The sequence below is a fragment of the uncultured Winogradskyella sp. genome (genome assembly GCF_947496485.1).
GTDB lineage: Bacteria > Bacteroidota > Bacteroidia > Flavobacteriales > Flavobacteriaceae > Winogradskyella.
Genome location: NZ_CANMCZ010000004.1, coordinates 288,357 through 346,027 on the forward strand (window position 1 = coordinate 288,357; position 57,671 = coordinate 346,027).

The following is a 57,671-nucleotide window of genomic DNA, read 5'->3' on the forward strand; positions in this document are numbered from 1 at the left end:
GTTTCTAATTGAAATTCTTCTATAATTAGTTTCACTTCCGTTTTAAGCAATCGGAACTCTGAAGGAAAATCACCCTCTAAAAATACATCGATGATTAATGGAGAATCTAAATCTTTTATTAATGATTTTGAAGTGTCTGAAAGTGTATAGCGATTATCCTTAGTTAAATCAAAACGTTGATAAACTTTGCTAGCAATAGTGTTAACGATAATTAACCCAACAATAACAGCAAGTATGTAAATTATAGCTTTATTCTTCTTCATTCTCAAATATTATTTCTTCTTGATAAGTTTTAATTGAAATCACCTTATCATTTTTAAAGGTTATTTCAACACAGTCTTTTTTGTCATTGAATGCACCAGGTTCTATACCAAGGGCATAATTCCATCTGTTATTATCGTGTGCTTTTTTTGCATCATCCCATGAAAGCCATTCCTCTTTCCCTAAAAGACTAACTATTTTCTCTTTTGAAGCACTAATTAGAGTATCTGATTCAATAGTACTGTCTATCATCTCATAACGCAATGAGGGCTTTTCTATCCAAGCCTCACTATCAAAGTACTTTTGATGATGATAGTTACTTAAAATATTTACAAAAGGATAAAACATATAGAAATACACAAAAGGCGTTAATACTAAACTTATTAAAGCCGATAGCCATTTGCGTTTATCAACCGTATTCAAAAACAAAAACAGTAGTACAAAAACAACTACCATAAATATGACTAACAAAGGAGTAATAATCATCGTTATTGTTTTTGAATTCTAAATTTAGTGAATACTAAAAAGGCCAGAGTTATACTTATAAAGTAAACTAAATCTCTAGTGTCTATTACGCCTCTACTCATACTATTATAATGAGCAGCCATGCCCAGATTTTCCATATAAAAGAGGTCACCAAAAACATTGTAGTTCGATAAACCTTCAAAACCGAAATACAAAAAGAAACAGATAAATACTGCAATAATAAATGCTACGATCTGATTATCAGAAAGGGTAGAAGCAAACACACCAATTGCTGTGTAAGCTGCGACCAAAAACAACAATCCAAAATAAGAACCAATAGTACTTCCCATATCCAAATTTCCTTCTGGGTTCCCTAATTGGGAAACTGTATAAACATATAATAAGGTGGGAATTAGAGCCATTATAATAAGGACAAAAGCGCCAAAATATTTACCTAACACAATCTGAAAGTGAGATATTGGCTTTGTGACTAACAACTCCAAAGTACCTTGTTTTTTTTCATCACTAAAACTGCGCATAGTTACTGCAGGAACTAGGAAAATAAGAATCCAAGGTGCTAATAAAAAGAATGATGATAAGCTTGCTAAACCATTGTCTAAAATATTGAATTCGCCTTTAAAAACCCATAAAAAGAGTCCATTAAGTAATAAAAACACACCAATGACCAAATAACCAATTGGCGAGGCGAAGAAGGTGTTTATTTCTTTTTTTAGGATTGCAAACATATTATTTTTTTAAATTTTGTTTAGCCAGTCTTTTTAATTTTCTTAATTCTCTCTTCTTTACAATCTTTAGTTTCTGATTTCTATCACAAAGACTACTAACAAAGTCTAGTTTATTTTTAGTTATTGATGAAAATTGTTCAGATTCTCTTCCATAAACTAGATAAGATTTGCCAATTTCAAAACTGTAACCACAGCTAGAACCATCTCTTGGGGAAGCAATAGCAACAATACGAGTATTTATGTTGCCTTTGATAATATTTTTGATTTCGAATCTATAAATAATTGGATCAAATGAAGACTGAGATTTATCACTGCTTCTTTTGTCTTCTTTCGAAATGACTTTTCCAGTTAAAATAAAATCTGATTGGTTGAATGATTTAATTACTTTCTTAGAAAGAGATTCATTGATAACTATACAAGTACAAGCTACACTATTTGTTGTAACGAAAATTGATAGCAGTATAGTTAGTATTATTTTATTCATTTTCTGATAGAGAGTTAAACTTCATAGCTTTTCGAGATATAGTTTTAATTCAAACACACCAATTTATCCACACTCCAAGCTTCGGGCTTAGCATTAAACAAAGGTTTAGTTTTTGCCCAAACACTTTTAAATAATTTAGAGTGTCTGTAATTATTCAAATCATTTTCAGAATCCCAATAACTATAAGTAAAAAAGATATTGGTATTGTTCTGATCTCTATATAATTCTAAAAAGTTGCAACCTTCAAAATTGCGAATCTTTATTTTATTAGCTTCAAAATTAGCTAAGAATTCTTCAATCTTAGATGGTTCAAAACTCATTTTTACAATTCTTACTAACAATACTTAAGATTTAGAAAAATTAATAGTTACAGTATCCATCGTCTTTAAACCCATCAAAGTAGAGGCTCCACCGACTGTAGTACAATTGCTTTTGTAAACGGCAATTTCTAAATATTCGGAAGAATTAAAAACAACTAAGCCTTTGCCTTCATCATTACGTTTAGATTCTTCAACATTAAAATCTATGATATCACTATACTTATTATATATTTTTTGAAATTTATAACTACGAGCAGATATTTCGTAGGCTCGAGTTTTTTGTACATTTTCAAAAAACTTGCGCCTAATATTCGTTACTACATTACCATAATTATCGACATAAATAATGGTACCAATAATTTGATTCTGTTCGTCGTTAACAAACGGTATTAAATTTTTTATTGGTTTTATGGTGTTAATAACTTTTCCGATAATCTCTAAAGTACCTCCTCTTGCAATGTGGCAAGCTACTTTTACAAAAATATCTAGTGAAGGAAAACTAGTCTGTACTTTATCATGAATATTTATCTCTACTATCTTTTCTGGAGCAATTTCAGCACAAATCATACTCATTATGCCATTGTTTGCACATATAAAGTAATGGTCGTCTAACTTAATCGCAATATGCTTATTTTCAGGACTTAACTCAGAGTCAATTCCTATGATATGGATGGTTCCTTTTGGAAAACTACTATATGCATTTTGAATAATATAAGCTGCTTCAGAAATATTAAAAGGTGACACCGAATGCGAAATATCTACAATTCTTATATCCTCAAGTTCGCTGTAAACAGCTCCTTTTATGGCTCCTGCAAAGTGATCTTTTTCTCCAAAATCAGTCGTTAAAGTGATAATTGCCATGGATAGATTGTTGATATTTTTTTAAGATTTATGGTCGTAAAATTGTTAGATTTGTGAGTACACTAGTGATTCACAAAACTAAGAAAAGAAAACAGATTAACATACTAAAAAAAGCAGGCTTTTGAACGAACTTATCCTAGAACTGGAAGAAATAACACCAAAAGAATTCTTCGGTCCACAAAATGCTAATATTGAACTTCTAAAAAAATATTTTCCAAAGCTTAAAATTGTAGCTAGAGGCAATAAATTGAAAGCTTATGGCGATGAAGATTTGCTTGAAGAATTTGACCATAGAATGACTATGTTGATGAAGCATTTTGGAAAGTATAATAAACTTGATGAAAATGTTATAGAGCGTGTGCTCACAAGTAATAGTAGTGATGATTACAATACCTCTGCAAAAAGCGGAGAAGTGATCGTTCATGGAGTCGGTGGTAAATTGATTAAGGCACAAACTGCAAATCAGCGTAAGTTGGTAGAGAGTATGCGCAAAAATGATATGGTATTTGCTATTGGTCCTGCAGGAACAGGAAAAACATATACTGGTGTAGCGTTAGCGGTACAAGCCTTAAAAAGTAAAGAGGTAAAACGTATTATCTTAACACGTCCAGCTGTTGAAGCAGGAGAGAACCTTGGTTTCTTACCTGGTGATTTAAAGGAGAAGTTAGATCCGTACATGCAACCTTTATATGACGCATTACGCGATATGATTCCTGCTGAAAAACTAGAGAGTTATATCGAAAAAGGTGTCATACAAATCGCTCCATTAGCTTTTATGCGTGGTCGTACCTTAGATAATGCTTTTGTGATTTTAGATGAAGGACAGAATACAACCCATGCACAAATGAAGATGTTTTTAACACGTATGGGCAAAAACGCTAAGTTTTTATTAACTGGCGACCCTGGTCAAGTAGATTTACCGAGACGTACTATTTCTGGACTAAAAGAAGCACTTTTGGTATTAAAGAATATTGATGGTATTGGGATGATTTATCTAGATGATAAAGATGTAATCCGCCATAAATTAGTTAAGAAAGTGATTTCGGCTTATAAGAGTATTGAGAATAGAGACTAAGAAATATGAGTAAAACCATAATAGATACCAATTTTAACTTTCCAAACCAGAAAAGTGTTTATAAAGGAAAAGTAAGAGAAGTTTATAGCATCAATGATGAGCAATTAGTGATGATTGCGACAGATCGTTTGAGTGCTTTTGATGTGGTAATGCCAAAAGGTATTCCTTATAAAGGACAAATCTTAAATCAGATTGCGACTAAAATGATGAAGGAAACTGAGGACTTGGTACCAAATTGGTTGGTTGCTACACCAGATCCTAATGTTGCTGTTGGTCATTTATGTGAACCCTTTAAAGTTGAAATGGTAATACGTGGTTATATGTCTGGTCATGCGGCACGCGAGTATAAAGCTGGAAGACGAATGTTATGTGGAGTTGAAATGCCTGATGGTATGAAAGAAAATGATAAGTTTCCTGAGCCTATTATTACACCTGCAACTAAAGCTGAGCATGGGGACCATGACGAAGATATTTCTAGAGAAGATATTATAAAGCGAGGCATCGTTTCTGAGGAGGACTACAGCGTACTAGAAGATTATACCAGAAAACTATTCCAAAGAGGAACAGAAATCGCTGCAAAACGCGGTTTAATTTTAGTAGATACAAAATACGAATTTGGAAAAACAAAACATGGTAAAATTGTATTGATTGACGAAATTCATACACCAGACTCTTCGAGATATTTTTATGAGGATGGTTACCAAGAGCGACAGGATAGAGGAGAGGCTCAAAAACAACTATCTAAAGAATTTGTGCGCCAGTGGTTAATTGCTAACGAGTTTCAAGGTTTGGAAGGACAAACGGTTCCCTATATGAGTGATGAATACATAGAAACTGTAAGTGAACGTTACATTGAGTTATATGAAAATATTACAGGCGAGACATTTGTAAAAGCAGATGTTTCTGATATTCAAAGTCGTATTAATAAAAATGTTCTCAACTATTTAAGTAAATAATTAGTCCTCAGATTTTAATTCTTCTAATTTTTTTCTAGAAAACGGATTTTCTTCTAAAGCTAGCGCCTTTTTAAAATTTTCCTTGGCTTTTTCTTTATTTTCAACAGCTAAATAATAGTCACCTAATGAATCATAAACATTGAAGCTCTTTGGGTAATAGTTGACATTCATTTCAAAAAATTGCTTGGCTAAATCGTGTTTATCCATTTGCATTAATTGATAGCCCATTCCATTTATCATATTTTCATTAGGTTTATTATCATAACCTAATATTTCTGTCACATTAGAATAATGTGCTTTCATTCTATTAACAACATCTGAATTTGGCGTCATTACATCAGAAAACTTAACTTCAAATTTATAAAAGTCAAAAATAAATCTCAGACCATCATAGGTTGTTATAAGGGGAGCCGAGCCATGATCGTCATTTTCATAATATTTAGAATTAAACTTAATAGCACTTTTGTCTGAACTTCTTAATAAATTTCTAGTTTCAAATATCGAATTAATATGGCTTACCATTGGGCCTTTGGCTTTTTTTACAGAGATTGTATCCATACCTTCCTCGAGTGTATTAGCTATTCCTAAGTAAAGTGATTTGTTTTTATACTTTTCGTCTTTAAGATTTGTTTCGCTAAAGGCATTTAATAACTTTTTGTCATCCCACCACATGGAAGGATCAATAGAAATATAACTCGTAAATAAGTCTGGCTTTTCGTAAAGTGCATCCATTACTAATAATCCTCCAAATGAATGACCAATAAACATTCTATATGGAGATGTTGGGTAATTTTTTTCGACATAAGGAAATAGTTCTTTTTCCATAAACTTTAAGAAGTTTCTACCACCACCAGATTGTGAGACCAAATCTTGAGGAGCCATTGGAGGACTTGGTTCTGCCTTTGTAGGTGTTAGATCGCGAGTACGGTTAGTATTAGGTATCGCAACAACTATCATATTTGGAATAACATTATTTGCACTTAATTGTTCAACCATACCAACAACAGATGTAAAATGCGCATCACCATCTAATAAATAGATTACCGGAAAGTTTTTTGATGCTAGAGGAGGTACATGAATCAGTATTTTTCTTTCTTCATTTAGAATTTCAGATTGAACACTATCTATTTTTCCAATGATAACATCATTTTGTCCAAAGGCTAGTTGACAAAAAGCTATAATACTTAGAAATGTCAGAATTGTAGTATTTTTCATTAAAATTTTGATTTACAGATTATTAAGTTATAAAAAAAATCTGAAATATTGAGACATCAATACTTTTCTTTTAAAGTTTTAGTATGATGCTCTACATGATGAGCTGTCCACATAATAATTTCACGTACAGGCATCTTACCCATAAGAGGATGTGGCAATATAACTGTATCTAAATTCTTATCGCTTATCTTTTTAGTTTTGTATTGTAGTTTCTTACTTTCAGTTTGTAAACGATTTAAAATATAATGTTTGTCTTCAAAATTTGGAATCTTCATATTTTGAGAACCTTTAAACGTTTTACCTTTGGCATCTTCTAAGCGTTCTTGGTAACGGTTTACTATTGCTTCGTAATTTCTAACAGGTCTATTAGCTTTCCCGAATTTGAATCGCAATAAAAACTTAGGCATGCTCAAAGCATCATTAAGTGGTTTTATACTTTGAAGTAAGTGCAAAGCTTGCTGTCCAGTAGTCCATTTCCCTTCTGGTCCTTTTGTCCAAGACTCTTCAGGTTGATTTTCTAACCAGATAATTAATTCAGAATGTTTTTTTTCTAGTAAATCTGCTATTGCTTCTTTATCCATGTAGCATTAATTGATAAAGAAAAGATAGGAAATTTTGTTGACTTGTTTATTTATTAGGCAGTTAAATTGGGTATATGTTTCTTAGCCATTGGGTTATTCTTCAACTTCTTTTTCTTGAATTACAATTTTATCTTTCTTAAAAATAGGAACTAGATAAGATAAATTAAAGCCATAACCAGCGCCAATTCTCCCACTGTCATAGGTTCTGTTGAATCCTGGAATGTAGAGATTTTCGTAATTAGTTGGTTGGGTATCGGTAATTAAGCCTTTGAGTTGTACATTAATGCCTGCAAAAAAATTGTTAAAAAGTTCTGCTTTAAGTCCAATCTGTAGTTCTATCCAAATTGCTGTTAAACCACTAAATTCTTCACCATCTTGTACCGAGAACAAATCATCTCCCCAGTATTGGTTATTAACATCATAAATCTTATAACTATTACGTGTTTGACTAAATGAGCTTGCACCAACTCTAAAACCAGTATAAATCATGTTCTCCATGTCTAGCCAGTTTTTATACAAATTAAGATCTATACCACCCTTAAAATAACTTCCTTTGGTCGTATTATTTAAAACTTCGTTTTCGATTGTGCGCTCTTCATTACCAATTTCACCAGCCAAGTACATGTTTTTTGTAAGACGATAATCTCCCATGATTTCAAAGCCAGAGTAGTTGTCTTCAAAAAATGTGCGTGTAAGTTTACCAATATCTGCACCTAATCGCAATCCATACTTTTGTTTATAGATTAAGGTGTCAGTAACAGTTTCTTTCTTGTCTTGTTGTGCATTAACCATTGCAGAAAACAACAGTAAAATTATAGCACTTCTAATGAAAGATGCGTACATGAACTGTGTTTTCATTTTCTATTGTTGTTTCTAAAACTTCTATATTACTAATCCAATTATCAGTATCATTCTCTACTATGACACCTAAACCATTAAAAACACTTTTATAACCACAAGCTCTAGATACATATATAAATTCTGTGGTGTATGTAATCTCTAAGATATCAATATTAGATTCTGTAGTATTGTCGGTATCTAAACGCAGATTAGTGTCTTTTTCTAATATAAAGCGTGTTGTTGTTTCTTCATTTTCATTGGCAATTATTAGAGGTAATTCAGCAGAGCTTAAATTAGCATTGTACACGCGCCCAGTTTCAAAAGGGTCTATTAGAATGGCTCCTGAAGAATCTTCATCATCTGGAATCGAAATATTTGGACTATCCCCATAAATGGTTAATCTTGGGACACTTTTTAAATCATCTGGACTTGTGGCATCATAAAACTCTATCGATAAACGTGATGTTGTGAGTGTTGATTCTGCACAAATATCATCACGTTCGCAATTAATTAGTACAATTGCTATAAATAGAATAAAGAATTTTAGTTTTCTCATGTATTATTTTTCAAACAAAACAACCGTTTCAATATGTGCTGTGTGAGGAAATTGATCGACCAAACTTAGTTTTTTAATCTCGTAACCTGCTTCCATTAATTGCTCGGTATCTCTTGCTTGTGTTGCAGGATTACAAGATACATAAACCAAACGTTCTGCATTTAGGTTTATTATTTTTTTAAGAGTTTTTGGCGCTATACCAGCTCTCGCAGGATCTAAAATAATAGTTCTTATTTTATTAGTGTATTCTGGATGTTCGTTTAAAAACTTTCCAACATCTGCTGCATAAAACTCTAAGCCTTTTATATTGTTCCGCTTGGCATTCTCTTTAGCATCTTCAATAGCGGCAGCCACGATGTCTACACCAACAATTTTTGTATTATGAGCTTTGCTGGCAATAATTTGGCCTATGGTACCTGTACCACAAAATAAATCTAAAACAACACTATTATCAATAGCTTCTTTATTTTCTAGTGCATAATCAACCACTTTAGAATATAGCTTTTCGGCACACTTTGGATTTGTCTGAAAAAAGCTTTTCATGCTAATTTCAAAATTCAAGTCGAGAAGCTCTTCAACAATTTTATCATCTCCATACACCAGTTTTATGCTTCCTGTTGTAGCAATGGTTCTGTCACCAATTTCATCATTAATAGTATGCAATAAACCTGCTACACGATCTCCGAATAATTCCACTAAATAGTTGGCAAATTTGTTTAAATCGAACTTTGGTAAATCGCACGATGTTGTTACCAAATTGAATAATAGCTTGTTCGTTTTATAAGATTTTCTAACAACAAAATATCTAAAGAACCCTTCTTTTCTTGGTGCATGCCAAGGATCCAATCCTGTTGCTTCGCAGTAGGCTCTAATGTCTTTAAGCTGATTTTCAAATTCAGCATCGAACAATCCAGAATCGCTATTTAGATTATCGCCGCACCACCAAGTACCACGTTTTTTAAAACCTAGTGTAAATTCATCAACATCAGTTTTTAGTTCGCGATTGTATCCGATAGCAGAAAAACCATATTCCATTTTATTTCTATAATGAAATGTATTAGGTGAATCTACAAATTCATCGAATTTAGTTTCTATATCTTTAACTTTTCCTATACGCTTAAATAGCTCTAGTGTACTTTGCTTTTTGTATTGATGTTGTTTTGCAATTGGTAATTGCATATAAGGAGCACCTGGAATATCTTGAAAGGGCATCTCAACTTCGTCTTCAGAAGATTTTAGGACTTCAAAGAGTTTTCCCTCAGCATATTTTTTGCTCGATTTTTTTATCTGTGTCTTAACTAATTGTCCTGGTAATGTATTAGGTACAAAAACAACAAATTCACCATGGTCATTACGAATACGGCCAATGCCTTTTCCACCAAAAGCATAGTCTTCAATTAAGATATCTATGACTTGCCCTCGTTTTACAAATTGGTTTCGTTCTCTTCTTGGCATTTATACAATTAATTTGGGTGCAAAGATATATAGATAGGCCAAAATGTATGAGTATATTTTAGTTTATCTTTAAAAGAATTTAGTAAAAATTGAACCTTTCTAAATATTCTGCGTCTTTAGAGTATGAGAGTTATAAATATTCATAAACGTATCATCAATCAGCCTATAGGTAAGGTGTCACAATTATTTAAAACATTATCTACTCGGAACGATTTAGTTTGGCCATATGAAAACTGGCCAGCTATTCGATTTAAGGATGGATTGTACGTTGGAAGCAAAGGTGGTCATGGTCTGGTGCGTTATTCTATTATTGAGTTTAAAGAAGGTGAGCATATTAAATTTCAGTTTTCAAAGCCTGTAGGATTTATTGGTACGCACGAATTAAAAATTGAAGAAATAAATCAGAATAAGACAATAATTAGTCATGAAATTAAATCCAATCCAACCTTTAAAGCTACTTTACTTTGGGTATTCGTTACCCGTTGGCTTCATGACGCTTTAATTGAAGATGCTTTTGATAAAGTTGAAAATCATTTTTTAACTGGTAACAAAAAAGAAACAAAATATAGTTTTTGGGTTAAACTCTTAAGAGAGGCTTATAAAGGAAAATCATTTCAAACTAAACATGCTTAATTGAAAACTGACCAAAGCATAGATGAGAAATTAGTTGAAGCGTATAAAGCTGGTGATAAAAAAGCACTTGCTGAATTGGTAAAGCGATGGCACAAATCATTCTGTGATAAGGCTTATTGGCTAGTTAAGGATAAGGATGTTGCAAAAGATATAGCACAAGATAGTTGGGCAATTATTATCAATAAGATAGCTCATTTAAAAGAGCCTAAACAATTTAAATATTGGGCTTTCAGAATTGTATGCAATAAAGCAACAGATTGGTTACGATTACAATCAAAAAAAAGAAGGAATACTCTTGAATATGAGGTTGAAATTCAAGGTGATGAAACTAAGTATTCAGAAAACGATCAGTTAAAGCTAATACTTTTAAAAGGGGTAAATGAATTGCCAATTAATCAAAAAACTATAGTTAGACTTTTTTATATAGAATCCTATAGTTTAAAACAAATAAGTGATTTGCAAGACATATCAATTGGTACTGCCAAGTCGAGGCTGTTTCATGCAAGAGAAAAATTAAAAACAATTTTAAAACATACAGATTATGAAAACTAATATGGAAGACATAGACAAATTAATTAAGGACACACTAACGCAAGAGGAAGCTAAGTTTTATGATTCTCTAGATGAACAAGGAGTATTTGCAATGATTGCAGGTTTATATAAGGGAAAAAACTTATGGTTTACAGTCGTTATGCATATAATAAATATTATTGCATTTGGATTAATGATTTACTGTTTGATACAAACCTTTGATGTCGAAAACACTAACGATCTAATACTTTGGATAGCAGGATTTTTTATTTGTTTTATGACAATGAGTATGCTAAAGGTTTATGCTTGGATGCAAATTCATAGAAATGCTTTGACTAGAGAAATAAAAAGACTTGAACTGCAGGTTTCATCTCTCTCAGGAAAAATATCAGACTAAGTTTTAAATCACAGTTATATTTAGTAATTTGCATGCCTCTAGGGATGATTTCTTTCCCACGCTGAATTTTCGGACTCTTCGAAAGGATAAAGGTAGATAAGGAATGGACATTTTATATATCCATTTTTATGGATAGTAACCTTTAAAAACAAATTAAAATGGCTGTTTTAGACCACATTTCATCGCAAGAAGCGATGGCACTAGAAAACAAGTACGGAGCGCAAAATTATCATCCATTACCAGTAGTATTGAGTAAAGGAGAAGGTGTTTACGTTTGGGATGTAGAAGGTAAAAAGTATTACGACTTTTTGTCCGCATATTCTTCATTAAACCAAGGACATTGTCATCCAAAAATTGTCAATGCAATGACCGAACAGGCTCAACGTTTAACTTTAACGTCAAGAGCTTTTTATAACGATATGCTTGGGCGTTATGAAAAGTATGCAACTGAGTTTTTTAAGTTCGACAAGATGCTACCAATGAATTCTGGAGCAGAAGCAGTAGAAACTGCTTTAAAGCTTTGTAGAAAATGGGCTTACGAGGTAAAAGGTATTGACTTAAATAAAGCTGAAATCATTGTTTGCGATAACAATTTCCATGGTAGAACAACAACAATTATATCGTTTTCTAACGATCCTGTAGCTCGTAAAAATTTTGGACCTTACACAGATGGATTTATAAAAATAGAGTATGATAACTTACAGGCTCTTGAGGATGTATTAAGTTCTAATCCAAATGTTGCTGGTTTCTTAGTAGAACCAATACAAGGTGAAGCAGGTGTTTATGTACCTAGCGAAAACTATTTAAGAGACGCAAAAGCTTTATGCGAAAAATATAATGTATTATTTATCGCAGACGAAGTGCAAACAGGTATAGCACGTACAGGACGTTTATTGGCAACTTGCGGTAATTGTAGTTGTGCAGATAAAAATTGTTCTGGTACACCAGACGTTAAACCAGATGTTTTAATTCTTGGAAAAGCACTTAGTGGCGGTTTATATCCAGTATCTGCCGTAATGGCTAATAATGAGATTATGAATGTTATTCAACCAGGAAACCATGGAAGTACATTTGGAGGCAATCCAATAGCGGCTGCGGTCGCAATTGCTGCTTTAGAAGTTGTTAGAGATGAAAAATTGGCTGAAAATGCAGATTATCTAGGTAAGCTTTTTAGAGCAGAACTAAACAAGTATATTAAAACAAGTTCTATTGTAAATCTTGTAAGAGGTAAAGGATTGCTTAATGCTATTTTAATTAATGACGATGAAGATAGTGATACAGCTTGGAACATTTGTTTAAGGTTGAGAGATAATGGTTTGTTGGCAAAACCAACACATGGTAATATCATCCGTTTTGCACCTCCTTTAGTAATGACTGAAGAGCAATTACTAGATTGTGTATCTATTATAATTAATACATTGAAAGAATTTGAAGTTTAAATTTTAGCTTCAAGATATGGATAAAAAAAAGCGATTTTCAATTAAGAAAATCGCTTTTTTATTAATGTTTAAAATATTATTCTATTTCAATACCCATTTGTCTGTAAATATCTTTTGTTTGTTCCATATAAGCTTCCCATCCACCTATTGAATAAATATTATAAATAGTATATAGAAGAGTTAACACAGCTATCACTAAACCAATTATAGCAATGATTTTTGCAGTTTTTACTTGACTAAAATTACTGTAAAGATCTGGTTGTTGTGCATATAAGCTTTCATCCTTTTTGGTTAAGAAAAGCGCAATACCAGATAGTATTATACCTCCAATACCAGCACTAAAGCAGCAGCATATGAATGAGATACTTCCGAGTACAATAGATGTGGTTGCATTAGGTAGTTTTTGTTGTTCCATAATTTATTTTAATTAAGATAAAGTTTAAGTAAATAACTGCCTATGATAGTAAACACGTTCAGCAATGCCAAGATAATAATAATTTTATTTCCAAATTTAAAATTTTTGAAATGATTGACGATTAGAAAACCGAAGAGGGCAATTATGGTATAAATTGCTGGATACATTAAAAAAGCATCTACAAATTGTCCTTTTACAAGTAGTACAGCAGAGCGCTGAAGTCCACAGCCCAGACATTCAAAGCCAAAATACTTTTTATTTATGCATGGTAGCATGTAGTCTTCAAGTCCTTTTATAAGTAACTGCATACTGCTAAATTAAGAATTTGCTAAATACTTTTATAATATCATCTCTAAATTATTGTAAACCGTATTTTTGTATTGTATTTCAATTCTATATTATGAATATTTCTAGACTTATAAACTTTATATGTATCGTTGTTGGTGGTGCTATTGCTTTATATGCACAAGCTGAAGTAAGGCAAAACACCTATTTATTGATGGGAGGCATTGTATTACTGATGTTCGGGATTTATAGAGTTTCTCGAAATATTCCCAGTAAATACGATAATGAAGAAGAGGAAACTTTTATTAAGTCTGAAGATGAAGATTAAACTTGGCGATACCGTTGAAACTATTGATGACAATATTTCTGGAGTTGTAACGAAGATCTTAGGAAATACAATTACTATAGAAGATGATGATGGATTTGAATTTCAGTTTGAAGCTAATGAGTTGATGATTTCTTCTAATGAGGCCACCATAGATAATGCAATCTATAATTCTGACATTGAGGCTGTAAAAAAAGAAAAGGAGACTAAAAAAAGAAGAACTGTACCATCAGTAAAACCAAAGGAGCGACATGCTCCAAAATTTGAAGTCGACTTGCATATCCATCACCTAACGGAATCTACAAAAGGTATGACGAATTACGATATGCTAAATCTACAATTAGATACGGCTAGAGGACAATTAGAGTTTGCCATAAGAAAGCGCATTCCTAAAATTGTGTTTATTCACGGAGTAGGAGAAGGAGTACTTCGTCAAGAACTAGAAACCTTATTTGGTCGCTATAATAATGTAAAGTTTTATGATGCAGATTATAAAACTTATGGTTTAGGAGCAACCGAAGTTAGGATTTTTCAAAATGTTGAACCTTAATCTTCTTGTGGGTAATCTGCAATTGTGGTTATTAATGTGCCTAGGTCTACTTCTGTAGCTCTTAAAATTTCAACATCTATATCCTTTACAAGGAAGTGAGTAGTTACTGTTCTTGTGTATGCATTGTCATCACTTAATCCAGGATCACCATAATCTATAACCTCTATATTATTAAGATAATGAGCAATTAAAACTCCATTGTTATCACTAGTATCGTTTAAAGGATTCATATCTCCATCTTCATCTTCTAATCGTGTTAACACACCATCTCCATCATCGTCAGTATCTAAATAATCAGGTATTTCATCACCATTTGGCAAGTCACCATCAGTATTTAATGGTGCTGTAGTTGGATCATTATCACCATCACTATTATCAATTTCATTAATAGTTTTTACATTATCATTATCATCATCTTCATCTAAATAATCAGGAATACCATCAAGGTCTGAGTCTTGAGGATCGGCTAAACCTCCAGGACCGTATTCAAATTCACTTGGAATACCATCATTATCATCATCTACTATCGTAACTGTAACGTCAACAGTTCCGCTATCGGCTTCATAGTCTTCAACTATAGTTAAATCTCCAGGAGATACAATTGCACATATATCGTTTATATTAACAGATCTGTTATATGATCTGTAAATAAATCTAACATTAGTCTCATTAATCAGTAATTCTTCAGGCACATCAACTGTTGTTGGTGTTGTAAACAAAGCATCGGTAGTGTCATTTCTGTCAAATATTAAAATAAGAGCTTCATTAGGATCGCTACGCGTATCAAAAACTAAATAAGAATTCTCAAAATCATCACAACTTTCTAAATCACCTTCAAAGTTAAGATCAACAGTCATAATATCACCATCATCACAAGCCACCAAAAAGATTAAACAAAAGAGTAAAGAAAAACGACGTATCATAGCTTCAATTTTGAACAAAAATAAACGATTTGTAAAATTATAACGCTCCATTGACTAAATAATTTTATTTACAATATTTTTGCAAGATGGACTCAGTATATTTAGATAACGCAGCAACGACAGCATTGCGACCAGAAGTGGTTGAACGAATGACACAAGTACTACAAGAAAGCTACGGAAATGCTTCTTCAATCCATAGCTTTGGACGTTCATCAAAAGCACTTTTAGAACAATGCCGAAAAAATATAGCAGCTCATTTTAATGTGTCTGCAGCTGAAATTATTTTTACTTCTGGGGGAACTGAAGCAGATAATTTGGCTTTGCGTAGTGTTGTAAGGGATTTAGGTATTACTGAAATTATTACTTCAAAAATTGAGCACCATGCCGTTTTGCATACCGTGGAACAATTGAAAAAAGAGTATGATGTAGAAATAATATATGTTGATTTAGATGATTGTGGTTTAGTCAATTACGAACATTTAGAGCAGCTTTTGCAATCTTCTAAAAAGGCTGTTGTAAGCTTAATGCACATTAATAATGAAATTGGCAATATTTTAGATATTGAACGTGTTGCCAGCTTATGTAAAAATAATGATGCATTGTTTCATACAGATGCTGTGCAATCTGTTGGACATTATAAGATTGATTTAGACAAAATTTCTATTGATTTTTTAGCGGCAAGTGCTCATAAATTTCATGGTCCAAAAGGTGTTGGATTTTGTTTTGTAAGAAAAGATTCTGGACTAAAACCTCTAATTTTTGGTGGTGAGCAGGAGAGAGGTTATAGAGCAGGTACAGAATCTATACATAACATTGTTGGTATGGACGAAGCACTTAAAATAGCATATAAAAATCTTGATATCGAAAAGAAGTATGTATCAGATTTAAAAGCATATTTCATTCAAAACGTGAAAAATAATATACCTGGACTAAGTTTTAATGGAGGTTGTGAGAACGTTTCAAATAGTACCTACACATTAGTGAATATATGTTTACCTATTGCTCCAGAAAAAGCACCAATGTTGCAATTTCAGCTCGATTTAAAGGGGATTGCTTGTTCTAAAGGAAGTGCTTGTCAGAGTGGAAGCTCACAAAACTCTCATGTGCTGACTGCTATACTTGATGAAGAAAGTCTAAGTAAACCTTCAGTGCGCTTTTCTTTCAGTATTTTTAATACGAAGGCGGAGTTAGATTATGTGATCTCTGTATTAAATGCGTTTGTTAATTCTTAATAGAGCGTGCTTTTAAAACTTAGCAGACAACCTCACATTAAAAACACGAGGTGTTAAAAAATTCGGAATAGCAAATTGTCGCTTGGTATATACATCTCTCACCCAAGTATTGGTAATTGAGTTTTGGTTATTAAACATATTATATATTTCAAAACCAATAGAAAGTGCTTTAAAGGATTTTTTCCAATTCGAATTATATGTTTTTTCAGGATTGATTAATTCATATGATATACCCAAATCTGCACGTCTATAATCACGCAATCTTATTTGATAGTCATAGGGATCTGCATAGCTAGGCGAACCGCCAGGTACACCTGTGTTGTAAACCAAGTTTAAATACATCTTTAAATCTGGCATATTTGGCACATAATCCTGAAACAACACTCCAAACTTTAAACGTTGATCGGTTGGTCTAGCTATATAGCCTCGATTATCAATATTCTCTTCAGTTTTAAGATATCCAAAACTAAACCAAGATTCTGTTCCTGGAACAAATTCCCCATTAAGTCGCATATCTAAACCATAAGCATAGGCCTTTGCATTATTATCTGCTCTATAACGAATTCTAACGTTTTCAAGCGTGTAAGGGTTTACATCAGATAAACCTTTGTAGTAAGCCTCAGTGACTAATTTGAATGGTCTGTCCCAAATCTCGAAACTGTATTCGTTACCTAATACAATATGAAACGATTTTTGTGCTTTTACATTAGGTTGAACGACACCTGATGAATCTCTTAATTCTCTGTAAAACGGCGGTTGATAATATAAACCACCAGCAACTCTAAAGAGCATATCCTTTTCCCAATCTGGCTTTATTGCAAATTGCGCTCTAGGACTAAAAACTGTTTGAGAAGAACTTTCAGTACCCTCACCATTAACTGTCCAACTATGTGTTCTTACACCAACATTATAAAACACTTCATTATTTCCCCATTCAGTACGCTTACTATATTGAACAAATGCTTGTAAACGGTCTATTTGAACTTTGTTTAATGCTCTTATATTCTCAAAAGCTGTTAAAGGCCCAGAAAACGGTTCATAGGGTTGAAGGTTGGGTTGACTAAAATTAGGAGGACGAATAGAGAATCCGGCAGAATCAATGACTTCGTATTCCACGAGTCTATCTCTTATATCTTCGTGAGTGTATTTAGCAGACCATTCGATAGTACTTTCCTCACCGATTTTGTAGTCACCTCTGTGTTCTGCATTAACTATAAAGGCATCTAAATCGTTACGTGCATGCGTTAATTGCGAGCCAATACCTTCACTAAATTCTACTTCACCTAAATTCTCATCACCAATATTAGTATTTACTTCGCCTAAGCGGTATTGTGCAAAAATATCGAAGTATTCTTGCTCAACTGTGTGATAAGCTGAAGCAATTAATTTTAGAGTTAAATCATCATTTGCAAAGTAACTAGCTTTAAATGCACCAAAATACGTTTGATATTGATCTTTTTCTTGTCCATCGTAAAAGACTAAAAGGGCTACAGGTTCTTGTAATGTGCCAAAATTAGTTTGTCTATTTTCTGGTTGAAAGTTATATTTGTTTAAAGAAATATTCCCTAAAAAACTTAAATGAAACTTGCTCGAAAAACGGTACGTTAAATATGTTTGTGCATCTGCAAAAACAGGTTCTACATTGCCTTCCGTTTCAAGATTATTTAAGATTAAACTATTATCTCTGTAGCGCACACCTGCAATTCCAGAAAACTTACCATCTTTTGATACTGTTTCGGCTGCAATGCTTCCGCCAAGTAAACTTAAATCTGTTCTAATTCCAAAGTCAATAGGATTTCTATAAGAAATATCTAAAACTGAAGATAGTTTATCTCCATATTTTGCCTGAAAACCACCGGCGGAAAAATCTACATTTTGCACTAAATCCGTATTCACAAAGCTTAAACCTTCTTGATTACCAGAACGAATTAAAAAAGGTCTGTAGACTTCAATTTCGTTAACATAAACAAGGTTTTCATCAAAATTTCCACCTCTTACCGAATATTGTGTACTCAATTCGTTTGAAATATTAACTCCAGGTAAGGTTTTTAAAATATTCTCAACACCAGGTTGTGCTCCTTTAATTGTTCTAATCATTTGTGGGGAAATGGAAGTGACTCCATCAACAGATTGCCTTGTGTTTGTATTAATAACAACAGTTGCGATTTGTTCTACTTCAACTAGCATCACAGGATTATACTCTATTTCCTGACCGTTTTTTAAATTGAATTTCTGCTCAATTCGTTTATGAGAAATGTGTGTGAATACCACTGTAACTTCAATGCCAAACGGAATCTTAAGCTCATAAAAACCGTTATCATTGGTTGCAGTACCTTCACCAGTGCTGGCCTTAATGTTAACATCCTTAATTGGGTTATTACTTTCGTCTAAAATAACACCTCTAATAATTGCAGACTGTGAGAAGGATAGCGCACTAAAAAGTAAGCTCAATAGAACTATAAAATGTAAGCGTTTCAAATAGTTTAGTTTTATTTTCTAAAAAATGTTGCTTCAAATGTAGAGCTATTTCCAACATTATCTGTAACAATTATTTTTAATTCGTTCTTAGTGTCCTTAACGATGTTATCATTAAAATCGTGTGTAAGCATCTCGGTTTTATAATCGTACTCCATTAAAATCCACCTACCATTTACCGTAGCTCGGTATTTACTAATTCCAGATAATTCATCTTCAATTTTCACTTTTAAGAAACGATATTTACTTAACCATTTTTTATCGTGAAAGTTGACTGGTTTTATGGTTGGTGCAACAGTATCCATTGCTAAAGCATAAGTCCCAAACTCTTTGCTGCCAGCACTTATGATATTACCTTTTCTTTTAGTGGAAACATAATAAGGCTTTTTATAATATCCATATAATCTAGCAATATAAATTTTATCTTGATGTTCAGATTTGTAGTTACTTAAATCATAATTTATATAAAAATTCTTTTGTAATGGGATATTGTCTTCGTGCAGATACAACGTGTCAGAAGCAACTTTAAAATCTATAAGGGTGTCGTCGTATAACGTGTTACCATAAAAGTTAACAGTAATATTTTCAGAGTTTAGCGTTGTGGCCTTATCGCTATAAACCAACGATTTATTTGATAGATCTTCATCGATTTCTTTTTCAATAACCTCATATTTGCCGTTAACAGGAATTGTTATCCAAGTCTCATTACCCTTGAAATCTCTTATTCTAACTTTATAGATTGAAGACGTGCTGTCTTCAACCTTAATATAACCATTGTCATTAGCATCTTTATATAAACTCAAAGGGTTGTTTTTTTGAATAAATAACTTCTGGATTCTAGATTTCTTATTTTTAAAATACTCATAATCAATTAAGCGTTTAATGTGCTTAGATTCATCAAAGCTAAAACGCTTAAAATCTATTTCTAAACTTTTATTACCGTTAAAAAAAGTCTGAATATTACTAACACCATTATTATTTGGCGCTAAATCTTGCTTATCGTAAGAGGTAATACCAAAACCAATATTTCCATAAGCAGAAATTTTTTCAACCTCGTAGTCGCCAGTTTTTTGAGGGATTAATCGCAGCGGAACACGTTCATTCTTACCGTTAATTATCGCGTTTTCATCCTTAGGATAGGCATATACTGCCGAAACGAAAGGTGCTTTAGTGTCTTTTACATCGATACCAAATAGCATAGGATTCATTGGTCGTTCTTGATTATCTCTTATTTCAAAATGCAAATGAGGACCACCTGAACTGCCAGTATTACCTGAATAACCAATAACTTCATCCTGTTCTACCAATAATTCTTCTGTAGTTGGAAACATTTCAACTTCAAAGCTTTCTTTTTCGTATTGGCAGTCTTTAATATATTGCTCTATACGTTTTGAGAATTTTTGTAGATGACCATAGACAGTTGTGTAACCATTAGGATGAGTAACATAGATTGCTTTTCCATACCCAAAATGAGAAACCTTGATTCTGCTAACATAACCTTCGGCCGCGGTATAAACTTTTAAGCCTTGCTTTCTTTGAGTCTTAATATCTAGTCCACCATGAAAATGAGACGAGCGCAACTCAGCAAATGTCCCAGAAAGAACAAGTGTAATATCTAATGGATTTCTAAAATAATCTTGAGGATATTCTGATTGTGAGTAAACAGAACAAGATATAAGAAAAAGGAGCAAAATTTTTTTCATACAATGACAATTGTAGCTAAAATATTAATTTGATAGCGATATACAAATGTTAATAGATTATTATTTTAGTTAACGGATTAGTTTTAACGATGTTATTCATATTAAAAATAATTGTAAAAGAATTGTGTTTTTTGATTAGGTATGTTAACTTTGTTTAAATAGTATTGAATTACTTTAATGAGTAAAATAGAAGACATTGTTGATGCATTAGAGAATAAAATCAGTAAGATTTTACACAAGCAAGAGGTTTTAAAACAAACCAACGCTAAACTCTCAGAACAATTAGAACAGCAACAACAAAAACTTTTAGAACAACAAGAAGAATTAGGATCTTGGGTAGAAAAGTATGATACGCTCAAAATAGCAAATTCAATGCTTGGTAGTGACGAAAATAAACGAGAAACGAAGCTCAAAATAAATGCACTTATTAGAGATATTGACCATTGTATTGGACAACTCTCAGAATAATGTTGTAAATTAGACTAAATGTCAGAACAATTAAAAATTAAACTTTCTATAGCAAATAGGGTTTATCCATTAACGATTAATCCAAGTCAAGAAGAAGGTTTACGCAAAGCCACAAAGAAAATTGAGGCTATGATTGGACAGTTTGAGCAGAATTACTCTGTAAGAGATAAGCAAGATGTTTTGGCCATGTGTGCCTTGCAATTTGCAGCTCAAGTAGAGCAAAAGTCAATAGATAAAGAGTATGTAAATGAAGAAGTGCAAGAAAAGCTAGAGGCTTTAAATGAACTTTTAAAACAGCATATTTAACTCGTACGTTCTTTAAAATAAAAGGTTACTGCCTACATTAGTTACATTTTTTGATAAACTCAACGTTAATTCTTTAAAAAGGGTGAGTTGAAGTTGTAAAATCGTGCTGTTAGTGCTGAACTTGTTTCAGTGTCTTAGACAGATTTTTGATCAGCTTGTTAGCCCTAAACTTGTTTTTAAGGAGTTTATACAAAACCGATAACTGATGTAGGCTTTTTTTATATACTAAACTAAACAATAAACATGGACACTAACACAATTATATATATAGTTGGAGGAGTAGTATTAGGAGTGATACTAGGATATATTATAGCAAAATCATTAGAGAAAGGTAAATCTTCAAAACTAATTTCTAATGCAGAAAGCGAAGCAAAATCTATATTAAAGCAAGCAAAATCTGATGCTGAATCCTTAAAAAAAGATAAAATACTTCAAGCAAAAGAAAAGTTTATCGAGCTAAAAGCTGAGCACGAAAAAGTTATTCTCTCTCGTGACAAAAAAATGGCAGATGCTGAAAAACGTATTAGAGATAAAGAATCTCAAATTTCAAATGAGCTTTCAAAATCTAAAAAAACCAATCAATCACTGGATGCTAAAATCAAAGACTATGACTTCAGGCTTGAGTTTATAGAGAAGAAAAAAGATGAACTTGAGAAGGCTCACAAAAGCCAAATAAAACAACTAGAAGTTATTTCTTCATTATCCGCAGAGGAAGCCAAAGAGCAATTAGTTGAATCTTTAAAAGAGGAAGCTAAAACCGATGCAATGAGTTTTATACAAGATCGAGTAGAGGAAGCAAAATTAACTGCTCAACAAGAAGCTAAGAAGATTATTATTAATACCATACAGCGTATAGGGACAGAAGAGGCTATTGACAATTGCGTATCTGTTTTTAATATAGAGTCTGATGATGTAAAAGGTAGAATCATTGGCAGAGAAGGACGTAATATTAGAGCTATTGAAGCAGCAACTGGAGTTGAGATTATTGTAGACGACACACCAGAAGCTATTATTTTATCGTGTTTTGATTCCGTGAGGCGTGAAATTGCGCGTTTGTCTTTACATAAATTGGTAACGGACGGAAGAATACATCCTGCACGAATCGAGGAAATTGTAAAGAAAACAGAGAAGCAGATTGAGCAAGAAATTATAGAAGTTGGTAAGCGTACAGTTATAGATTTAGGAATTCATGGATTAAATCCTGAATTGATTAAAATGGTAGGACGTATGAAATACCGTTCTTCTTATGGACAAAACTTATTGCAACACTCTAGAGAAGTGGCTAAACTGTGTGGTGTTATGGCAGCAGAATTAGGCTTAAATCCTAAATTGGCAAAGCGAGCAGGACTTTTACATGATATAGGAAAAGTACCTTCTTCTGAAGCAGATATAGAAACACCTCATGCCATCTTAGGAATGCAATGGGCAGAGAAGCACGGAGAAAAACCTGAAGTTTGTAATGCTATTGGCGCACACCACGACGAAATAGAAATGACGACGTTATTGTCTCCTATTATTCAAGTATGTGATGCTATTTCTGGTGCTAGACCTGGTGCAAGACGACAAGTTTTAGATTCTTATATACAGCGACTTAAAGATTTAGAAGATGTCGCTTTTGGGTTTACAGGAGTTAAAAAAGCTTATGCAATACAAGCAGGTAGAGAATTACGTGTTATTGTTGAAAGCGAAAAGGTATCTGATGATAAAGCTGCAAGTTTATCTTTTGAGATTTCTCAGAAAATTCAAACGGATATGACGTATCCTGGTCAAGTTAAGGTAACCGTAATTAGAGAAACTAGAGCTGTTAATATTGCAAAGTAAGAATTTATCGATTTCATTTATTAAAAGGCAATCTACAAATAGATTGTCTTTTTTATTTTCGAGGATGAAACTTGTTTAGGACATCACTCAAATGAGAGCGATCCACATGCATATAAATTTCTGTCGTAGTAATACTCTCATGACCAAGCATCATCTGTATAGCTCTAAGGTCTGCACCATTCTCTAATAAATGTGTCGCAAAGGAGTGTCTAAAAGTATGAGGTGAGACATTTTTATTTAAGCCAGATTTTTCTACAAGCTTTTTTATAACTGTAAAAATCATAGCACGTGTTAGCTTTTTTCCTTTATAATTTAAAAATAAAATATCTTTGGAGTTTACATCTACTGTAATGTGATTTCTAATGTCTCTCCAAATAGTAATATACTTTTGTGTAGTCGGTCCTATAGGCACAAAACGTTGCTTATCACCTTTACCAGTAACTTTAATAAAACCTTCATCAAAAAATAAATCTGAAATTTTAAGTTCTATAAGTTCACTTACTCTAAGACCGCAACTGTACAAAGTTTCTATGATTGCTCTATTGCGTTCCCCAAGATTCACTCCATTGTATTGATAGCTTAAATCTATAGCGTTTATTAAATTGTCAATATCATTTACTGATAATGTATCCGGCAATTTTCTTCCAATACGCGGCGACTCAATTAAGTCTAAAGGATTTGTTTCTCTATAGTTTTCAAAAATCAAATAGTCAAAGAAATTACGAAGACCAGAGATTAATCTAGCTTGCGACCTTGCATTAATCGATTTTGAAATGGAATAAATGAACTGTTTAACTATATCATTATCAATATTTACAGGAGATACAGCTATGGAATTTTTATTTAAATATCGTATCAATTTTTTTATATCATAGCTATAGTTTTCAATGGAGTTTTTAGACAAGCCACGTTCTATTTGTAGATAATTTCTATAATCTTTTATTGCTTGCTCCCATTTCATGGTTAAATTTAGTTATTTAAAGGCTAGAATTATGAAAATGCCTGTGTGGTTTTATTAAAATTGTTAATAACCATTTAAGTAATTTACTGAAAAACAACTATTTAAAATATAATGTTCATATTATTGTTAATAACCTCTATAAAAAACTTAATTATTAGGAAAAAAAGGCTTTAGTTTGTGTTAATCAATTTTAAAACTTAATAATTATGAAAAAATTATTTTTAGCTGCGTTTGCAGTTTTTGCTTTTGCAAATGTTAATGCGCAAGAGAATGTAGTAAAAGTTAATCCTCTGGGACTAATATTTGGATCTGCTCAATTTTCTTATGAGCGCGTGTTAAATGAGGGTAGTTCTGTGGAATTATCTTTGGCTTACACAAATCTTAATGCTAATTTTTCTAGTGGAGAAGAAGCTAAGGTTAATGGTTTTGGAGCAGAAGGAAAATATAAATTATATTTCTCTTCTTCTAATGACGCACCTAGAGGTTGGTATGGCGCACCTGTTGTAAGCTATTCTAGTATTTCTGGTGGATCTGGAAGTGAAGAAGGAAAAGTTAATATTTTTGGTGCTGGTGTCATTGGTGGCTACCAATGGGTATTTGGTGGAAATGCAACTGGTTTTGCATTAGACCTTAATTTAGGTGTACAATATATTAATGTCAGTACAAGTGGAGATATTGATAGTCTAACGGTAGATGGTATACTTCCGCGCTTAGGATTATCTATAGGTTACGCTTGGTAAGACATAAGCATAATTATATTTTATTAAAACCGAAGTTAACGCTTCGGTTTTTTTATGCTTAGTAAAAATGATGGTGTTAAGAGACCTAAATATTGTCTTAGTGAGAATCTTATATTACTTAAAAAAACAGATAAAAAGAATATTTATTAGGATAAAGTGAATTAATTTATAGGAATTTACTTGTTTGTAATCTTCTTATTGTATAGATTTGCCGTCCAAATTAATTTTAAACAAAACTTACAATTATGAAAAAATTATTACTTATGGCTGCTGTTGCAGTTTTCGGATTTACAAACATTAATGCACAAGATGATAAAACTACAGGTGGTTTTGCTAATGGCGATGTCTATGCTAGTGGTTCAATTGGATTTAATAGCGCTAAATTTGGTGAAGCTAAATCTAATTCTTTAGAGTTTTCACCTGCGGTTGGCTTCTTTATTTCAGATAACATAGCTTTAGAAGTTAATTTATTAATCGGTTCTGGAGAAGATGCAAATGACGATAAAACATCAAGTTTTGGTGGCGGATTAGGTGCTACGTATTTCTTTACTCCAGCAGGTCAATTTTCTTTTACTCTTGGAGCTGGTGTAGCTTATCAAACATCTAAAGAAGAATTTAATGGTGGTGGTGAAGCAAAATTTAACACTTTTGGATTTGCTGTTGCGCCAGGTGTGAACTATTTTGTTTCAGACTGTATAGCTTTAAGAGCTTCAATTGGTGCATTGTCTTATGCTAGTTCAAAATTAGATGGTGCTGATGATGCTTCAACTAATTTTGGATTAAATTTAGATTTATCTAATATCGATTTTGGTATTACTTATAAATTCTAATTTTGTCAACCTTATAATTTAAAACCGAAGCTAACAGCTTCGGTTTTTTTATAGCCTAAATTTTAAAATAGCACCGTTTTCTCTTCACTACATTTAGACTGACCAATATCATTGTAGTTGCTTTAAACTACTTCTAGCTTTGCATAATATTAATCAATAAACTTTTATTATGAAAAAAGTACTATTATTTTTTGTTTCAGCAATTTTTGGTATTGCTGTTGTAAATGCACAGGTTACTTTTGGTGCTAAAGCAGGTGTAAACTTATCGGATATTACAGGTGAGATGGTAGATAGCTTTGATGGTAGAACATCATTGTTTTTTGGTGCAGTTGCGGAAATAGAAATTTCAGAACAATTCTCATTTCAACCAGAACTGTTGTTTTCTTCTCAAGGATCAGATTATAAGGAAATCTTTGATGGTGAAAGTTTTGAAGGTACCGTTAAAGTAAATTACTTAAACGTTCCATTAATGGCAAAATATTATCTAGTTGAAGGTTTTAGTGTTGAGGCTGGACCACAAATAGGATTTCTCTTAAGCGCTAAAGATGAATATGGAGACCAAGAGGATGATATTAAAGACTCCATAAAAAGTACTGATTTTGGTATTAATTTTGGACTGGGTTATAAACTAGATAATGGATTAAACTTTTCAGCGCGTTATAATTTTGGTTTGTCAGATAATATAGATGATCCTGATTTAGAAACTAGTGGCGCGGAATATAAAAATAGTGTTATTCAGATAGGTGTTGGTTATTTCTTCTAGATTATAAAAAGTATATTGAAAAAACCGAAGTATTTACTTCGGTTTTTTTTGGTTATGCCTGTCTGCTTGCCAACAGGTTTTATTATCTTTACCCTATGAAAAAACTAATAATCATAAATGGACCAAACCTTAATTTATTAGGTAAGCGTGAAACAAACATATACGGTAATTTAAGCTTTACTGAGTTTTTTGATACTATCGTAAAAAAGTATCCAAGCGTTTCACTAGAGCATTTTCAATCTAATGTTGAAGGTGAACTCATTGATAAAATACAAGAAGTTGGTTTTTCTTATGATGGTATAATCTTAAATGCAGCAGCTTACACACATACCTCAGTAGGTATTGGTGATGCAGTTAAGGCTATAACGACTCCAGTTGTAGAAGTGCACATTTCTAACACATTTTCAAGAGAAGAATTTAGACATCAATCCTATATTTCACCTAACGCGAAAGGAGTAGTGCTTGGATTTGGTTTACAAAGTTATGAGTTAGCGATTCAGAGTTTTATGGATTGATATGAAAAAGCGATTTCTCCTCTTGATATTACTTTTGCTTTTGAGTTTATCAATACAATCACAAACAGAAATAGGTATTAAGGGAGGTTTGAATTTCACCTTTTTTAAAGTAACTGAAGGGGATTTTGGTACAAATCCAGATACAGAAGTTGGTTATTACGGAGGTGTTTTTGCGGACTTTGAAATTGAAAATGGATTTCATCTCCAGCCAGAATTGTTATATATAGGTATTAGCGACTTTAGATTTTTAAATGCACCTATATATTTAAAATATGCTATTAGACCCGATTTTAATATTCTTGTTGGTCCAAGTTTAAATTATTTCTTCGATTTTTTCTCAAACAAATTTAAAGTTAGAGTAGACCTTGGTTTAGATTATGAATTTTCTTCTTCATTAAGCTTACACATGAAATATGCACTTGGTTTTGAAGAACTTTCCCCAAATATAGTGTTCTTAGGATTTGGCTATAAACTATAGAGTTCATCTAAATATTAACCTTCTTTTGCGATTTACTTATAACTCTTTAACACTTTAGAGTTGTAAATTTGGTATCTAACCAATTGATATTAAAAATCATGAAGTATCTATTCGCAATATTTTTATTTTCAAATATTGTAATTGCACAACAACAGCAAAACATATCACATTTTAAAACTTTACAAGATGATTTAGCAAATCAAGATTGGAACTTAGCAATTAACGGTATTTTTTTAACGGATGATATCGCTTTAACAGCAAGACAATTTGAATTTGTAAATGCCGAAGTTGGATTAATAGAAGTGCCTCTACTATTAAAAGTAAAGTTGTCAGATAAATTAAGTCTGTTATCTGGTGTAAAGTTAGATTTTTACAGAATGCAACAAGGTATATCAGCAGATGTCGGAGTTTCAGCTTCCACTGGGTTGCAATACGATGTCAACAGAAATACCTACATTCAAGGAGTGTTTAGTTACCAAATCAACAACACAGGTAGTGTTTATAATTACAACTACGGAAACAAAAGTAGTTTTATGCTAAGGTCTGGTTTTAAGTTTTAAACTAAAAAATGCGATTCATAATTGAATCGCATTTTTATATTTTCTTCTAGTTTCTAGTTTCTAGTTTCTAGTTTCTAGTTTCTAGTTTCTAGTTTCTAGTTTAAAGATGAATAACTTCATCATAAGCAGCTGCAACAGCTTCCATAACAGCTTCACTCATCGTTGGGTGAGGATGTACTGCTTTTAATACTTCGTGTCCTGTAGTTTCTAACTTTCTGCCTAAAACAGCTTCAGCAATCATATCCGTAACACCTGCACCAATCATATGGCAACCTAACCATTCGCCATATTTAGCATCAAAGATTACTTTTACAAAGCCATCTTTATTTCCACCAGCACTGGCTTTACCAGAGGCAGAGAATGGAAATTTTCCAATCTTTACATCTAATCCTTGTTCTTTTGCTTGAGCTTCAGTTAAACCAACGCTTGCTATTTCTGGTGAGCAATACGTACATCCAGGAATATTTCCGTAGTCTAATGCTTCTACATGCTGTCCTGCAATTTTTTCTACACAAAGAATACCTTCAGCAGAAGCAACATGTGCCAAGGCTTGTCCAGGAGTAACATCTCCAATGGCATAATAACCTGGAATATTTGTTTGATAATAATCATTGACTAAAATTTTGTCTCTGTCAACAGCAATACCAACATCTTCTAATCCTATATTTTCAATATTAGATTTAATACCAACAGCAGATAAAACAATATCAGCTTCTAATACTTCTTCACCTTTTTTAGTTTTTACAGTAGCCTTAACTCCTTTGCCAGAGGTGTCAACCGAAGTTACTTCTGCAGAAGTCATTATTTTTATTCCAGACTTTTTAAAGCTGCGTTCTAATTGTTTAGACACTTCATCGTCTTCAACAGGTACAATTTTATCTAGGTATTCTACTATGGTTACTTCAGTTCCCATCGAATTGTAGAAATATGCGAATTCAACACCAATAGCACCAGAACCAACAACAATCATCTTTTTTGGTTGTTTTTCTAAAGTCATGGCTTGTCTGTAGCCAATTACTTTTTTACCATCTTGAGGTAAGCTTGGTAATTCGCGCGAACGCGCTCCAGTAGCTATTATGATATGGTCAGCAGAATATTCTTTTCCATCAACATCAATTTTCTTTCCAGTTTTAAGTTTACCAAAGCCTTCAATAACATCAATTTTATTTTTCTTCATTAAGAATTTAACACCATTACTCATACCATCTGCAACACCACGACTACGTTTTACAACAGCATCAAAATCATGCTCAGCATCCTTAACTTTTAAACCGTAATCTTCGGCATGTTTAAGGTATTCAAAAACTTGAGCAGATTTTAAAAGGGCTTTTGTCGGAATACAACCCCAATTTAAGCATACACCACCTAGACTTTCTTTTTCCACAACAGCAGTTTTAAATCCTAATTGTGATGCTCTGATTGCAGTTACGTAGCCACCAGGACCACTTCCTAATACTATGATATCGTATTTACTCATGCGTAAGTTTTTTTAGTTGAATTTTTCGAGTTACAAAAATATGAAATTCAAATACTAAAATCTAAATTCCATGAAGAAAAGCATTTTAACCTAAACCTCTTTTTTAATTTACTGTTCTTAGGTATTTAAAAATAGGTTTTGATAATTGAATGTCATTAAAGATCGTCTGTAAAATGCTTACGACTTTTATCTTGGTCAAACTTAGTTTTGTTGAAAGCTTTAGATCGCCCTTTTGCTATTGATAGAGACTTCCAGTTTTCACCTTTAATTAATTTTCCAATAAAAACAATCTGTCCAACATGATAGGCATAGTGCATCATTTGTCTGTTAATAGCCTCAGTTACTGTATGACCTTGATTTCTTATATGAATAATTTTCTCTAAATCTACTACGGATAAAGGTCTAATGGCTTCAAACAAACAATTCCAACCGTTGTTCCAAGCTTCTAATAATTCAGTTTTAGATGTAAATGTATCCATAAATTCTTCATCACGCTTTCTCCATTCTTTCTCACCATCTTCTGTTAAAAAGTTAGTCCAGCGACTAAGCATATTGCCAACTATGTGTTTTACAATAATTGAAATTGAGTTAGAGTCTTCAGCAAATTCTTTTTGTATATCTTTAAACGTAATTTGTTGTATTGTTTTGTCACCAAGACTTTTATAGTATTCAAATTGTTTAATTGCACTAGTTAAGTAAGACTGTTCCATAACTTTAGATTTTATACTATAAAATTAGCGATACAATATCTATTACACTAAGATTTAGAATAGTTAGATATTATATCGCTATTTAGCTTTCGTATTATTAAGAAAACTTTACTCTTCAGACGGAACAAACTTCAAAGCAACTCCATTTATACAATGACGTTTTCCTGTAGTTTCTTTTGGGCCATCATTAAATACATGTCCTAAATGACCTCCACATGTAGCACAGTGTTCTTCGTCTCTACTATAGCCTAAATTGTTGTCCGTACCGTAAGCTACATTGCCTTTAATTTCTCTGTCAAAACTTGGCCAACCCGTGCCAGAATCGAACTTATGTTCACTCTTAAATAAAGGAGTGTCACATGCCGCACAATGATAAACTCCTTTTTCATAGTTCTTATTTAATGGACTAGAAAAAGGGCGTTCTGTACCAGCTTTTCTTAATACATAATATTGTTTTTCTGTGAGTTGTTCTTTCCATTCTTTATCTGTTTTTGTAACAGGGTAAGTTTCTTTCTCTTTTGTCTCATTTTTTTGAGCTGAACCATTACAGCTAAAAAACAAGACTAAAACGAATAGTGATATTGCTTTTTTCATATTTTAAATTTAATGCTTTTTTAATAATATATTAAGTCGAAAACGATATTACTTCATTACGAAATCGATTTAATTTTTAAGATTGACATTTTTTTATGTATCACAGTAGTGTTTAAATAATTTGTTTTAAATTTAAGCTATATTTCCAACTATATGCAGTTTTTATAGGTCTTAACTAAATTAATAACTTACAGTACCAAATACTCAATGAAGGCATTATTTTTTACCAGAGAATTTCCTCCTTACGTTTATGGTGGAGCAGGAGTACATGTTGAATATTTGGCAGGTGAGCTTGCTAAATTAATGGAAATGGAGGTCAGAGCATTTGGTGATCAAGACGTTTCAAATAACAATTTGAGTGTAAAAGGGTTTCCGTATGAAAATTCAAGTTTTGATAATGCAGACGATAAATTAAAAGCGATATTCAAAACATTGAGCACAGATTTGCTAATGAACGCAAATCCTATAGATGCTGACATCGTGCATTGTCACACTTGGTATTCGCATTTTGCAGGTATTTTGGCGAAATTGTGTTATGGTGTGCCTTTAGTAGTTACAACACATTCTTTAGAACCTTTACGACCATGGAAACGAGAGCAATTAGGAAGAGGTTATGATGCGTCCTCTTGGATTGAAAAAACCGCTATTGAAATGGCAGATTGCTTAATAGCTGTATCCGAAGAGACCAAAGAAGATGTTTTGAAGCATTTTGATGTAGATGAAAACAAAGTTGAAGTCGTATACAACGGTATAGATTTAAAAGAATATGTTGTTGTCGATGAAACCTCAGTTTTAGAGGAATACGGCATTGATAAAAGTAAACCTTATGTCTTATTCGTAGGAAGAATTACACGTCAAAAAGGAATCATACATCTTGTAAACGCCATAAAATATATTGATGAAGACACGCAAATAGTTTTATGTGCTGGTGCACCAGATACTCCTGAGATTGCTAAGGAAATGGAAGATAGTGTTAAAGAAGCATCAAAAACAAGAGACAATATTATTTGGATAGATAAAATGCTCGATAAAAAAGATGTCATTCAACTCTATTCTCATGCAGATGTATTTTGTTGTCCTTCTATTTATGAGCCTTTCGGCATTATAAATATTGAAGCCATGGCATGTGAAACAGCAGTTGTAGCAAGTGCAGTTGGTGGTATAAAAGAAGTTGTTGTTGAAGGCGAAACCGGATTGTTGATTAACTTAGAACAACAAACAAGTGCTCCTTTTGAACCCGTAAATCCAGATCAATTCTCAAGAGATTTAGCCGAAGGTGTCAATAAAGTGATTGATAATAAAGAATTACAGAATAAAATGGCAAAAAATGGCAGAGCAAGAGTTGAAGAATATTTTGACTGGCGAGCCATTGCAAAACAAACAGAAACTATATATAAATCTCTAATAAACAAAAAATGATAAACGATAAAGTCTTAAGTATTATTTTGGGAGGTGGTCAAGGTTCGAGATTATATCCTTTAACTGAGAACAGATCTAAGCCAGCTGTGCCAATAGCTGGAAAATATCGATTAGTGGATATTCCTATATCAAATTGCATCAATTCAGACATCAAGCGTATGTTTGTATTAACCCAGTTTAATTCGGCTTCACTAAATAAGCATATTAAAAATACATATCATTTTAGTTTTTTTAGTTCAGCTTTTGTCGATGTTTTGGCTGCAGAGCAAACTATTCACAGTGGTGAATGGTTTCAAGGAACTGCAGATGCAGTGCGTCAGAGTATGCATCATTTTTTGTCTCACGATTTTGAATATGCTTTAATACTATCTGGCGATCAATTATATCAGATGGATTTTAATGAAATGATTGAAGCACATGAAGCAAGTGGAGCTGAGATATCAATCGCAACTTATCCTGTCGATGCTAAAGACGCAACGTCATTTGGTATTATGAAAACGGATAAGAACAATATTATTAAGTCTTTTATAGAAAAACCTGATGCTTCTTTATTACCAGACTGGACGTCTAACGTAAGTGACGAGATGAAAAATAAAGGAAGACATTATTTGGCGTCCATGGGTATTTATATTTTTAATAGAGATTTGTTAGTAAAGTTGATGAAAGATGATGGAACCGTAGATTTTGGTAAAGAGATTATTCCAGGGGCTATTGAAACGCATAAGACTTTAAGTTATCAATACGAAGGTTATTGGACAGATATAGGAAATATTGATTCTTTTTTTGAAGCTAATTTAGGCCTTACAGATGCTATTCCTCAGTTTAATTTGTACGATAATAAGCAACGTATATATACCAATGCCAGAATATTGCCAACATCAAAAATTTCTGGTACTTTATTAGATAGAACTGTAATCGCTGATGGCTGTTTAATTCATGCAGCTAAGATAGAACGTTCTGTAATAGGTATTCGTTCAAGGATAGGATCAGAATCAACTGTCATAAATTGCTATATGATGGGTAATGATCATTACGAATCTTTAGATGATGTTCAGGCTCAAAAAGTAAAAACATTTATGGGTATTGGAGAACGCTGTTTTATCAAAAATGTGATTTTGGATAGAAATTGTAGAATAGGAGATGACGTTAGAATAAACGGAGGAAAAAAGCTAAAAGATAAAGAAACCGATAGTTACTTAGTCAAAGATGGGATTGTAGTTGTAAAGAAAGATGCTCATATCCCCTCAGGAACCATTATTCAGTAGCTAAATCGTATTTTTTTAAAAAGTTATCCAATTCAAACGTTGTAGTGTCTTTTTCAAGGATATTATTTTTTAGTTATAGATAATGTACTTTAATTTAGCAATCGAAACAACAATCAACCAATAGTATGCAAAACCAAAGACGAGTTGTTATTGACTCAGTTAAACCTCAAATTAACTGTGGAGAATTTTTCATAAAACGTATTGTAAACGAAATTGTAAATGTAGATGCGCATGTTCTTGTAGATGGTCATGATGTTATTGCTGCTTCAGTTTTATTTAAGCATGAAAAGGCTAAAAAATGGAGTGAAGTTAGGATGCACGGTGCTGGTAATGACGAGTGGAAAGCTTCTTTTTCTGTTGAAAAGCAAGGTTTTTATGCATACAAAGTCCAAGGTTGGGTAGATCATGCGCTTAACTGGCAGCATGGTATTGAACGAAAAATTGACGATAACCAACATGTAAAATCAGAATTACTTGAAGGTATTACTTTGTTAGAGCCTTTATTAAAAAGCGGAACTAAAGAAGAAAAAGACTATTTGCAGTATTGTATGGACTGCTTTAAACATGATGCTAAATATGACGATGCAATTAAAGAAGCGATAAGTTCTAAACTTCATGATATATTCATAAGATATCCTGAAAAGGATCTAGCTAATGAATCTAAAGAACTTCAGGTTTATGTTGATAGAAAGAAAGCCAGATTCAGCACATGGTATGAATTTTTTCCGCGTTCAGCATCGGAAGTTGAGGGCAAACACGGCACATTTAAAGACTGTGAACGGTTATTACCTAGAGTGGTAGAAATGGGATTTGACACGTTGTATTTTCCTCCTGTGCATCCCATTGGTGAAGTGAATCGAAAAGGAAAAAATAATACTACTGACGCGAAGGAAGGAGATGTAGGTTCTGCTTGGGGAATCGGATCAAAAGATGGAGGACATAAAGATATTCACCCTCAATTAGGTTCTGTCGAAGATTTTAAGCGATTAATTAAAAAGGCGAAAGAACTCAATTTAGAGATTGCCATGGATTATGCTTTGCAAGCTGCACCAGACCATCCTTGGGTTGAGTCTAATCCAGATTGGTTTAAATGGAGACCAGACGGAACGGTTCAATATGCAGAGAATCCACCAAAAAAATACCAAGATATTCTCCCTATTTATTGGGAAAGTAAAGATTACAAAAACCTTTGGAATGAGTGCTTAGATACAATGCTCTATTGGGTTGATTGTGGAGTTGACGTTTTTAGAGTAGATAATCCACATACCAAACCTTATTATTTTTGGAATTGGTTGATTGATAATGTGAAGAAAAAACATCCAGATGTAATATTCTTAGCAGAGGCGTTTACAAAGCCAAAAGTGATGGATCAACTTGCTAAAAATGGATATACACAGTCCTATACATATTTTACTTGGAGAAATACAAAGCAAGAATTTATTGAGTATATGAATGAGTTGACACAAACGGATCAGCGCGAATATATGCAACCAAATTTTTGGCCTAACACTCCAGATATAAATCCGTATCATTTGCAAGGCGCTAATGAATCCAAGTATCTCCAGCGTTATGCGCTAGCAGCAACTTTAAGTTCTAGCATCGGAATTTATGGACCTGTATTTGAGCAGATGATAGATGAAGCCATTCCTGGGAAAGAAGAATATTATATGTCTGAGAAATTTCAAATTTGCCATTACGATTGGTTTAAGGAAAGTAAGTTGACGTTATTAATATCAAAAATCAATGCAATTCGTCATCAAAATGAAGCGTTGCAACAAACTAATAATATTAAGTTTTGTGAAATTCAAAATGATAGCCTTATAGCATTTTATAAATGGAATGATGACAAGACTAATGAACTATTAATAATTATTAGTTTAGATCAATATTATGCACAACAAGCCAATATTCAATTGCCTTTAAGTGATTTGGGCATAAATTCTGGTCACCGAGTGCAAGTTGAAGATTTAGTAACGGCAAGCAGTTACAACTGGCATAACGAATGGAATTTTGTAGAATTGCACCCAACACTACCTTTTCATATCTTTAAGATAAATAAGTAAAGATGGCAAAGAAAGAGACAAAAACAATAGCACAACCACCACTTTATAATTTTAATAATAAGTGGGAAGAACTCTTGGAAAATAAAGAGTTCATTAAAGTGTTTTTGTCTGATGTTCTCGAAGACTATATTGTAAAACAACGCTGGTATGGTGGTAAAGCGAGTAAATTAAAATATATAGAACTTGCTGAATCTTTCCGAATTCAAAAAGATGGTGAGGTTTATTATGGATTGATTTTAGAAGTCAATTTTACAGAAGCTTTTTATCAACATTATTTTTTACCTATTGCATTTGTTTCTGATGAAAATTTTGCAAAAGATGATCGTATTTTACCGATAAGTATTCAAAATCAAAAAGGTTACATCATTGATGCTATAAATCTTGAAGCCTTTAGAAAAGTTGTTTTCGAGCGTATTTTAACTGCTGTCCCTAAAGACAAAACACGTGTGCGTTATCATAAGAGTGAACTTTTTAAAGATTGCGTATACGAATCTTCTCGATATATGGGCATGGAGCAAAGCAATACCTCAATTGTTTATAACGAAAAGTATGTCTTAAAATTCTTCAGACGAATTTATTCTGATCGCAATCCTGATTATGAAATGAGTCGTTTCTTATCCGATAAGAAAGATTATAAAAACACACCAGCTTATTTAGGAAGTGTTCAAATTAAAGATGCTGATAATCTAAACATCACTATAGGTTTAATGCAGGAGATGGTCGAGAACCAAGGTGATGCTTGGGAATATATGCTTATGGAGTTTCATAAGGTATTTTCAAATTTAGAATATAAGAGAATAGACATTTCAAAATTACCTAGAACTGAAGATTATGGACGGTTGGAAATCAAAGATGTACCTGCACAAATTATAGATTGGGTTGGATTGAATGTTTTTACAAAAATTCAAACTTTAGCAAAGCGAACAGCAGAAATGCACATCGCCTTAGGTAGTGAGTTTGAGGACACAGCATTTACCCCTTCACATTTTAATGGAGATTATGAGGTTTGGTTAAAGAATAGATTATTATATCAGTTTCAAAATAGATTAAATACCATTGAAAATAATTTGCATAAGCTAGATGGATTAGCTTTGGAGTTGGCAAATGAGTTTTTAGAACAAAAGAATATCATTAGAAAACGTTTTGTAGATTTTGATTGGACGAAATTAAAAGGAGAGCGTATTAGAGTTCATGGAGATTATCACTTAGGGCAAGTCTTAGTAAAAGATGATGATTTTTATATCCTCGATTTTGAAGGCGAACCAGAAAGTACAATTAGAGACCGTAAGGTAAAACAGCCACCACTAAAGGATATTGCTGGTTTATTTCGTTCTTTCCATTATGCTATTTATGCAACAATTTTCAATAATTTAGATTTATACAAACACGAGCAACACCATCTTTTTGAAGCAGGTGAAGTTCTTTATCAATATCTAAAAAGTGTGTTTCTTGAAACTTATGTTACTAAAGTCCAAGAAGCAAATCTCAATATAGGTTACAACCAAGAGCGTATTTTTCTTTTAAAATATGCAATGCTCGAAAAAGCAGTTTATGAATTAGGCTATGAGCTCAATTCTCGACCAAAATGGGCAGTTATTCCATTAAAAGGAATTTCAAATATAATTAACAACTAATTTATGGCAGAAGTAATCGTACACAGTCGTTTTACAGATTTTGATATCAACCTTTTTAAAGCAGGAAAACACTATCGGTTATATGAAAAGTTTGGTTCTCATATGATGACAGTAGATGGAGTAGAAGGTGTATATTTTGCGGTTTGGGCACCAAGTGCAAAAAATGTATCTGTAATCGGAGATTTTAATTTTTGGGTAGAAGGTGAGCACCAACTTAATGTACGATGGGATTCCAGCGGAATTTGGGAAGGATTTATACCTGGTGCAGGAAAAGGAAGCAAATACAAATACAAGATTCAGAGTAACAATAACGATATAAAGACTGAAAAAGCAGATCCTTACGCTAGACGTTCTGAGCACAATCCTAAAACGGCATCAATTGTTTGGGATGAACCTTATGCATGGAAAGATAGTAAATGGATGAAAAAGCGTAAAAAGCATAATGCTTTAGATGCTCCGTATTCTGTTTATGAAGTGCATTTAGGCTCATGGAAAAAACAAGTAGAAGAAGGTCGTTTCATGTCTTACGTTGAAATGGCAGATGAATTGGTGACGTATGTAAAGGAAATGAACTTTACACATGTAGAATTGATGCCAGTGATGGAGTTTCCATATGATCCATCATGGGGTTATCAGGTAACGGGTTATTTTGCACCAACGTCGCGTTTTGGTTATCCTGAAGAATTTAAACTTTTAGTTGATAAATTTCATCAAAACGATATTGGGATTATTCTCGATTGGGTACCATCTCACTTTCCAGAAGATGCGCATGGACTTGGTTTTTTTGATGGATCTGCCCTCTATGAGCATCCAGATCCAAGAAAAGGCTATCACCAAGATTGGAAGAGCTTAATTTTTAATTATGGACGTAATGAAGTGAAATCATTCCTTATTAGTAATACTATTTTTTGGTTAGATCAATATCACGCAGATGGATTGAGAGTAGATGCAGTAGCATCAATGTTATTTTTAGATTATAGCAGAGAAGATGGTGAATGGGAACCAAATATGTATGGCGGACGAGAAAATTTAGAAGCCATGTCATTTTTGAGAGAAATGAATGAAGCGGTTTATGCTTCGTTTCCAGATGTGCAAACTATTGCTGAAGAATCAACTGCATTTCCAATGGTATCAAAACCAACTTTTATGGGAGGCCTAGGTTTTGGTATGAAATGGATGATGGGTTGGATGCATGATACACTTCAATATTTTGCAAAAGAACCCATTTATAGAAAGCATCATCAAAATGATTTAACCTTTTCTATGACTTATGCATTTACAGAGAATTTTATGCTACCGTTAAGTCATGATGAAGTCGTCTATGGGAAAAAATCAATTTTAGGAAGAATGCCTGGTGATGAATGGCAGCGTTTTGCAAATTTAAGATTGTTATACAGTTATATGTTTACACATCCTGGAGCCAACCTTTTGTTTCAAGGAGCAGAGTTTGGACAAAGTAGCGAATGGAATTTTGAAGAAAGTCTAGATTGGCACTTGTTGCAATATAAGCCTCACCAAGGAGTGCAAGAATTGCTTAAAGATTTAAACAAATTTTACAAAAAAGAACCTGCTCTTTATCAAAAACAATTTTCTGCTGAAGGTTTTGAATGGATAGATTATAACGATTCTGAAAATTCAGTATTTACATACATTAGAAAAGGAAACGATGAAGAGGATAATTTAATTATTGCTTGCAATATGACGCCAGTTCCTAAAGAAAACTACAAATTGGGCTTACCAAAAAAAGGAAAGCTCAAAGAAGTTTTTAATAGTGATTTAAAGAAATACTTTGGAAGTGGAGAATTCAAAAATAAAATGAAAACTACTAAGGCCAAAGCTTGGCATTTTAGAGATCATTCTGTGGATATTACTATTCCTCCGTTAGGAATGGTGGTTTTTAAGTATTCTAAATAAAGAGGATTACCTCTTATTTAATATTTAGACCAATCAGATTATAAAAGCTAATACGTTTTTTACTTTTTTATCGATCATTAGATGCAAATTCAGTAAAATATCTTTTAAAAATTCCTATAATCGCAAAAACTCTACCCGAAAACGAAATAGTTAATAACAATGCTTAATATCCGTTGAGAACCCTTTCAATTGTTTGATTTTTTCCGTTTTTTTGCATCTAAATTTTGCTATAAAATTTACCTATGATTGTAAATACAGAATTAGAACACAAAGGGAATCTCTTTCCTTCAAAAATAATAGACTTTAAAAAGGATGTTGATAAATTATACTTTACCACAGACAATGATGTCATCTTAGAATTGACAGTTGTAAGAGATAGTTTATTACGTTTCCGATATACTACGGTTGGTAATTTTGATAAAGACTTTTCTTATGCCATAACTAAATATGCGAGTATTGGTTATAATAAATTGGAAATTGAAGAAAAGAAGGAGTATTATGAAGTAACAACCTCGAAGCTACGTTGTGAGATTTCTAAAGCCAATTTAAGCGTTTCCATTTACGATGCGATGGACGGAAAACTCATTAATCAAGATGAAACTGGTTTTCATTGGGAAGAAAGTTATGAGTATGGTGGTAACATTGTTAAAATGAGTAAGGTCTCTAATGATGGAGAAAGTTACTATGGTCTTGGTGATAAGCCTAATCATTTAAATTTAAAAGGTAAACGCTATAATAATTGGGTGACCGATTCTTATGCTTACGGAAAAGATACCGATCCAATTTATAAAGCAATTCCTTTTTATACAGGTCTGCATCACGGTAAGGCATACGGGATTTTCTTCGACAATACATTTAGATCTTCTTTTGATTTTGCACATGAGCGTAGAAATGTAACGAGCTTTTGGGCACAAGGAGGTGAAATGAATTATTACTTCTTCTACGGTCCAAAAATGAATGATGTTGTAGAAAGTTATACAGACTTAACTGGCAAACCACATCATTTACCACCACTTTGGGCATTAGGCTTTCATCAATGTAAATGGAGTTATTATCCTGAAAGTAAAGTAAAAGAGATTACTTCAACGTTTAGAAGACTTCAAATACCTTGCGATGCTATTTATTTGGATATTGATTACATGGATGGTTTTCGTTGTTTTACTTGGAACAAAGACTACTTTCCGGATCCTAAAAGAATGGTAAAGGAATTAATGGATGACGGTTTTAAAACTGTAGCTATTATTGATCCAGGGATTAAAATTGATAAAGATTATTCAGTTTTCAGAGAAGCTTTAGAAAAAGATTACTTCTGCAAACGTGCAGATGGCGATTACATGAAGGGAAAAGTATGGCCTGGAGAATGTTATTTCCCAGATTTCACAAATCCAGAAGTTAGAGATTGGTGGTCTGGTTTATTTAAAGAGCTCATTGAGGACATTGGTGTTAAGGGTGTTTGGAATGATATGAATGAGCCTGCCGTTATGGAAGTGCCTAATAAAACATTTCCAGATGATGTACGTCATGATTATGATGGCAATCGTTGTAGTCATAGAAAAGCACATAATATTTATGGAATGCAAATGGCAAGAGCGACCTACCAAGGTTTAAAAAAGTATTCTTATCCAAAGCGACCTTTTGTAATAACACGTGCTGCATACTCAGGTACACAACGTTATACCTCTACTTGGACAGGAGATAATGTAGCAACTTGGGAGCATTTATGGATAGCTAATATCCAAGCACAACGTATGGCTATGTCTGGCTTTTCTTTTGCTGGCAGTGATATTGGTGGCTTTGCTGAGCAACCGCAAGGAGAATTATTTACAAGATGGATACAGCTTGGTATTTTTCATCCATTTTTTAGAGTCCATTCTTCTGGTGATCATGGTGACCAAGAACCTTGGGCTTTTGATGAAGAAGTAACAGATATTGTTAGAAAATTTATTGAAATTCGATATCAGATACTACCCTATTTATATACTGCATTTTGGAATTATGTAGATCATGGAACACCATTATTAAAGTCTTTAGTTTTATATGATCAAGATGATGTTCAGACACATTACAGAACAGACGAGTTTGTTTTTGGAGAGCAGATATTAGCTTGTCCTATATTAGAACCTAATGCAAAAGGTAGAAGAATGTATGTGCCTAAAGGAAATTGGTATAATTTCTGGACAGACGAGATTGTTAAAGGTGGTAAGGAAATGTGGGTTGATGCAGATATTGATAGCATGCCTGTTTTTGTAAAAGAAGGTGCTATTATTCCTAAATATCCAATTCAGCAATATGTTGGTGAAAAGGAGATTAATCAAATCACATTAGATGTTTACTATAAAAAAGGTAAAGAAAAGAGTGAGTTGTATAGCGATGCAAATGATGGCTTTGATTACACAAAAGGACGTTTTAGTCTAAGAACCTTTAATTTAACGGGTAGAACTAAAGAATTAATTATTAACCAACACAAAGAAGGTAAATTTATTACTCCATACGATACATTTAAGGTTCAAATTCATGGACTTCCTTTTGAAGTAGGTGAAATTCAGTTAGATAATGAAATTATTTCTTTAAAAGAGCTAAAATCTAATGGAACAAGTTCATTTGTAATTGACAAAAATTTCTCAGAATTACATATCATAAGTAAATAGATGATGTGACTAGTTTGCAAATTTTGGGTCTGATAATATGATTTGATTTTTGTATTTTAGTAATTATTATAAAACCATTCGTTATGAATTTAAAGAAGACAATAGTATCATTTGCTGTAATTGTCATTATTGCATCTTGTGCAACAAACCCTTTTACTGGTAAAAAAACTATGGCATTTGTTGGTAATGATCAGTTATTTCCAATGGCTTTTGCTCAGTATAATCAGGTACTAGGAGAGAATAAAGTTATAACTGGCACTAAAGATTCTGATATGATAACTCGCGTTGGTCAGCGTATTGCGGTTGCTGCAGAACGTTGGTTAAATGCAAATGGTCATCAAGGGTACTTAGACGATTACAAATGGGAGTATAAACTTATACAATCTGAGCAAGTTAATGCTTGGTGTATGCCAGGAGGTAAAATAGCATTTTATACAGGTATTCTTCCAATTGCACAAAACGAAACTGGTGTTGCTGCCATCATGGGACATGAAGTTGCACATGCATTAGCAAATCATGGACAACAACGTATGAGTGCAGCTTATTTACAACAAGGTTTAGCTGTCGCTGGAAATATTGCACTTTCAAACGATCAGCAAGCATTAGGAATTTTTAATCAATCATATGGTGTTGTTTCTAACGTGGCTGGTATGTTACCTTTTAGCAGAGGGCATGAAACTGAAGCAGATAAAATAGGAGTAATACTTATGGCAATCGCTGGTTATAATCCAGATGAAGCTGCTGAGTTATGGAAGCGTATGAAAGCTAATAGTGGAGGACAAGCACCACCAGAATTTTTAAGTACGCACCCAAGCAATGATACTAGAATAAATAATTTACAAGCCTTAGCTCCAACAGCTAAATCTGAAGCCAAGAAATTTGGTGTTACTAGCTTTAGACCTATAAATTAGTATTAGATTAATAAATATTTGATTACTTTAGAAGCTGCTCAATAAGAGCAGCTTTTTTATTTTAATATTTATGAGCAAACTCAAAAAGGGAAGTAAAAAACTTCTCAATGCTTGGGCTTTTTACGATTGGGCAAATTCTGTTTATACTTTAACAATCGCATCTTCGATATTCCCAATATTTTACTCTGCACTTTTTTTAGGGCAAACTGAAAAAACTGTTCTCGCTTTCGGAATCGTATTTAAAAGTACCGCTTTAATTACGTACGTTACAGCATTTACGTTTTTGGTTGTAGCATTTACATCTCCAATATTATCTGGTATTGCAGATTATGTAGGGAACAAAAAGAATTTTATGAAGTTTTTTTGTTATGTAGGTGGTTTAGGTTGTATCGGATTGTATTGGTTTGGAATTGAGCCTGATGAAATTCATTTGAGCCTTCTATTCTATTTTATGGGATTAATAGGATATTGGGGAAGTTTAGTGTTTTACAATTCTTATTTGCCAGACATTGCGTATCCAGAGCAGCAGGATAAAATCAGTGCCAAAGGCTTTAGTATGGGTTATTTAGGTAGTGTTATTTTATTGCTCATAAATCTTGCAATGGTAATGAAACCAGATTGGTTTGGTTTTGATACAAGTATTTCGGCAGAAATAGCAGAAAGTGGTGATAAGGAAAAAATTGCCATTGCTATCCAAAAAGCTAAAGATAGTGCTTCATTTGAGGCAATGAAGATTTCTTTTATAACTGTAGGTCTCTGGTGGATTCTCTTTAGTCAATACACTTTTTGCGTACTTCCAAAAGGGAGTTCTAAAGGTCATAAAGTAACAAAGGCTGTTGTTTTCAATGGACTAAAAGAATTAAAACTAGTTTGGATTCAATTAAATGATAATTTAAGATTAAAACGATATCTTATAGCATTTTTTGTATTTAGTATGGCTGTACAAACTATTATGTTAGTTGCAGTTTATTTTGGTGAAGAAGAAATAGCTTGGGGAAGTTCTGATGCAAAAACCCAAGGTTTAATAACAAGTATTTTAGTCATTCAACTTGTTGCTATTGCTGGCGCAGTATTAACATCTAGAGCATCTTCAAAATTTGGAAATATTAAAACACTCATTGTTGTTAATTTTATTTGGATGGCTTTGTGTTTCTATGCTTATTTTATGGAAACGCCTATGCAGTTTTATATTGCAGCATCATTAGTTGGTCTTGTGATGGGAGGTGTACAATCGTTAGCACGCTCAACATATTCTAAGTTTTTGCCTGAAACGGAGGATACAACATCCTATTTCAGTTTTTATGATGTTGCAGAAAAAATTGGTATAGTAATAGGTATGGTAATTTTTGCCACTATAGATCAAATTACTGGTAGTATGCGTAACGCGATTTTATTTTTGGTTGTCTTTTTCCTTGCCGGAATATTATTACTCTTCAGAGTGCCAAAAGAAAAATTGTAAAATAATACGTAACTTTATCTCGCTATGATGATAAAAAAACGCTTATTGCGTCTTCTTTTTGTACCCTTATTTCTTGTTAATTGTGATAATGAACCCTATGAAGGTGAACTTATTGTTGAAGATAACTCATGCGAAATAGCAACTCAAGCCTCTGTAAGTGCAGCAGAAGATTATGCTTTAGCTTCAGAGGAGGATTTCAGCATTTTATGCCAAGCTTATAGAGATGCCTTAGAAAATCAGATTGAAAAATGTGGTGATGAAGATGGAATGTTACAAACTTCTATAGATAGTTTAGGGGAGTGCTCAATAATTAATGAGTTATGTGATGAAGCCATTATTGCATCACAAATAGCACGACAGAATTATTTAGCTGCTCAGGATGATAATTTCGAAGGGCTATGCAACACCTATAAAGATACTTTGGAATATCAAATTGAAGTTTGTGGTGATGATGGTTCGTTACAAACTCTAATTAATGAACTAGGTAATTGCGAATTAAATGCGGATCCATGTGAAGAAGCCATAGAAGCGACTGGGATTGCTGAGGAAGCATACAATAATTTTACAGAAGATAATTTCGAAGCTATATGCAATGCCTATAAAGATGCATTGATGAGTCAGATAGAAATTTGCGGTGACATTGATGGCAATTTACAGCTTATTATAGATCAATTGGGAGATTGTGTACCTGAAGATATCGTACCAATTGAAGGCACATGGGTTTTGAATTTTATATTGATAAGTAGTCAATTAGATATTGATAATGATGAGCAGGAAACAATTAATATATACGCTGAAATGAACTGCCATGAAATAGAAACTGTAGAATTTTACGAAGATGGGACAGGTGAGTTTTATCGATCTACATTAGCTAATTATTCTTATGTAAACAATTCTGGTTCTGCAGATGGTGTTGATTTCATAGTTACTTGTAGTGAGTTAAATACGGCTATAAACTTTAATTGGGTTCGGGTAGATAATAATATTTTTGCTATGTTAGAAGGAGGCACAACAATAACTTTTCTAAAGAGCCCTAATGTTTTATCATTGTTTATTCCAGATGGTTTTTCTGCTAATAATGTGGATAATATATCACCGAACATTATTCATGATATCTCATATGTGTATTATAAAGAATAAAAAAAGGACAAGCAAAACGCTCATCCTTTTCATTTTTGGTTGGATAATAAATCTTAGTTACTTACACTACCTGAGCCTGTAATCTTAGTATCTTTATTTGTAGGCTTACCAGAGTATTTGACATCTCCAGAACCTGTAACTCTAGCTTTTAATTCTCCATTGCATACCACATATATATCACCAGAACCAGCGATTTTTGCATCAACGTTTGTGCTTTTTAAACTTTTACCATTAAAATCACCAGAGCCAGCTATTTTAGTAGTTAAATCTGTAGTAGTACCTGTTAATTCTATATCACCAGAACCAGCAATAGCACTCTCTATACTTTTAGCAGATACATTTAAGTTAATATCACCAGAACCAGCTAATGACACTTTAAATTCATCTGCTTTTATAGTCCCAGAATTTTCAATATCACCTGAGCCAGCAAGAGAAACAGAGTTGATAGACTCATAAGGTACTGTAACAACTATGGTTTGACTAGGCTTAAGATTTATCCCTTTCTTTACCTTTACCACAAGTTTATTGTCTTTTATTTCTGTGACAATATATTCCATAAGATTTGCATCCCCTTTAATAGTAATCTCACCTTCTTTTCCTTGCACTAATTTAAAGTCCATAGGTCCTGCAGCTTTTAGGCCTTCGTATGAGCTAGTAGATCTTGTAGTAGTTGTGATATTGTTATCACCTTTAATTTTTTTACCATTTCCCCATTGTGCACATGATAATGTTGTACTTAAAAGAAATGCTAACACTGTAATTGATTTTAATAGTTTCATTTTTCCGTTTTTTATTTAATTGATAGTTATATTTTTTTGAAGCTAACGCTTCCATGCTGAGATTTAATTTTTACAAAATTTCCAGAATCTTTAGAACCATAGTAGCCATTATACTTTTTACTAGTATGATTAACTTCTTTGTTGGTAAAATTGAATCCTTCAGAATCCCTTAAAGAACCGTGCTGAAAGTCTAAGTCAAAATTGAAATTAAAATCAGTATCAAATCCTATAGTAGTACTTGTAAATCGAGAGTCAATCATAATAGAACTTGCTTTACTTGCCACGCGACCAATTTTTAAAGAGCCATGACTAGTACTTAATTCTAAATCTTTAAAAATAGTACCTATTCTAACGGTTAAGTGGTTGCTCTTACCATCTAAATTATTGACATTATCTACTTCTATAGAACCAAAGTTGCAATCGTATTTTACATTTTCTACATTTTCTATTGTAGATTTTGTATGATTAGCTTTAATAGTTATTTTTTCAGTTTTTGCTACTGTAAAACCACTATGATTAGCTGAAATTTCACCTTCCTTAATATATTCAAAATAACAATTTCTTGTATGATTAAAATTAATTACATTACTATTAGATAATAATTCTTTAGTAGTGATTTTTCCGTGATCACACCTAATCTTACTAGAGCCTTTTAGTTTATCTAAATCAATTGATCCAAATTTATTGGTAAGATCTACATTATTGGTCATAGGCATTTTAATAATATAGTCAATCTCCATTTTAAGATTCATCTTCTTTCCCCAATTCCACCAGCTTTTTTCATTTTTACCAATTTCAGTTATAGCAGAAACCAAATCATTTGAAGACGAAAACTCTACATCAATTCTATCGAGACGTTCTTGTACTTTTTCAGCGTTATTACCAGTTACTTTGATCGTAATATCAAATTCTACTCGGTTTTTATCCCAAGTAATAATATTTAAGTTTCCAAAACTATTATTCACTTTTACAGTAGCGCTAGAAGAGACGTTAAATGATTTTTTAATGTTTCTTTCTTTGGTCGTTTTAGCAAATTCTACACCTGTATTAGCTAATGCAATAAAAGGCATTAACATAAGTAATAGAACTAATCTATATTGTATTTTTAGGTTCATCTGTGTTGATTTTTAATTCTTTAATCGTTTCTATTTGTTCTAGAACAGCATTTAAAATATCTATTCTACTTTGAAAGTTGGAAATCATCGCATAAATAATACGCTGATCGTTTCCATTTTCGGTTAAATCAGTTTTTAGATTTTGATAATCTGTTTCTAAAATTTTAATTTGTTCTAAAGCATCAGTAATAATTTGTTCGGTTAATGGCGAACGTTCACTATTGAGCTTCTTTAATTCATTTTGTATTGTTGCTGTGAAAAAGTCTTGTGTTTCAGCCATTTCTGGTGATACACTTGCCAAGTCTAAAGCTTCAGGATCGTTATTTAATGTTATAAATACACTAAAGCAAATCACTAAAGAAGCAGCAATAGCTAAAAATGGTTTCCAGTTAAAACCTGATGATTTTTTTGCTTCATGTGAAACCACATCATTTGCTTTTAGCTTATCCAAAAACCGTTGTTCATGTCCTTGTTTAGGTTCGTTTATATCAAACTCACCTTGTAGGTCATCAAATAAATTTTCTATAGTATCTTTTTCCATAGTTGCTTTTTATTAAGCGGTTTGTACCAGTTTTTTTCGTAAACTTTCTTTAGCTCTAGATATTAATGTTCTGCAATTTGCATACGATATATCCATAATGCTACAGATCTCTTCATAATCATAGCCTTCAATAAGATGTAAGGATAGCCCTAAACTGTAATTTGGTTTTAATGTTTTCATTACACGCATTATTTGCTTTACTTTTTCGTTACTATGACTGCTTTGATCTATGCTTTGGTCATCTTCAACTTTATAAATTATATTTTCTAAAGGCACTTCATTTTTCTTTATAGTTTTGTTATAGTGCGCAATACTATTATTTACAACAATACGTTTTAACCATGCTCCAAATAATTTGGTATCCTCTAGCGTTTTTAGCTTTGTAAATGCCGTTAAAAAAGACTCTTGCATAATGTCTTCAGCCTTAAAAGAATCTTTTACAATTCTAATTGCTGTGTTGTACATCGCTTTGTTATATCTGTTGTAAACCTCTAATTGTGCACGTTGGTTACCAGAATTACAAAGCAATATTAACTGTTCGATATCTTGATTGGTTGATGTCAAAAAAACAAATGCTTTAGTGTATAGATAAGACGTTTTATTTATTGTTACAGTTTGACTAAAAAAAGTTTTAATTTTTATAAAGATAATGGCATATTAATTGAAAATATACTAGTGTGAATAACTTTAAATATCTTATAACTATCTGATATTCAATATAAAGTTAATTATTAATACATTTAAACAAATGCTATTCTGAAAAATATAAATGACAGAATGGCTCAAAAACATATATGGGAAAATCTAAATTTATAAACCTTGACAGTTTGTCATTTCAGGATTTCGATGAGAATTCAGAATTAATTCCGTTGATGACTCCAGAAGATGAGGAACAGATAAATAATGAATCTTTACCAGAATCACTTCCAATTCTACCGCTTAGAAACACGGTATTATTTCCTGGCGTTGTAATTCCAATTACCGCTGGCCGTGATGCATCAATTAAGTTGATTAATGATGCGAATAAAGGCGGAAAAGTAATAGGTGTAGTTTCTCAGAAAGATGAATCTGTTGAAAATCCAAGTGAGAAAGATATTTACAAAACAGGAACTGTTGCTCGTATTTTAAAAGTTCTTAAAATGCCAGATGGTAATACGACTGTCATAATTCAAGGAAAGAAGCGCTTCGTTATTAATAAGGTTATAACTAACAAACCTTATTTAACAGCAACTATATCTGATATACCTGAAGCTAAGCCAGCTCCAGATAATCAGGAGTTTAAGGCAATCATAGATTCTATAAAAGAGCTTTCACTAGATATTATTAAGGAAAGTCCAAATATTCCTTCAGAGGCTTCTTTTGCTATTAAGAATATTGAAAGTAATTCGTTTTTAGTCAATTTTGTTTCTTCTAATATGAATCTTAAGGTTGAAGAAAAACAAAGGCTTTTAAAGATTAATGACCTTAAAGAGCGTGCACTTCAAACATTGAAGTTCATGAATATGGAATATCAAAAGCTAGAGCTTAAAAACGATATTCAGAGTAAGGTTCAGAGTGATATGAACCAGCAACAGCGCGAGTATTTCTTGCACCAGCAAATGAAAACCATTCAAGAAGAATTGGGTGGAGGAGTGTCATCTGGGGAAGAGATTGAAGAGATGAAAACACGTGCCAAATCCAAGAAATGGGATATTAAGGTAAAGGAGCATTTTGATAAGGAATTGTCTAAAATGCAACGCATGAATCCTCAGGTAGCTGAGTATTCTATTCAACGAAATTATTTAGATCTGTTTTTAGATTTACCTTGGAATGAATTTACCCAAGATAAATTTGATTTAAAAAGAGCTATGAAAATCTTAGATCGAGACCATTTTGGTTTAGATGATGTTAAGAAACGTATTATAGAATATTTGGCAGTATTAAAACTTCGTAACGATATGAAGTCTCCAATACTTTGTCTTTATGGTCCTCCAGGTGTTGGAAAAACGTCCTTAGGTAAATCTATTGCTGAAGCTTTAGGTAGAGAATATGTAAGAATTTCATTAGGTGGTTTGCGTGACGAGTCTGAAATCAGAGGTCATAGAAAAACTTATATTGGTGCTATGCCAGGGCGAATAATTCAGAGTCTAAAGAAAGCAGGCACATCAAATCCTGTATTTGTATTGGACGAAATAGATAAATTATCTACAGGTAATCAAGGTGACCCATCATCTGCAATGTTAGAGGTATTAGATCCAGAACAAAACAGTGAGTTTTATGATAATTTCCTAGAGATGGGTTATGATCTTTCTAAAGTTATGTTTGTAGCTACGGCTAATAGCTTAAATACTATTCAGCCTGCATTGAGAGATCGTATGGAAATCATTAATGTTACAGGTTATACTATTGAGGAAAAGGTAGAAATTGCGAAACGTCATTTATTACCAAAGCAATTAAAAGAACATGGTTTAGATGATAAAGCATTAAAAGTGGGTAAACCTCAATTAGAGAAAATTGTTGAAGGTTACACACGCGAATCTGGAGTTAGAGGCTTGGAGAAGCAAATTGCTAAAACGGTACGCTATGCAGCCAAGAATATTGCCATGGAAGAAGAGTATAACATTAAAATTTCTAATGAAGATATTATTCAAATTTTAGGAAGCCCAAGATTAGAACGCGATAAATACGAAAATAATAATGTCGCTGGCGTTGTTACAGGTTTAGCTTGGACTAGAGTAGGAGGTGATATTTTATTTATTGAATCCATTTTATCCAAAGGAAAAGGTAATTTAACTATTACAGGTAACCTAGGAAAAGTAATGAAAGAGTCTGCGACGATTGCCATGGAGTATATTAAAGCTAATGCAGACGAATTCGATATTAATCCAGAAGTTTTCGATAAGTATAATGTGCATATTCATGTACCAGAAGGGGCTACTCCAAAAGATGGACCAAGTGCAGGTGTTACAATGTTAACAAGTTTAGTATCTTTGTTTACACAGCGTAAAGTGAAAAAGAGTTTGGCAATGACAGGTGAGATTACATTACGCGGTAAAGTGTTACCAGTTGGCGGAATAAAAGAAAAAATCTTAGCAGCTAAACGTGCGCGGATAAAAGAAATCTTGTTGTGTGAAGACAACAGAAGGGATATAGAAGAAATAAAACCCGAATACCTCAAAGGACTTACTTTTCACTATGTTACGGATATGAGCGATGTTTTAAAACTCGCCTTAACCAATCAAAAAGTGAAAAATGCAAAGAAATTGTAAATTAATAGTATCTATTATTGCTCTCGCATTAACTAGTATAGGTGTTTTTGCGCAAGATGAAGTTGAATATAAAGATGTTATTTTAGATGGAAAGCCAGCTAAGCTAAATGTTGCAACTGGTGAAATTACTTTGGTTAAGCCAGAAACTAAAAAGTCGGTTAATTTATCTGCAGTAAATGAAGTGTCAGCTGCCGAATCAGATTTCCATGTTGTAAAAGAGAATGAAACTTTATTGGATATTTCTAAGAACTATAATGTGTCATTGACAGAATTAAAACGTGCCAATAACTTAGAAACAACACTTATTGATAAAGGGCAAAGGCTTCGTGTTAAAAATTTAGATGTTCATATAGATTCAATCATACAAGAAGAAAGCAATGTATCTGATGAAAGCTATTCTGAAAACAATAATTCAAACTTTTATATAGTTGAAAAGGATGACACCTTATTTAGTTTAGCTAGACGTTATAATCTAAGTGTAAATCAGTTAAAAAGTATCAATAACTTGAATTCTAGTTTAATTTATATAGGTCAAAAGCTTCGAGTTACTGAGTTTGGTTCGGTAGATAATTCTGTATCAGTTTGGACAGTAGTATCAGGAGACACATTATTTAGCATTGCGCAAAAAAACGGAACTTCAGTTGATGCCCTAAAACAACTAAATGGATTAACCAGTAATCTTATAAAAGTGGGGCAAAAATTGAAGTTAAAATAGAAAAGAAGACCTCTCAAAAAATAAAAAAATCATATCATCGTTTTAAGATAGATTTAGTTATTTTGCAAAATCTATGATTAAGCGAATTACCACCTTATGTTTAATGCTTTTAGCATTGCCTTTGTTTGCACAATTGGGAGGTGAATCGACTTATCAATTTTTAAATTTAGTTTCCTCTCCAAGACAAGCTGCTTTAGGCGGAAAAATCATTACTAATTTCGACCATGATGTCACTGAAGCACTTTATAATCCGGCTTCTATTAATTATCAAATGAACAATCAACTAGCTGTAAATGTCTCTAATTATTTAGGAGGAATTACCTACGGAAGTGCAGCCTATGCTTATACTTGGGATAGACATGTGCAAACCTTTCATTTTGGTATCAATTACATTAATTATGGCTCGTTTGATGGCTATGATGTTAATGGTAATTCTACAGGAACTTTTAATGGAAATGAAGCGGCAATATCTGCTGGTTACAATTATAATATTCCGTATACAGATTTTTATATTGGCGCAAACGTAAAGATTATAACATCTGCTTTAGAACAATATAACTCCATTGGTGGTGCAATAGACTTTGGCGCAATGTACATTAATGAAGATTTAGATTTTCATGCAGCACTTACGGTTAGAAATATAGGAACTCAGTTTACAACTTACGCAGGTCAAAACGAACCTTTGCCTTTTGAAGTTAATTTTGGTATGTCGCAAACCTTAGAGCATGTACCAATACGCTGGCATCTCACCTTAGAGAATTTACAGAAATGGCCAATTGGTGTTTCTAACCCTGCGAGAGCAACAACAGATTTAGATGGTAATCAAACCCAAGAAGAACTTAGTTTTTTTAACAAAGGCTTACGTCATCTTATTTTGGGAGCAGAATTATTTCCTGAAGGTGGATTTAATTTAAGATTAGGTTATAACTTTAGGCGTGCAGAAGAATTACGAATTGTGGATCAAAGAAATTTTTCAGGACTTTCTGTGGGTATAGGTATTAAATTAAACAAAATGCGATTTAGTTACACGCATGCCAGATATACGAGTGCATCAAATACTAGTTTTTTTGGACTTCAAATAGATTTACGCTAAATATGAATAAGATTGTTATAGCAATAGACGGATTTTCATCCACTGGAAAAAGCACTATCGCCAAAAAATTGGCTAACAAGCTTAATTATATTTATGTAGATACAGGTGCTATGTATAGAGCTGTAACATATTTCGCTTTAGAGCATAATTTTATTGGTGATGATTTTTTTCATTCAGAAGAGTTAATTAAAAAATTAGATGAAATTACCATTACATTTAAATTTAACGACATCAAAGGTTTTGCTGAAGTTTACTTAAATGATAAAAATATTGAATCCGATATTAGAACGCTTAGAGTCTCTCAGTTTGTAAGTCCTGTGGCAACATTATCTGAAGTAAGACGTAAGTTGGTTGAGCAGCAACAGCTTATGGGTAAGGACAAAGGTATTGTGATGGATGGACGCGATATTGGAACGGTAGTTTTTCCTGATGCTGAATTAAAGATTTTTATGATAGCTTCTGCTGAGACTAGGGCTAAACGCAGATATAATGAGTTAATAGAACGAGGTCATAATCTTAGTTATGAAGATGTATTAGAAAATGTAACGACAAGAGATCGAATTGATTCTACAAGAGAAGATTCACCTTTAATAAAAGCAGAAGATGCAATTGAAATTGATAATTCTGAGTTAACAATAGAAGAGCAGCTTGATACTATTTTAAATCTAGCTAGTCACAGTATATCTAAATAAAAAAAAGCGACCCTAAAGTCGCTTTTTTTAATTTCTATATTCTTATTAAAGATTAGGAATAATTAATTCCTGATCTGGATGTATCATATCCGGATTCTTTAAAATATCAGAATTAGCCGCAAAAATTTCTTTGTACTTCATGGCATCACCATAATAGTGCTTAGCGATTTTTCCTAAAGTTTCACCAGAAGAAACTGTATGTCTTGCATACACAGATTCGTCTGCAACTTTGATATCTGCCATAATATCTGCTGGATTATCTCCACCTGCCTCTTTAATTTTATCCCAAATTAAGTTTTTATCATATTGTGTAGCTGCTGTACCTTTTACTTTAAGTACTCCGTTGTCTTCACTAACATCACCGTTTTGGATGTTTAATTTTTCGCCTAAGTCTAATACACCTTGGTATTTAGCTCTAACCATAATTGTAAGTTTTTTAAATTATTAATTAATGTAAATATACCAAATTATGTTCCAAATTTTAAGATTATGTCCATCATTTTGGCATACTATTATTTTGACACAAAAAATAAATTAAAGTCACTGTATTTAGTGTTTGGTTTTCAGAGAAATATATAGTATTTTTGCGCTCCTTTTTAGCGGATAAGAAAGAATAAAAGGAATAAGAAATCATAAATTAATAACTTCTGTAGAATTTTTCGCAAATCTTTCAAATTTTACAGAATACAAAGTTTAATCAGCAATGGCTGAAAAGAAAACAAAAAAAGCTGAGGTAGCAGTAGAAGCAACTGAGGCAGCAACAGTAGAAGCTCCTGTAGTATCAGAAGCTCAAGCAAATCCAGAAAAATTCTTAAAAGAGTTCGATTGGCACAATTACGAAGAAGGAATTGAGCAAGTAGCGGATAAAAAATTAGAAGAATTCGAAAAGTTAGTATCAGAGAATTTCGTTGACACTTTAGATGATGAAGTTGTAGAAGGTACTGTAATTACTATTACAGATCGTGATGCAATTATTGATATCAATGCAAAATCTGAAGGTGTAATTTCTCTTAACGAGTTCCGTTACAATCCAGATTTAAAAGTTGGTGACAAAGTGGAAGTATTAATTGATGTGCGTGAAGACGCTACAGGTCAATTAGTATTATCACACAGAAAAGCTCGTGTAATTAAGGCATGGGATAGAGTGAATAACGCACATGACACTGGAGAAATCGTAAATGGTTTTGTTAAATGTAGAACTAAAGGTGGTATGATCGTTGACGTATTTGGTATAGAAGCTTTCTTACCAGGTTCTCAAATTGACGTTAAGCCAATTAGAGATTACGATCAGTATGTTAATAAAACTATGGAGTTTAAGGTTGTGAAAATCAATCACGAATTCAAGAATATAGTTGTATCTCATAAAGCCTTAATTGAGGCAGATATTGAAGAACAAAAGAAAGAAATCATTGGTCAACTAGAAAAAGGACAAGTATTAGAAGGTATTGTAAAAAATATCACTTCTTATGGTGTGTTTATCGATTTAGGTGGTGTAGATGGTTTAGTTCATATTACAGATTTATCTTGGTCTCGTATCAACCATCCAAATGAGATTGTTGACTTAGATCAGAAATTAAATGTTGTAATCCTTGATTTTGATGAAAATAAATCAAGAATTCAATTAGGTCTTAAGCAATTATCTAAGCATCCTTGGGAAGCTTTAGGTGAAGAGGTTAAAGTTGGTGATAAAGTAAAAGGTAAAGTTGTAGTCATTGCAGATTATGGTGCTTTTGTTGAGGTAGAAGAAGGTGTTGAAGGGCTAGTTCATGTAAGTGAAATGTCTTGGTCAACACATTTACGTTCAGCTCAAGATTTCGTTTCTGTAGGTGATGAAATTGATGCTGTAATCTTAACTTTAGATAGAGAAGATCGTAAAATGTCTCTTGGTATTAAGCAATTAACACCAGATCCATGGACTGATATTACAAAGAAATATCCTGTAGGTTCTAAGCACACAGGTATAGTACGTAACTTTACAAACTTTGGTGTTTTTGTTGAACTAGAAGAAGGCATTGACGGATTAATTTATATCTCGGATTTATCTTGGACTAAGAAAATTAAGCATCCATCAGAATTTTGTAACGTAGGTGATAACTTAGATGTAGTAGTATTAGAGTTAGATGTAGAAGGACGTAAATTATCTTTAGGTCACAAACAAACTACTGAAAACCCTTGGGACAAGTACGAAACTGAGTTCGCTTTAGATACTGTGCATAAAGCTGCTATTACAGAAATGGTAGATAAAGGAGCAACTATAGAATTTAACGATGATATCGTTGCATTTATTCCAGCACGCCATTTAGAAAAAGAAGATGGTTCTAAGCTTAAGAAAGGTGAGGAAGCAGAATTCAAAATAATTGAGTTCAATAAAGAATTCAAACGTGTTGTAGCATCTCATACAGCAGTATTTAGAGAAGAAGAAGCTAAAATCGTTAAGAAAGCTGTTAGAAAACAGGAAGCTCAAGCGGCAGAAGCTAAACCAACTTTAGGCGATGCCAACGATGCTTTACAAGCACTTAAAGATAAAATGGACGGGAAAAAGTAATTTCCTTCAATTCCTGCGAAGGCAGGAATCTCATTAATCTATATTATAAAGCCTCTCGTTTTACGGGAGGTTTTTTACTTTCTATAAATAGTTGGTGACTTACATTTTATCTTCAAAAATTTTAACTTAACTTTGTATACCAACAACGCTTGGAAACCAAATGAGTCAAAAAGTACTACTTAACTCTAAAGAAGTCAATATTACCCTTCACAGATTGGCTTGCCAACTTATTGAAAACCACGATGATTTTTCAGAAACTGTTTTGATTGGTATCCAACCAAGAGGACGTTTTTTAGCTGACCGTTTAGCGAAAATGCTAAAAGAAGAATATAAAATTAAGAACGTTCAACTAGGTCAATTAGATATCACTTTTTTCAGAGATGATTTCAGACGAGGAGAAAAACCTTTAGAAGCAAATACCACAGAAATTGATTTTATAGTAGAAAATAAAAATGTTGTTTTTATTGATGATGTTTTATATACAGGCCGCAGTATAAGGTCTGCGCTTACTGCAATTCAGTCTTTTGGAAGACCAAATAATATAGAATTATTAACCTTAATTGATAGGCGTTTTAGCAGACATTTACCAATTCAACCTAATTATAAAGGCAGACAAGTAGATGCTATCGATAATCAAAAGGTGAAGGTAAAATGGGTAGAGAATGAAGGAGAAGATGTAGTTTATTTAATTGATAAATAGAACACTGAAATTATGAGTGAATTAAGTGTCAATCACTTATTAGGAATAAAATATCTTACCAAACAAGATATTGAACTTATTTTTGAAACTGCTGATCAGTTTAAAGAGGTTATTAATAGACCTATTAAAAAAGTACCTTCCCTTAGAGACATTACAATTGCCAATTTATTTTTTGAAAATTCAACACGTACCAAGTTATCCTTTGAACTTGCTGAGAAACGACTTTCAGCAGATGTTATCAATTTTTCAGCATCGCAATCTTCAGTAAAAAAAGGCGAAACACTTATTGATACGGTAAATAATATCTTATCTATGAAAGTAGATATGGTTGTGATGCGTCATCCAAACCCTGGAGCAGGAGTGTTTTTATCTAAACATGTCAATGCAAGTATAATAAACGCTGGTGATGGAGCACATGAGCATCCTACACAAGCTTTATTAGATTCGTATTCAATTAGAGAAAAACTTGGCAGTGTAAAAGGTAAAAACGTTGTTATTGTAGGTGATATTTTGCACAGCAGAGTAGCGCTTTCAAATATATATGCATTACAATTGCAAGGTGCTAACGTTATGGTTTGTGGTCCTAAAACGTTACTTCCAAAATATATCAAAGATTTAGGAGTAAAGGTAGAGACGAATCTTAAAAAGGCTTTAGAATGGTGCGATGTGGCTAATATGTTAAGGGTACAAAATGAGCGTATGGATATTAGTTATTTTCCTTCAACACGAGAATATACACAGCAATTTGGTGTCAATAAGGAACTGCTCGATAGCTTAGATAAAGATATTGTAATTATGCACCCAGGGCCTATAAATCGTGGTGTAGAAATTACTAGCGACGTTG

The 57,671-nt window shown here is 32.7% G+C and carries 59 protein-coding genes and 1 other RNA gene (2 of these 60 cut by a window edge); 35 read left to right on the top strand and 25 right to left on the bottom strand.

Features of this window, described 5'->3' with window-relative positions:
* The 6 genes in view from gldG to Q0822_RS13990 are tightly spaced (at most 44 nt apart) and all read right to left on the bottom strand, a layout consistent with a single transcriptional unit that may run on beyond the window.
* On the bottom strand, positions 1–263 hold the 5' portion of the coding sequence (gene gldG / locus Q0822_RS13965; protein ID WP_299124693.1) for a gliding motility-associated ABC transporter substrate-binding protein GldG. Its footprint begins 1,411 nt before the window's first position; 263 of the gene's 1,674 nt are visible here — the first part of the coding sequence; the start codon lies at positions 261–263; its stop codon lies off the left edge, out of view.
* Positions 250–747: a hypothetical protein gene (locus Q0822_RS13970; protein WP_299124694.1), complete on the bottom strand. Its 498-nt coding sequence runs from the start codon at positions 745–747 to the stop codon at positions 250–252. The genes gldG and Q0822_RS13970 overlap by 14 nt, the downstream gene beginning before the upstream one ends.
* Positions 748–749: 2 nt before the next feature.
* Complete coding sequence (gene gldF, locus Q0822_RS13975; RefSeq protein WP_299124696.1) at positions 750–1,472, bottom strand: gliding motility-associated ABC transporter permease subunit GldF; 723 nt, start codon at positions 1,470–1,472, stop codon at positions 750–752.
* Position 1,473: 1 nt separating this feature from the next.
* Positions 1,474–1,956: a hypothetical protein gene (locus tag Q0822_RS13980; RefSeq protein ID WP_299124698.1), complete on the bottom strand. Its 483-nt coding sequence runs from the start codon at positions 1,954–1,956 to the stop codon at positions 1,474–1,476.
* Between the two features lie 44 nt (positions 1,957–2,000).
* Positions 2,001–2,297 (bottom strand): antibiotic biosynthesis monooxygenase family protein, encoded by a 297-nt coding sequence (locus Q0822_RS13985; RefSeq protein ID WP_299124700.1) that lies wholly within the window; start codon positions 2,295–2,297, stop codon positions 2,001–2,003.
* 3 nt (positions 2,298–2,300) lie between these two features.
* Positions 2,301–3,137, bottom strand: coding sequence for an SAM-dependent chlorinase/fluorinase (locus tag Q0822_RS13990; protein ID WP_299124701.1), 837 nt, complete (start codon positions 3,135–3,137; stop codon positions 2,301–2,303).
* Positions 3,138–3,258: 121 nt separating this feature from the next.
* On the opposite strand from Q0822_RS13990, the gene Q0822_RS13995 reads away from it, so the two are divergent.
* Both Q0822_RS13995 and Q0822_RS14000 read left to right on the top strand, forming a co-directional pair.
* Positions 3,259–4,212, top strand: coding sequence for a PhoH family protein (locus tag Q0822_RS13995; protein WP_299124703.1), 954 nt, complete (start codon positions 3,259–3,261; stop codon positions 4,210–4,212).
* A gap of 5 nt (positions 4,213–4,217) precedes the next feature.
* Positions 4,218–5,168: a phosphoribosylaminoimidazolesuccinocarboxamide synthase gene (locus Q0822_RS14000; protein WP_299124706.1), complete on the top strand. Its 951-nt coding sequence runs from the start codon at positions 4,218–4,220 to the stop codon at positions 5,166–5,168.
* Here the strand turns inward: Q0822_RS14000 and Q0822_RS14005 are convergent, their stop codons facing one another.
* The 5 genes from Q0822_RS14005 to rlmD form a co-directional block, all read right to left on the bottom strand.
* Entirely contained in the window at positions 5,169–6,383 is a 1,215-nt protein-coding gene (locus Q0822_RS14005; protein ID WP_299124708.1) for an alpha/beta hydrolase-fold protein, read from the bottom strand. It lies immediately after the preceding gene.
* A gap of 56 nt (positions 6,384–6,439) precedes the next feature.
* The gene (locus Q0822_RS14010; RefSeq protein ID WP_299124710.1) at positions 6,440–6,964 is read right to left on the bottom strand and encodes a DinB family protein; all 525 of its coding nucleotides are present in this window, start codon (positions 6,962–6,964) and stop codon (positions 6,440–6,442) included.
* 93 nt (positions 6,965–7,057) lie between these two features.
* Positions 7,058–7,822 (bottom strand): DUF6048 family protein, encoded by a 765-nt coding sequence (locus Q0822_RS14015; RefSeq protein ID WP_299124712.1) that lies wholly within the window; start codon positions 7,820–7,822, stop codon positions 7,058–7,060.
* Positions 7,788–8,360, bottom strand: coding sequence for a DUF6452 family protein (locus Q0822_RS14020; protein WP_299124713.1), 573 nt, complete (start codon positions 8,358–8,360; stop codon positions 7,788–7,790). The genes Q0822_RS14015 and Q0822_RS14020 overlap by 35 nt, the downstream gene beginning before the upstream one ends.
* Before the next feature lie 3 nt (positions 8,361–8,363).
* Complete coding sequence (rlmD, locus tag Q0822_RS14025; RefSeq protein WP_299124715.1) at positions 8,364–9,815, bottom strand: 23S rRNA (uracil(1939)-C(5))-methyltransferase RlmD; 1,452 nt, start codon at positions 9,813–9,815, stop codon at positions 8,364–8,366.
* A gap of 123 nt (positions 9,816–9,938) precedes the next feature.
* On the opposite strand from rlmD, the gene Q0822_RS14030 reads away from it, so the two are divergent.
* The 4 genes from Q0822_RS14030 to rocD all read left to right on the top strand — a co-directional run bounded on the left by Q0822_RS14030 (position 9,939) and on the right by rocD (position 12,815).
* The gene (locus Q0822_RS14030) at positions 9,939–10,448 is read left to right on the top strand and encodes a hypothetical protein (protein ID WP_299124717.1); all 510 of its coding nucleotides are present in this window, start codon (positions 9,939–9,941) and stop codon (positions 10,446–10,448) included.
* On the top strand, positions 10,449–11,000 hold the full coding sequence (locus Q0822_RS14035; protein WP_299124718.1) for an RNA polymerase sigma factor: 552 nt from the start codon (positions 10,449–10,451) through the stop codon (positions 10,998–11,000). It begins immediately after the preceding gene.
* Complete coding sequence (locus Q0822_RS14040) at positions 10,990–11,376, top strand: DUF6768 family protein (protein WP_299124719.1); 387 nt, start codon at positions 10,990–10,992, stop codon at positions 11,374–11,376. Before Q0822_RS14035 ends, Q0822_RS14040 begins: the two co-directional genes overlap by 11 nt.
* A gap of 158 nt (positions 11,377–11,534) precedes the next feature.
* Complete coding sequence (gene rocD / locus Q0822_RS14045; protein WP_299124721.1) at positions 11,535–12,815, top strand: ornithine--oxo-acid transaminase; 1,281 nt, start codon at positions 11,535–11,537, stop codon at positions 12,813–12,815.
* Positions 12,816–12,891: 76 nt separating this feature from the next.
* On the opposite strand, the gene Q0822_RS14050 is transcribed toward rocD, so the two are convergent.
* The gene (locus tag Q0822_RS14050) at positions 12,892–13,230 is read right to left on the bottom strand and encodes a CCC motif membrane protein (RefSeq protein WP_299124723.1); all 339 of its coding nucleotides are present in this window, start codon (positions 13,228–13,230) and stop codon (positions 12,892–12,894) included.
* A gap of 8 nt (positions 13,231–13,238) precedes the next feature.
* Positions 13,239–13,538: a DUF2752 domain-containing protein gene (locus Q0822_RS14055; RefSeq protein WP_299124724.1), complete on the bottom strand. Its 300-nt coding sequence runs from the start codon at positions 13,536–13,538 to the stop codon at positions 13,239–13,241.
* A 92-nt stretch (positions 13,539–13,630) separates the two neighbouring features.
* On the opposite strand from Q0822_RS14055, the gene Q0822_RS14060 reads away from it, so the two are divergent.
* Together Q0822_RS14060 and Q0822_RS14065 are read left to right on the top strand one after the other, a co-directional pair.
* Positions 13,631–13,843, top strand: coding sequence for a hypothetical protein (locus Q0822_RS14060; protein WP_299124726.1), 213 nt, complete (start codon positions 13,631–13,633; stop codon positions 13,841–13,843).
* On the top strand, positions 13,833–14,390 hold the full coding sequence (locus tag Q0822_RS14065; protein ID WP_299124729.1) for a Smr/MutS family protein: 558 nt from the start codon (positions 13,833–13,835) through the stop codon (positions 14,388–14,390). Before Q0822_RS14060 ends, Q0822_RS14065 begins: the two co-directional genes overlap by 11 nt.
* On the opposite strand, the gene Q0822_RS14070 is transcribed toward Q0822_RS14065, so the two are convergent.
* Complete coding sequence (locus tag Q0822_RS14070) at positions 14,387–15,364, bottom strand: hypothetical protein (protein WP_299124732.1); 978 nt, start codon at positions 15,362–15,364, stop codon at positions 14,387–14,389. The two genes, Q0822_RS14065 and Q0822_RS14070, sit on opposite strands and share 4 nt — an antisense overlap.
* Before the next feature lie 35 nt (positions 15,365–15,399).
* Between Q0822_RS14070 and Q0822_RS14075 the strand changes: the two genes are divergently transcribed.
* Positions 15,400–16,545, top strand: coding sequence for a cysteine desulfurase family protein (locus tag Q0822_RS14075; protein WP_299124735.1), 1,146 nt, complete (start codon positions 15,400–15,402; stop codon positions 16,543–16,545).
* 12 nt (positions 16,546–16,557) lie between these two features.
* On the opposite strand, the gene Q0822_RS14080 is transcribed toward Q0822_RS14075, so the two are convergent.
* Both Q0822_RS14080 and Q0822_RS14085 read right to left on the bottom strand, forming a co-directional pair.
* Entirely contained in the window at positions 16,558–19,023 is a 2,466-nt protein-coding gene (locus tag Q0822_RS14080) for a carboxypeptidase-like regulatory domain-containing protein (protein WP_299124736.1), read from the bottom strand.
* Positions 19,024–19,034: 11 nt separating this feature from the next.
* Positions 19,035–20,723, bottom strand: a complete 1,689-nt coding sequence (locus Q0822_RS14085; protein ID WP_299124737.1) for a M23 family metallopeptidase — start codon at positions 20,721–20,723, stop codon at positions 19,035–19,037.
* Between the two features lie 177 nt (positions 20,724–20,900).
* Between Q0822_RS14085 and Q0822_RS14090 the strand changes: the two genes are divergently transcribed.
* The 4 genes from Q0822_RS14090 (at position 20,901) to rny (ending at position 23,318) form a co-directional block, all read left to right on the top strand.
* The gene (locus tag Q0822_RS14090) at positions 20,901–21,191 is read left to right on the top strand and encodes a hypothetical protein (RefSeq protein WP_299124738.1); all 291 of its coding nucleotides are present in this window, start codon (positions 20,901–20,903) and stop codon (positions 21,189–21,191) included.
* Between the two features lie 18 nt (positions 21,192–21,209).
* Entirely contained in the window at positions 21,210–21,497 is a 288-nt protein-coding gene (locus Q0822_RS14095; RefSeq protein ID WP_299124739.1) for a cell division protein ZapA, read from the top strand.
* A 57-nt stretch (positions 21,498–21,554) separates the two neighbouring features.
* Positions 21,555–21,684, top strand: a non-coding RNA gene (gene ssrS, locus Q0822_RS14100) — 6S RNA.
* A gap of 56 nt (positions 21,685–21,740) precedes the next feature.
* Positions 21,741–23,318: a ribonuclease Y gene (rny, locus tag Q0822_RS14105; RefSeq protein WP_299124740.1), complete on the top strand. Its 1,578-nt coding sequence runs from the start codon at positions 21,741–21,743 to the stop codon at positions 23,316–23,318.
* Between the two features lie 52 nt (positions 23,319–23,370).
* Here rny and xerA read toward each other — a convergent pair whose 3' ends face one another.
* Complete coding sequence (gene xerA, locus Q0822_RS14110; RefSeq protein WP_299124741.1) at positions 23,371–24,279, bottom strand: site-specific tyrosine recombinase/integron integrase; 909 nt, start codon at positions 24,277–24,279, stop codon at positions 23,371–23,373.
* 206 nt (positions 24,280–24,485) lie between these two features.
* Here xerA and Q0822_RS14115 point away from each other — a divergent pair, with 206 nt between their 5' ends.
* The 6 genes from Q0822_RS14115 (at position 24,486) to Q0822_RS14140 (ending at position 28,165) form a co-directional block, all read left to right on the top strand.
* On the top strand, positions 24,486–25,019 hold the full coding sequence (locus Q0822_RS14115; protein WP_299124742.1) for a DUF3575 domain-containing protein: 534 nt from the start codon (positions 24,486–24,488) through the stop codon (positions 25,017–25,019).
* Between the two features lie 245 nt (positions 25,020–25,264).
* Positions 25,265–25,849, top strand: coding sequence for an outer membrane beta-barrel protein (locus tag Q0822_RS14120; protein ID WP_299124743.1), 585 nt, complete (start codon positions 25,265–25,267; stop codon positions 25,847–25,849).
* 169 nt (positions 25,850–26,018) lie between these two features.
* Complete coding sequence (locus tag Q0822_RS14125; protein ID WP_299124744.1) at positions 26,019–26,612, top strand: porin family protein; 594 nt, start codon at positions 26,019–26,021, stop codon at positions 26,610–26,612.
* Positions 26,613–26,707: 95 nt separating this feature from the next.
* Positions 26,708–27,127 carry a type II 3-dehydroquinate dehydratase gene (aroQ, locus tag Q0822_RS14130; protein WP_299124745.1) on the top strand — a complete coding sequence of 140 codons (420 nt, stop codon included), beginning with the start codon at positions 26,708–26,710 and terminating at the stop codon, positions 27,125–27,127.
* Position 27,128: 1 nt separating this feature from the next.
* The gene (locus tag Q0822_RS14135) at positions 27,129–27,605 is read left to right on the top strand and encodes an outer membrane beta-barrel protein (RefSeq protein WP_299124746.1); all 477 of its coding nucleotides are present in this window, start codon (positions 27,129–27,131) and stop codon (positions 27,603–27,605) included.
* A gap of 98 nt (positions 27,606–27,703) precedes the next feature.
* Positions 27,704–28,165, top strand: coding sequence for a hypothetical protein (locus Q0822_RS14140; RefSeq protein ID WP_299124747.1), 462 nt, complete (start codon positions 27,704–27,706; stop codon positions 28,163–28,165).
* 100 nt (positions 28,166–28,265) lie between these two features.
* Here Q0822_RS14140 and lpdA read toward each other — a convergent pair whose 3' ends face one another.
* From lpdA to msrB, 3 genes are all read right to left on the bottom strand, one after another.
* The gene (gene lpdA, locus Q0822_RS14145; protein ID WP_299124748.1) at positions 28,266–29,642 is read right to left on the bottom strand and encodes a dihydrolipoyl dehydrogenase; all 1,377 of its coding nucleotides are present in this window, start codon (positions 29,640–29,642) and stop codon (positions 28,266–28,268) included.
* A 155-nt stretch (positions 29,643–29,797) separates the two neighbouring features.
* The gene (locus tag Q0822_RS14150; protein ID WP_299124749.1) at positions 29,798–30,352 is read right to left on the bottom strand and encodes a DUF1572 family protein; all 555 of its coding nucleotides are present in this window, start codon (positions 30,350–30,352) and stop codon (positions 29,798–29,800) included.
* A gap of 108 nt (positions 30,353–30,460) precedes the next feature.
* Positions 30,461–30,946, bottom strand: a complete 486-nt coding sequence (gene msrB / locus Q0822_RS14155) for a peptide-methionine (R)-S-oxide reductase MsrB (RefSeq protein WP_299124750.1) — start codon at positions 30,944–30,946, stop codon at positions 30,461–30,463.
* 207 nt (positions 30,947–31,153) lie between these two features.
* Between msrB and glgA the strand changes: the two genes are divergently transcribed.
* The 9 genes from glgA to Q0822_RS14200 all read left to right on the top strand — a co-directional run bounded on the left by glgA (position 31,154) and on the right by Q0822_RS14200 (position 45,399).
* Complete coding sequence (gene glgA / locus Q0822_RS14160) at positions 31,154–32,365, top strand: glycogen synthase (RefSeq protein WP_299124751.1); 1,212 nt, start codon at positions 31,154–31,156, stop codon at positions 32,363–32,365.
* On the top strand, positions 32,362–33,630 hold the full coding sequence (locus Q0822_RS14165) for a glucose-1-phosphate adenylyltransferase (RefSeq protein WP_299124752.1): 1,269 nt from the start codon (positions 32,362–32,364) through the stop codon (positions 33,628–33,630). Before glgA ends, Q0822_RS14165 begins: the two co-directional genes overlap by 4 nt.
* Positions 33,631–33,755: 125 nt before the next feature.
* Complete coding sequence (locus Q0822_RS14170) at positions 33,756–35,693, top strand: alpha-1,4-glucan--maltose-1-phosphate maltosyltransferase (protein WP_299124754.1); 1,938 nt, start codon at positions 33,756–33,758, stop codon at positions 35,691–35,693.
* Positions 35,694–35,695: 2 nt separating this feature from the next.
* Positions 35,696–37,327: a trehalose synthase gene (locus tag Q0822_RS14175; protein ID WP_299124756.1), complete on the top strand. Its 1,632-nt coding sequence runs from the start codon at positions 35,696–35,698 to the stop codon at positions 37,325–37,327.
* A 3-nt stretch (positions 37,328–37,330) separates the two neighbouring features.
* A complete protein-coding gene (gene glgB, locus Q0822_RS14180; RefSeq protein ID WP_299124759.1) occupies positions 37,331–39,241 on the top strand; it encodes a 1,4-alpha-glucan branching protein GlgB in 1,911 nt (636 codons plus the stop codon).
* A gap of 242 nt (positions 39,242–39,483) precedes the next feature.
* Positions 39,484–41,889 (top strand): glycoside hydrolase family 31 protein, encoded by a 2,406-nt coding sequence (locus Q0822_RS14185; protein WP_299124761.1) that lies wholly within the window; start codon positions 39,484–39,486, stop codon positions 41,887–41,889.
* Positions 41,890–41,972: 83 nt separating this feature from the next.
* The gene (locus Q0822_RS14190; RefSeq protein WP_299124762.1) at positions 41,973–42,800 is read left to right on the top strand and encodes a M48 family metallopeptidase; all 828 of its coding nucleotides are present in this window, start codon (positions 41,973–41,975) and stop codon (positions 42,798–42,800) included.
* Between the two features lie 70 nt (positions 42,801–42,870).
* Positions 42,871–44,259: an MFS transporter gene (locus Q0822_RS14195; RefSeq protein ID WP_299124763.1), complete on the top strand. Its 1,389-nt coding sequence runs from the start codon at positions 42,871–42,873 to the stop codon at positions 44,257–44,259.
* A gap of 24 nt (positions 44,260–44,283) precedes the next feature.
* Positions 44,284–45,399, top strand: a complete 1,116-nt coding sequence (locus tag Q0822_RS14200) for a hypothetical protein (RefSeq protein WP_299124765.1) — start codon at positions 44,284–44,286, stop codon at positions 45,397–45,399.
* A gap of 53 nt (positions 45,400–45,452) precedes the next feature.
* Here Q0822_RS14200 and Q0822_RS14205 read toward each other — a convergent pair whose 3' ends face one another.
* The 4 genes from Q0822_RS14205 to Q0822_RS14220 are packed head-to-tail and all read right to left on the bottom strand — an operon-like array spanning position 45,453 to position 48,398.
* Positions 45,453–46,178 (bottom strand): head GIN domain-containing protein, encoded by a 726-nt coding sequence (locus Q0822_RS14205; RefSeq protein ID WP_299124766.1) that lies wholly within the window; start codon positions 46,176–46,178, stop codon positions 45,453–45,455.
* A 26-nt stretch (positions 46,179–46,204) separates the two neighbouring features.
* Positions 46,205–47,293 (bottom strand): hypothetical protein, encoded by a 1,089-nt coding sequence (locus Q0822_RS14210; protein WP_299124768.1) that lies wholly within the window; start codon positions 47,291–47,293, stop codon positions 46,205–46,207.
* Positions 47,271–47,834: a hypothetical protein gene (locus Q0822_RS14215; RefSeq protein ID WP_299124770.1), complete on the bottom strand. Its 564-nt coding sequence runs from the start codon at positions 47,832–47,834 to the stop codon at positions 47,271–47,273. The genes Q0822_RS14210 and Q0822_RS14215 overlap by 23 nt, the downstream gene beginning before the upstream one ends.
* 12 nt (positions 47,835–47,846) lie before the next feature.
* A complete protein-coding gene (locus Q0822_RS14220) occupies positions 47,847–48,398 on the bottom strand; it encodes an RNA polymerase sigma factor (protein ID WP_299124771.1) in 552 nt (183 codons plus the stop codon).
* A 230-nt stretch (positions 48,399–48,628) separates the two neighbouring features.
* Between Q0822_RS14220 and lon the strand changes: the two genes are divergently transcribed.
* From lon to cmk, 4 genes are all read left to right on the top strand, one after another.
* Positions 48,629–51,082 (top strand): endopeptidase La, encoded by a 2,454-nt coding sequence (gene lon, locus Q0822_RS14225; protein ID WP_299124772.1) that lies wholly within the window; start codon positions 48,629–48,631, stop codon positions 51,080–51,082.
* Positions 51,066–51,797: a LysM peptidoglycan-binding domain-containing protein gene (locus Q0822_RS14230; protein ID WP_299124773.1), complete on the top strand. Its 732-nt coding sequence runs from the start codon at positions 51,066–51,068 to the stop codon at positions 51,795–51,797. The genes lon and Q0822_RS14230 overlap by 17 nt, the downstream gene beginning before the upstream one ends.
* Positions 51,798–51,870: 73 nt before the next feature.
* A complete protein-coding gene (gene porQ, locus Q0822_RS14235; protein ID WP_299124775.1) occupies positions 51,871–52,890 on the top strand; it encodes a type IX secretion system protein PorQ in 1,020 nt (339 codons plus the stop codon).
* Positions 52,891–52,892: 2 nt separating this feature from the next.
* A complete protein-coding gene (gene cmk, locus Q0822_RS14240) occupies positions 52,893–53,582 on the top strand; it encodes a (d)CMP kinase (protein ID WP_299124776.1) in 690 nt (229 codons plus the stop codon).
* Between the two features lie 45 nt (positions 53,583–53,627).
* Here cmk and Q0822_RS14245 read toward each other — a convergent pair whose 3' ends face one another.
* Positions 53,628–54,005, bottom strand: coding sequence for a LysM peptidoglycan-binding domain-containing protein (locus Q0822_RS14245; RefSeq protein ID WP_299124778.1), 378 nt, complete (start codon positions 54,003–54,005; stop codon positions 53,628–53,630).
* 280 nt (positions 54,006–54,285) lie between these two features.
* Here Q0822_RS14245 and rpsA point away from each other — a divergent pair, with 280 nt between their 5' ends.
* From rpsA to Q0822_RS14260, 3 genes are all read left to right on the top strand, one after another.
* Entirely contained in the window at positions 54,286–56,127 is a 1,842-nt protein-coding gene (rpsA, locus tag Q0822_RS14250) for a 30S ribosomal protein S1 (RefSeq protein ID WP_299124779.1), read from the top strand.
* Between the two features lie 160 nt (positions 56,128–56,287).
* Positions 56,288–56,827, top strand: coding sequence for a bifunctional pyr operon transcriptional regulator/uracil phosphoribosyltransferase PyrR (gene pyrR, locus Q0822_RS14255; RefSeq protein WP_299124782.1), 540 nt, complete (start codon positions 56,288–56,290; stop codon positions 56,825–56,827).
* A gap of 12 nt (positions 56,828–56,839) precedes the next feature.
* Positions 56,840–57,671, top strand: partial view of an aspartate carbamoyltransferase catalytic subunit gene (locus Q0822_RS14260; RefSeq protein ID WP_299124783.1) — the 5' portion only. Its footprint extends 98 nt past the window's final position; only the first 832 of its 930 coding nucleotides appear in the window; its start codon is at positions 56,840–56,842; the stop codon falls past the right edge of the window.

Excerpts from the sequence above, each read along its gene's own strand:
- Q0822_RS13970 (WP_299124694.1), bottom strand. The coding sequence starts at position 747 with ATGATTATTACTCCTTTGTTAGTCATATTTATGGTAGTTGTTTTTGTA.
- gldF (WP_299124696.1), bottom strand. The coding sequence starts at position 1,472 with ATGTTTGCAATCCTAAAAAAAGAAATAAACACCTTCTTCGCCTCGCCA.
- Q0822_RS13980 (WP_299124698.1), bottom strand. The coding sequence starts at position 1,956 with ATGAATAAAATAATACTAACTATACTGCTATCAATTTTCGTTACAACA.
- Q0822_RS13990 (WP_299124701.1), bottom strand. The coding sequence starts at position 3,137 with ATGGCAATTATCACTTTAACGACTGATTTTGGAGAAAAAGATCACTTT.
- Q0822_RS14000 (WP_299124706.1), top strand. The coding sequence starts at position 4,218 with ATGAGTAAAACCATAATAGATACCAATTTTAACTTTCCAAACCAGAAA.
- Q0822_RS14005 (WP_299124708.1), bottom strand. The coding sequence starts at position 6,383 with ATGAAAAATACTACAATTCTGACATTTCTAAGTATTATAGCTTTTTGT.
- Q0822_RS14010 (WP_299124710.1), bottom strand. The coding sequence starts at position 6,964 with ATGGATAAAGAAGCAATAGCAGATTTACTAGAAAAAAAACATTCTGAA.
- Q0822_RS14015 (WP_299124712.1), bottom strand. The coding sequence starts at position 7,822 with ATGAAAACACAGTTCATGTACGCATCTTTCATTAGAAGTGCTATAATT.
- Q0822_RS14020 (WP_299124713.1), bottom strand. The coding sequence starts at position 8,360 with ATGAGAAAACTAAAATTCTTTATTCTATTTATAGCAATTGTACTAATT.
- rlmD (WP_299124715.1), bottom strand. The coding sequence starts at position 9,815 with ATGCCAAGAAGAGAACGAAACCAATTTGTAAAACGAGGGCAAGTCATA.
- Q0822_RS14030 (WP_299124717.1), top strand. The coding sequence starts at position 9,939 with ATGAGAGTTATAAATATTCATAAACGTATCATCAATCAGCCTATAGGT.
- Q0822_RS14040 (WP_299124719.1), top strand. The coding sequence starts at position 10,990 with ATGAAAACTAATATGGAAGACATAGACAAATTAATTAAGGACACACTA.
- rocD (WP_299124721.1), top strand. The coding sequence starts at position 11,535 with ATGGCTGTTTTAGACCACATTTCATCGCAAGAAGCGATGGCACTAGAA.
- Q0822_RS14050 (WP_299124723.1), bottom strand. The coding sequence starts at position 13,230 with ATGGAACAACAAAAACTACCTAATGCAACCACATCTATTGTACTCGGA.
- Q0822_RS14055 (WP_299124724.1), bottom strand. The coding sequence starts at position 13,538 with ATGCAGTTACTTATAAAAGGACTTGAAGACTACATGCTACCATGCATA.
- Q0822_RS14060 (WP_299124726.1), top strand. The coding sequence starts at position 13,631 with ATGAATATTTCTAGACTTATAAACTTTATATGTATCGTTGTTGGTGGT.
- Q0822_RS14065 (WP_299124729.1), top strand. The coding sequence starts at position 13,833 with ATGAAGATTAAACTTGGCGATACCGTTGAAACTATTGATGACAATATT.
- Q0822_RS14070 (WP_299124732.1), bottom strand. The coding sequence starts at position 15,364 with ATGGAGCGTTATAATTTTACAAATCGTTTATTTTTGTTCAAAATTGAA.
- Q0822_RS14075 (WP_299124735.1), top strand. The coding sequence starts at position 15,400 with ATGGACTCAGTATATTTAGATAACGCAGCAACGACAGCATTGCGACCA.
- Q0822_RS14085 (WP_299124737.1), bottom strand. The coding sequence starts at position 20,723 with ATGAAAAAAATTTTGCTCCTTTTTCTTATATCTTGTTCTGTTTACTCA.
- Q0822_RS14090 (WP_299124738.1), top strand. The coding sequence starts at position 20,901 with ATGAGTAAAATAGAAGACATTGTTGATGCATTAGAGAATAAAATCAGT.
- Q0822_RS14095 (WP_299124739.1), top strand. The coding sequence starts at position 21,210 with ATGTCAGAACAATTAAAAATTAAACTTTCTATAGCAAATAGGGTTTAT.
- rny (WP_299124740.1), top strand. The coding sequence starts at position 21,741 with ATGGACACTAACACAATTATATATATAGTTGGAGGAGTAGTATTAGGA.
- xerA (WP_299124741.1), bottom strand. The coding sequence starts at position 24,279 with ATGAAATGGGAGCAAGCAATAAAAGATTATAGAAATTATCTACAAATA.
- Q0822_RS14115 (WP_299124742.1), top strand. The coding sequence starts at position 24,486 with ATGAAAAAATTATTTTTAGCTGCGTTTGCAGTTTTTGCTTTTGCAAAT.
- Q0822_RS14120 (WP_299124743.1), top strand. The coding sequence starts at position 25,265 with ATGAAAAAATTATTACTTATGGCTGCTGTTGCAGTTTTCGGATTTACA.
- Q0822_RS14125 (WP_299124744.1), top strand. The coding sequence starts at position 26,019 with ATGAAAAAAGTACTATTATTTTTTGTTTCAGCAATTTTTGGTATTGCT.
- aroQ (WP_299124745.1), top strand. The coding sequence starts at position 26,708 with ATGAAAAAACTAATAATCATAAATGGACCAAACCTTAATTTATTAGGT.
- Q0822_RS14135 (WP_299124746.1), top strand. The coding sequence starts at position 27,129 with ATGAAAAAGCGATTTCTCCTCTTGATATTACTTTTGCTTTTGAGTTTA.
- Q0822_RS14140 (WP_299124747.1), top strand. The coding sequence starts at position 27,704 with ATGAAGTATCTATTCGCAATATTTTTATTTTCAAATATTGTAATTGCA.
- lpdA (WP_299124748.1), bottom strand. The coding sequence starts at position 29,642 with ATGAGTAAATACGATATCATAGTATTAGGAAGTGGTCCTGGTGGCTAC.
- Q0822_RS14150 (WP_299124749.1), bottom strand. The coding sequence starts at position 30,352 with ATGGAACAGTCTTACTTAACTAGTGCAATTAAACAATTTGAATACTAT.
- msrB (WP_299124750.1), bottom strand. The coding sequence starts at position 30,946 with ATGAAAAAAGCAATATCACTATTCGTTTTAGTCTTGTTTTTTAGCTGT.
- glgA (WP_299124751.1), top strand. The coding sequence starts at position 31,154 with ATGAAGGCATTATTTTTTACCAGAGAATTTCCTCCTTACGTTTATGGT.
- Q0822_RS14165 (WP_299124752.1), top strand. The coding sequence starts at position 32,362 with ATGATAAACGATAAAGTCTTAAGTATTATTTTGGGAGGTGGTCAAGGT.
- Q0822_RS14170 (WP_299124754.1), top strand. The coding sequence starts at position 33,756 with ATGCAAAACCAAAGACGAGTTGTTATTGACTCAGTTAAACCTCAAATT.
- Q0822_RS14175 (WP_299124756.1), top strand. The coding sequence starts at position 35,696 with ATGGCAAAGAAAGAGACAAAAACAATAGCACAACCACCACTTTATAAT.
- glgB (WP_299124759.1), top strand. The coding sequence starts at position 37,331 with ATGGCAGAAGTAATCGTACACAGTCGTTTTACAGATTTTGATATCAAC.
- Q0822_RS14185 (WP_299124761.1), top strand. The coding sequence starts at position 39,484 with ATGATTGTAAATACAGAATTAGAACACAAAGGGAATCTCTTTCCTTCA.
- Q0822_RS14190 (WP_299124762.1), top strand. The coding sequence starts at position 41,973 with ATGAATTTAAAGAAGACAATAGTATCATTTGCTGTAATTGTCATTATT.
- Q0822_RS14195 (WP_299124763.1), top strand. The coding sequence starts at position 42,871 with ATGAGCAAACTCAAAAAGGGAAGTAAAAAACTTCTCAATGCTTGGGCT.
- Q0822_RS14200 (WP_299124765.1), top strand. The coding sequence starts at position 44,284 with ATGATGATAAAAAAACGCTTATTGCGTCTTCTTTTTGTACCCTTATTT.
- Q0822_RS14205 (WP_299124766.1), bottom strand. The coding sequence starts at position 46,178 with ATGAAACTATTAAAATCAATTACAGTGTTAGCATTTCTTTTAAGTACA.
- Q0822_RS14210 (WP_299124768.1), bottom strand. The coding sequence starts at position 47,293 with ATGAACCTAAAAATACAATATAGATTAGTTCTATTACTTATGTTAATG.
- Q0822_RS14215 (WP_299124770.1), bottom strand. The coding sequence starts at position 47,834 with ATGGAAAAAGATACTATAGAAAATTTATTTGATGACCTACAAGGTGAG.
- lon (WP_299124772.1), top strand. The coding sequence starts at position 48,629 with ATGGGAAAATCTAAATTTATAAACCTTGACAGTTTGTCATTTCAGGAT.
- Q0822_RS14230 (WP_299124773.1), top strand. The coding sequence starts at position 51,066 with ATGCAAAGAAATTGTAAATTAATAGTATCTATTATTGCTCTCGCATTA.
- porQ (WP_299124775.1), top strand. The coding sequence starts at position 51,871 with ATGATTAAGCGAATTACCACCTTATGTTTAATGCTTTTAGCATTGCCT.
- cmk (WP_299124776.1), top strand. The coding sequence starts at position 52,893 with ATGAATAAGATTGTTATAGCAATAGACGGATTTTCATCCACTGGAAAA.
- Q0822_RS14245 (WP_299124778.1), bottom strand. The coding sequence starts at position 54,005 with ATGGTTAGAGCTAAATACCAAGGTGTATTAGACTTAGGCGAAAAATTA.
- rpsA (WP_299124779.1), top strand. The coding sequence starts at position 54,286 with ATGGCTGAAAAGAAAACAAAAAAAGCTGAGGTAGCAGTAGAAGCAACT.
- pyrR (WP_299124782.1), top strand. The coding sequence starts at position 56,288 with ATGAGTCAAAAAGTACTACTTAACTCTAAAGAAGTCAATATTACCCTT.